This window comes from Amycolatopsis sp. NPDC057786, assembly GCF_042797905.1.
Lineage (GTDB): Bacteria > Actinomycetota > Actinomycetes > Mycobacteriales > Pseudonocardiaceae > Amycolatopsis.
This window is the reverse complement of sequence record NZ_JBHVKW010000078.1, coordinates 1-42,606: the sequence shown is the minus strand read 5'-3', so window position 1 is coordinate 42,606 and position 42,606 is coordinate 1. Positions and strand designations below refer to the sequence as shown.

Here is a 42,606-nt window from a genome sequence, read left to right as displayed (position 1 = left end):
CTAAACGCAGGTGCGCCCCCGACCTGCGTTTAGCGGGCTAAACGCGATCCGGCGGCCGCGTCGCGTTTAGCGGGCTAATCGCGATCCGGTCGTCGCCGAGGGGTTCCGCACGGAACCCGACCGGGTGTAGAGACGTCTCAGAGCCCGAGGCGTGGGGTGTCCGCGTGTGCGCTAGCGTTCGAGCATCACAGCCGCCTCGTTTGTCCCGGGAGTCCCGCGCGCCCCGGGGTGCCGGTCGAACGACAGGAGAGCATTCGGATGTCCTATCCCAGCGGTGGGCCCGGCTACCCCCAGCAGGGTGGCGGCCAGCAACACCCCAACCCCGGCTCGGGAGCCTTTCCTCAGCAGCAGGCGCCGTCGCAGGCGACTCCGCTGAACCTGGCGTTGCTGCTCGCGCTCGCCGTGACCGTTCTCGGCCTGGTGCAGTTCTTCATCGGTTTCTCCGACGAAGCCGACGCCGCCGGGCAGATCTCGGTCTTCCTCCTGGTCAGCGGTCTGCTCGCGGCCCTGCACGCGCTGCCGCGCGGTCCGAAGACGCTGCCGTTCGCCGCGCTGTTCAGCGTCATCGGCGCGTTCGGAGCGCTGGACCTGGTCATCGGTTACGGGAGCGGCCGTGAGGATGTCTCGGTCCCCGGCATCCTCACCGTGGTGCTGATCCTCGGCATCCTGCAGATGCTGGTCGCGGTCGCCGCGCTCCTGTTCGAGCACGACGTCATCAAGCTGCCCGCCGCGAAGCCGCAGCAGCAGTCGCCGCAGGCCCCGTACAGCCAGCAGTTCCCGCAGCAGGGCCCGCAGGGGCCGTTCGGCCAGCAGGGCCAGCAGGGCCCGGCCGCCACGCAGGTCCAGCCGTTCCCCGGCTCGGGCCAGCAGGGGCAGCAGCAGGGTGAGCAGTCCGGTCCGTTCTCGCAGCCGGGCGGGTTCCAGCCGCCGGTCACGCAGCCGCCGGGCCAGCAGGCCACGACGTACGCGCCGCAACAGGGCCAGTTCTTCCAGCAGCCGCCGTCCTCCTCGTCGGAGTCGGGCCAGAACCCGGGCACGCCGCCCGGCGGTTTCGGCCAGCAGAGCTGACCTCTCGCACGAAAAAACACCCACTGTGACTCTCCGTGTCACAGTGGGTGTTTTTCTTTCCCGGGTTACCCGACCGGGTGGGTTGGGCCACGTGCGCCGACGGGCGGCGGCGTGCCTCACCCGGACGGCCCAGTCCGGATGTCATGGTGCGCTTCATGAAGCTGCTCACCCGCGACGAACGCCCGCCGGGCGAAGAGCCGGTGAGTGACCTCGTCCCCGAGCTGGAGGTCTCCAGGGCGAAGCGGGTTCGTGTGTTGCTCGCGGCGGCTTGCGCGCCCTTGTTGTTCTCCTTCACCACTATCGCGGCCGTCCTCGCGGTGGTTTCGTTCACCGCGGACCGGTCCCGGTTCTCCGCCACCGGCGCCCTGCTCTCCGCCGGCCCCGGCTGGCTCGCTTCGTGGCAGGTGGAAATCGACCTCGGCGGTCATCCGCTCGGCGTGCTGCCGCTGATGCCGACGCTCGTCGTCGGCTGGCTGGTGGCGAGGGCCGCCGCGCGCGCCGCCCGCCGCGGCGGCGGCCGGACCCCGGCGGACGCCATTCCCGTGGTGACGGTGATCGCAGGCTCCCACGCGCTGTTCGGTGTGCTCGTCGCCCTGCTGGCGGGCGGGTCGCCGGTCGACGTGAACCCGCTGACCGCCTTCTGCGTACCGGGCCTCCTCGCCGGACTCGCCGCCATCGCGGGGGTCGCCAAGGGCTGCGGGCTACCCGCCGCGGTGCGGGACCGGTTCGATCCGGTGGCCGTCCAAGGCCTGCGGGCGGGCGGGCTCGGGCTCGCCGCGTTGATCGCTTGCGGCGCCGTGGTGTTCACCACGGCCACCGCGTTTTCCTGGTCCACTGTGGACGGTCTGTTCGAGCCCGGCTTCGGTGCGAGCTTCGGCCTGTTCGTGCTTTCCGTCGCCTACCTGCCGAACGCGGTCGTCGCCGCGCTGTCGTTCACCACCGGGCCGGGTTTCTCGGTCGGTTCGCTGACCGTCGGCATGTTCGGCTACCAGGAAGGCAAGCTGCCAGGGGTGCCGCTGCTGGCGGGGGTCCCGTCGCACCACGCGGTCTGGTGGCCGGCGTTGCTGCTCCTGCCCGCGCTGGTCGGCGCGCTGGTCGGCTGGCGGATCCGCGCGATCGACGATGACCCGATGCTGCGGATGCGGGCGGTCGCCGTCGCGGGCGCGCTCGTCGCGTTCGGCTGCGTCGTCCTCGGAACCCTTTCCGGTGGCAGGCTGGGAGACGGGCCGTTCGATCCGGTCAGCGTGCCGGTCGGGGTCGCGTCGGTGATCGCCTTCTGCTGGATCGTCGTCCCCGGAGGGTTCGTCGCGTTCTTCGCCGGAGCGCACGACGCCCCCGAACCGCCGGGTGAACCCGAGGTCGAGGAAGACCTCGCCGAGCCGGAAGAGGACGAACCGGTCGAGGAAGAATCCGAACCCGAAGCCGAAGAACCGGCAGAGGACGTCGACGAGGCGCCGGCCGAAGACGAGGCGGAACCCGAGCCGGAAACCGAGCCCGAGCAGGACGGTGCCGTCGACGACGCTGTGACCGACTCCACCGACGGGTCCGGCGACGAAAGCACCCCCGGTGACGACCGTTAGGGTTGTCGCGACCAGGTGAAGCGCCGTACGCCCGAGTGCGTACCGCCGTGGCAAGGAGCCCGTTCTGGCTAGTCGGTTGGACCTGCCCACTCCGGTGAAGCTCGTCGTCCTCGCGTCCGGTTCCGGCACGCTGCTGCAAGCCGTGCTCGACGCGGTCGAAAAGCCGAACTTCCCGGCGAAGGTGGTCGCCGTCGGAGCGGACCGCGCCGGGATCGAGGCGCTCACCCGGGCCGAACGCGCGGGCGTGCCGTCGTTCGCCGTGCGGATGGCCGATCACCCGGACCGCGCGGCGTGGGACAAGGCGATCACCGAAGCCGTCGCCGCCTATCAGCCGGACCTGGTCGTCTCGGCCGGGTTCATGAAGATCCTCGGCGCCGAATTCCTCGCGCGGTTCTCCGGCCGCGTGATCAACACCCATCCGGCGTTGCTGCCGTCGTTCCCCGGGGCGCACGCCGTGGCCGACGCGCTGGCGATGGCCGTCAAGGTCACCGGGTCGACGGTCCATTTCGTCGACGCCGGAGTCGACACCGGGCCGATCATCGCGCAGGAGCCGGTGATCGTGGAACCCGACGACGACGAGCAAGTCCTGCACGAGCGGATCAAGGCCGTGGAACGCAGGCTCCTGGTGGAAACGATCGAAAAGCTCGGCCGGAGCGGGTGCGCGGTCGAGGGACGAAAGGTGAGGTTTTCGTGAGTACCGCACAGGGACAGCGTCCCGTCCGGCGCGCGCTGATCGGCGTCTCCGACAAGGCAGGCCTGCTCGAACTCGCCACCGGTCTGCACGCGGCGGGTGTCGAGATCGTGTCGACCGGCGGCACGGCGAAGGTCATCGCGAACGCCGGGGTGCCGGTGACGCCGGTCGAAGAGGTCACCGGGTTCCCAGAGTCCCTCGACGGCCGGGTCAAGACGCTGCACCCGCGCGTGCACGCGGGCCTGCTCGCCGACCGTGATCGCCCGGAGCACGTCGAGCAGCTCAAGCAGCTCGAGATCGCGCCGTTCGACCTGCTCGTGGTCAACCTGTACCCGTTCACGCAGACGGTCGCCTCGGGCGCGAGCCCCGAGGACTGTGTCGAGAACATCGACATCGGCGGCCCGGCGATGGTTCGCGCCGCGGCGAAGAACCACAACAGCGTCGCCGTCGTGGTCGACCCCTCCCGTTACGAGTGGGTGCTGGAGCGCGTCGCCGCCGGTGGTTTCGAGCTGGCCGACCGCAAGCGGCTCGCCGCGCAGGCCTACGCGCACACGGCGGCCTACGACACCGCGGTCGCGTCGTGGTTCGCGAACGTCTACGCGCCCGCGGACGACTCCGGTTTCCCGGACTTCACCGGTGCTTCGTGGGAGCGCGGCGACGTGCTGCGCTACGGCGAGAACCCGCACCAGAAGGCCGCACTGTACAAGCACTGGCGGCCGGGCCTCGCGCACGCGGAGCAGCTGCACGGCAAGGCCATGTCGTACAACAACTACGTCGACACCGACGCCGCGCGCCGTGCCGCCTACGACTTCGAGGCCCCGGCCGTCGCGATCATCAAGCACGCCAACCCGTGCGGGATCGCGGTCGGCGAGGATATCGCCGAGGCGCACCGGAAGGCGCACGCGTGCGACCCGGTTTCGGCCTACGGCGGGGTGATCGCGACCAACCGGCCGGTGACCCGCGAGGCCGCCGAGCAGATCTCCGAGGTGTTCACCGAGGTCGTCCTGGCGCCGGACTTCGACGCCGAGGCGCTGGAGATCCTGCAGCGCAAGAAGAACGTCCGGCTGCTGAAACTGCCCGCGATCACGTCGCCGGATCCGATCGAGTTCCGGCCGATCTCCGGCGGCATGCTGGTGCAGACCGTCGACACGATCGCCGCCGAGGGCGACGACCCGGCGAACTGGACCCTGGCGACCGGCGCGCCCGCCGACGAGCGGACGCTGGCCGACCTCGAGTTCGCGTGGCGTTCGCTGCGCGCGGTGAAGTCGAACGCCATCCTGCTGGCGAACGACGGCGCGACCGTCGGCGTCGGCATGGGCCAGGTGAACCGGGTCGACTCCTCGCGGCTCGCGGTGTCGCGTGCGGGGGAGCGGGCGAAGGGCTCCGTCGCCGCTTCGGACGCCTTCTTCCCGTTTCCGGACGGGCTCGAGGTCCTGCTGGAGGCAGGCGTCCGCGCCGTCGTCCAGCCGGGTGGCTCGATCCGCGACGCCGAGGTCATCGCCGCCGCCGAGGCCGCCGGGGTCACCCTGTACCTCACCGGCACGCGCCACTTCGCCCACTGACGCCGACCTGCGTTTAGCGGGCTAATCGCGATCCGGCACCGGACCTGCGTTTAGCCCCCTAATCGCGATCCCGAGGGGGGACTCGGATGTATCAGCAGCCTCAGGCGCCGGGGTTCAGGCCGCCTCCGCCGCCGTGGGTGGCGGAGAAGGCGAAGAAGAAACGCCGCATCGTCCTGATCCTGGTGATCGTCGCGGTGCTGGCCGTGCTCGTCGGTGGGGGAGTCACAGGCGCTATCTTCGCGTCGCGGTACTACAAGTCGACAGGGGCGTCGCCGACGTCGACCCCAGCCCCGCCGGAGTGCGAGGCCTTACGGCCGACGATGGAACGCCTCGGCGTCCCGAATCTCGCCGAGATCCAGGTCAGCCTGCCGTCCGCGGCCGCCACGTCGTCGAAGCTCACCTCTTGCACCTGGCGGCCTACGCCCGCCGAGCACGTCCGCTACCGATCTCTTGCCGTCTCGATCACTGCCTTCACCGGGCCGGAGGCCGAGCAGCGGGCGAGCGACTACAACCCGCCGACGACGGGCGAGGTCGTCCCGCTGCCGGAGATCTCGGAGCGGGCATGGTTCCGGATCGAGCGGTCCGGTGACGCGCACAGCCGGGCGGAGCTGTGGGCGCAGCGCGGCACGGTCCAGGTCTGGGTCATGTACTCGGCCAAGGACAAGGGCTTCTTCGCGGATGAGCGCTTGCCGGGCGATGTGCTCGTCGGAGAGGCCAAGACCGCCGCCATGGCGGCTTTCGATTCGGCGCACTGACCACCAGAGACCCGCGATCGCGGCGGTCGTGCGATGCTGGCCGCGGATCGCGATTAGCCCGCGAAACGCAGGTCCGGGCGCGCGTCGCCGTTAGCGGGCTAAACGCGATGCGGACGTACGGGAATCGGGTAGGGGAGGATCGGTGCACCAGCCGCCGCAGGGGTACGGCCAGGGGCCGGGTTACGGCCCGCCACCTGGGCAGGGAGGCCAGCCGGGTTATGGGCAGCAGCCCGGATATGGTCCGCCGCCCGGGTACGGTCCGCCCGGCTACGGGCCGCCGCCCAAGAAGAAAAAGACCGGGCTGATCGTCGGCCTGATCGTGGGCGGCGTGGTCCTTCTCGGGCTGGGCATCCCCGGCGGCATCTTCGCGTCCGAGTACTACTCGTCGGTCGGCAAGGCGCCGGTCTCGCAGCAGCCGCCCGCCGAGTGCGCCCTTTCCCCGGAGATCCTGAACAAGACGTTCACCAGCAGCTTCCAGGGCGTCCGCGACAACGAATTCAAAGCGGGCGAGATCGTCACCAAGCAGCAGGGCTGTTCCTGGCTGCCGCCGGAGAGCGACAACGTCCACGACCGCGCCCTCCAGGTCATGGTGTACCGCTACGAGGGGCCGGACGCCGAGAAGCGCGCGGCGGAGTCGTCCACCGGTTCGGCCGCGCCGTCCGAGCGTCAGCAGCAGGTGCAGGGCATCGGACAGAAGGCGGTGCTCGTCTCCCTCGACACCGACAGCGCCTTCAGCGGCGCGGAGCTGCGGGTCACCCAGGGCGTGTACGTCGTCATCGTCACCTACAAGGGATGGGACAAGGGGTTCTTCACGAACTCGCCGATCCCGCCCGCGGAGTCCGCCGAAGTGGCGAAGTCCGTGGGCGCCGAGCTCGTGAAGAACCTGCCCCGCTAGGCGTACAGGCCGTTCAGCCAGGCCGTCCACGCCTTCTCGGCTTCGTCCGCGTCGGCGTCTTCGGCGAACAGGTGGTGCCCGATGCCGACAGGCCAGCCCCAGACGTTCCGGCCGTAAAAGCGGTACAGCGCGTCTTCGGTCCGGACGCCGATGAAGGCCGGTGTCAGGTAGTCGACGACGCCCTCGACGCCGGGGACATCGAGATACACCCGGTCACCGACGGCCTTCGCGCCGATCGCCGCCCGGACGGCCTCGAACGCCTCGGGGGCCTTCGACGCTTCGGGTGCGTCGGCCTTGAAGTACTTCGCCGGACGCCGGTTGAAGTGCGTCAGGTACTCGCCCAGCGAGTGGTAGTAGAACGACGTGTGCTGACGGCACGCGTCGTATTCGACGTCCCAGTCGTCGAGGACGGTGGTGTGTTCATAGCGCAGGTATGTGCCCCCGTCCTTCGGTTCGAGGACGTATTCGAGCGTGTTGAACCAGCCGCTCTCGTCTTCCGCGTAGGTGACGAAGCGCTGCGACGGCTTCCAGACGGTGACCATGCCGCCGTCCGGGGTGAGGCCGGACTCGGCGCCGCCGTCGCGGGGTTCGTACTGGATCGGCCAGAGCCAGCCGCCGCTGCCCGTGGTGATCGCGGCCCAGGTGTCCGCGGGTGTGGTGGGGAGGTAGCCCTCGAAGCGGACCTCGGATTCCTTCGCCATGACTGTCCCTCTCTCGTCTGCCTTCACAAGAGCGACGCCTGGCCAGGGGCGCTTTCGACACCGGATCGCGTTTAGCCCGCTAAAGTCGATGTGACGCGGGTCACAGTATGGAGTGTCGAAGTGTGCCGGACAGCGGCGTCCCTGGGGTGTCCGCGAAGACCGAGACCCGAGGAGAGCGACATGCAGCAGAACACGATCGACGAGATTCTGAACCGCCCGTTCAGCCAGGAACTCCTGGCCCGTGACCTGGCCCGGCTGGCCTACACCGCGCTCGACGGCACGCCGCGCGCGATCCCGATCGGCATCCACTGGAACGGCACGGAGATCGTCATGTGCACCTCGACGAACGCCCCGAAGCTGCCGGCGCTGCGCCGCAATCCCGCCGTCGCGCTGACGATCGACACCGAATCGCATCCGCCGAAGGTCCTGCTCCTCCGCGGCACCGTCGAACTGGACTACGTCGACGGCATCCCCGACGAGTACCTGCAGTGGAACGGCACCTACGAGATGACGCCCGAGCAGCGGGTCGAGTGGGAGGAAAGCGTGCGGTCGCTCTACGACGGCATGGTCCGCATCGTGCTGACCCCGACCTGGGTCAAGCTCATCGACTTCGAGACCACCCTGCCTTCCGCCGTCGAGGAGCTCATCCGCCGGAAGGGTGCCTGACCATGACGCTCAAGAAGCTGGAACACGTCGGTGTCGTCGTCCACGATCTCGACGCGGCCAAGGCGTTCTTCACCGCGCTCGGCCTCGAACTTGAAGGCGAAGCGTCGCTCAAGGGCGACACGGTCGACCGGCTCACCGGATTGGCAGGAGTCCGGACGGATATCGCGGTGCTGCGCCCGCCGGACGGCCATGGCGGGCTGGAACTGATCAAGTATCACGCGCCGGAGGGGCCGGAAGCCGATCCGCGCGCGCCGATGAACACGCCCGGCATCCGCCACTTCGTGTTCTCGGTGGAGGACATCGACGACGTCCTCGATCGCTTGAGGCCGCACGGCGGCACGCTCGTCGGCGAGCTGGTGCGCTATGAGGACAGTTACCGGCTCTGCTACGTCCGCGGTCCGGAGGGGATCGTCGTCGAGCTGGCGGAAGAGCTCGTACAGCGGGAGGCGTAGACGAGAAGCCGCGCCTCGACGGATTCCCGCGAAGCCTCGCGCTGACAGCATTTCCGCCATGACACTGACAGGAATCCTGGCCGCCGCGCTGATCGTCACCGGCGCGCCCGCCATCGTGACGGACGACGTCCGCGTGCACACCGGAGCGATCGACGGTGCCCGGTACCGGGTCGAGGTGCCGTCGAACTGGAACGGCAAATTGTTGCTGTACAACCACGGCATCTATCCGCCGGGCTACGTGCCCGAGGAGATCGAGCTGGCCGGGCAGGAGGAGGCGAAACCCGTTCTCCTCGGCGAGGGCTACGCGCTGGCCGCGTCGCTGTACAGCAAGCCGAACGGCTTTTCGGCCCGCGAAGCCGTGCACGACCAGACGGCGCTGCTGTCCTGGTTCGACCGCACCGTCGGCCGTCCGGACCAGGTGCTCACCTGGGGAGCTTCCGGCGGCGGGCTCAACGCGGTCCTGCTGTCCGAGCGGCTTCCGCACCGGATCGACGGCGTGCTGGCGATGTGCGGTCCCGTCGCGGGCGGTTCCGCGTTGTTCGATCAGGCGCTCGACCTGGGGTTCGCGGTCCGGACGCTGCTGGCGCCGGAACTGGAGGTCGCCCGCATCGCCGACCCGGGGGCGAACCTCGCGAAAGCCCGTCAGGTGGTCGCGAAGGCGCTGGAATCACCCGATGGACGGGCGCGGCTCGCCCTCGCCAACGCGTTCGCCGACGTCCCGGGCTGGTCGACGGCGCATCGTCCCCGGTCCACCGACGTCGCCGCGCAGATCCGTCAGCAGACGGAGTTCGTTCTGGCCGTCTACGACCAGCTGTCCTGGGGCGCGCACCGGGCTGATCTGGAGGTGCGGGCGGGCGGGAACCCGGTCGGGAACACCGGAGTGGATTACCGCGACGTGCTCGCCCGATCCAGTGAACGCGACCTCGTGAACCAGGCCTACCGGGAGGCCGGCCTCGACCTCGGCGCCGACTTGGCCGAACTCGCCGAAGCGCCCCGAGTCAAGGCCGACAACGCCGCCGCCCGATGGCTCACCCGCGTCGGGACGCCGACAGGACACGGCCGTGTGCCTGTCGTGACGCTGCACCCGATCGGCGACGGTGTCGCCCCGGAACACGAGCGGACCTACGGCGACCGTGTCGATTCCGGCCGGATCCGGCAGCTGTTCGTGAACCGGGGCGGCCACTGCCAGCACACCGCCGCGGAGGAACTGACGGCGTTGCGCGTGCTGCGGGAGCGCGTCGAGACCAGCCGCTGGCCGTCGACGTCACCCGAGCGGTTGAACGCCGAGGCGAACCGGTTCGGTCCGGAATTCCGTTTCCTCTACGACTGGTTGCATGGTGAAGGTGGCACCGCCGCACCCGCTTTCCGGCGATACCACCCGGCGCCGCTTCCTCGCTAGGGCCGATCGCGGAACCGGTCCGTCGCCTCCAGCAACGCGGCCAGGATGCCGGGCTCGTCGTACGCGTGCCCGGCATCCGGCACGATCACCAGCTCCGATTCCGGCCATGCCTTGTGCAGGTCCCACGCGGACACGGCGGGCGTGACGAGGTCGTACCGCCCCTGCACGATCACGCCGGGGATGCCCTTCAGCGCGGCGGCGTTTCGGATCAGCTGCCCCTCTTCGAGCCACCCGTTGTGCACGAAATAGTGGTTCTCGATGCGCGCGAACGCCAGCGCGTACTCCGGCACGGCGAAATCCGCCACCAGTTCGGGCCGGGGGAGCAGAGTCCCCGTCGCGGCCTCCCAGGTACTCCACGCGACGGCGGCGGGCCCGTGCACCGCGGGGTCGGGGTCGGCGAGCAGCTTCGCGTACAGCTCGACGGGATCGCCGTCGAGTCCGGCGATCGGCGCCGTGAACTTCTCCCACAGGTCCGGGAAGACGTTCGCCGCGCCACCCCGGTAGTACCAGTCCACTTCGGACGAACGCAGCGTGAAGACCCCGCGCAGCACCAGCTCCGTCACCCGTTCCGGGTGCTTCTCGGCGTACGCCAGCGCCAGCGTCGACCCCCAGGACCCGCCGAACACCTGCCACCGCGAGATGCCCAGCGACTCCCGCAGGCGTTCCATGTCGTCGACGAGATGCCAGGTCGTGTTCGACGAAAGATCGCCCGACGCCGAAGCGTGCGGCAGCGATCGCCCGCACCCGCGCTGGTCGAACAGGACGATCCGATAGGCGGACGGGTCGAACAGCCGGCGGTGGGACGGCGAGCAGCCGCCGCCGGGGCCGCCGTGCAGGAACACCACGGGCTTGCCGTCGGGGTTCCCGCATTCCTCCCAGTACACGAGGTTGCCGTCACCGGTGTCCAGGTGACCTGACGTGTGGGGCTCGATCTCCGGGTACATGTGCCTATCCTCGGGCACGCGGCGGGGTTCCCGGAGACGAGGTTTCATTCCCCGTGGTAGCGCAGGCCGGTGCGCTTCAGGACGACCCAGCGTTCACCGGGACGGTCCGCCACGACCGGATACCACCGCGGAGCGACCGCGGCGGTCAGCTCGCCACCTCGTTCGATGAGGGAGCTCACCGCGGGTTCACCCACCACGATGAGCGCGGACCAGTCGACATGCGCCAGCAGGTTGTCTTCGGTGACCCCGAAGCGGTCATCCAGAACGGTGACGAGGTCGTGCCCGGTGTCCGGCCCGGAGCGGACTTCGCCGACGTCGGGCACCTCTTCGACGACGGAATCGGGTTCGTCGTAGTCCTCGTCCTCCTCTTCCTCGTCTTCGCGTTCTTCGGACCAGACGTGGTGGTCGAGCCTTGAGATGGCGTTGCTCAGGTCGAAGGCCTGCTCGTCGGTCATGACCAGCGTCACGGTATGCCCGTCGGTCAACGTGAACGTCAGTTCGGCCTCCGGGTGGCCGCTGGTGCCCGGTTGCGCTTCGACCATGCCGGCCACGGTCCCGGCCAGCACCGTGGGCGCCGGGCTCGTGCCCCAGTCCAGCGACGGCAGGTTCGCGGCCATCTCCAGCACGCAGGTCGCGGCGGTCCAGAAAGCGTCCTTGTCGCGGAAATCCTTGCGGCTGCTGGTCAGGGTCCGTCCGCCGCCCAGCGGCTCGGTGCGGGCGTCGATCTGGCCGCGCCCGGTCGCGTTCTCCCAGATCGCGGTGACCGTGACCCGGTTGGCCAGGCGTTTGCGGTAGTTCTCGATATGGCCTTCCCTGGCGAGTTCCCAGCCGTTCACCGTCTCGGGCCAAGCGTCGTGCACTGCGGATTTCCTTTCCTGACGGGAAGACCCCCGGCCTCGGACGTGAGAGGTCCGGTGATCGTTCCCGGCTCGCTTGACAACCGCTGCGCCACCCGGTCTACTGGAGATATCGAACAAGCGTTCGAAGTGCCGCCTTCCCCGTGGCACGCCGGTTCCGTCCACAAAGGACGGTCTAGGTGTCGTGGGGAGGCGAGGTCCGGTGACAGCGGAGGTGGTCGAGGCGCGGGCCTTGCCGTTGGCGAGGCTGGCGGCTTTGCCAGGAGTGAGCACGGCCAGTGGCGTGGCTTCCGCGGCCGAACACGCGAGGACTACGGGAAGGGTGCTCCCGGTGTCCCCGGCGTTGTCCGGTCTGCTGCCCGCCGCGGGGCTCCGGCGCGGGAGCACCGTTTCGGTGCTGGGGTCCACGTCACTGATGCTCACCCTGCTGGCCGCCGCGACCGCCGGCGGTGCGTGGGCGGTCGCGGTCGGCCTGCCCGCGCTCGGGGTGGTCGCCGCCGCGGAACTCGGGGTCGAGGTGGGCAGGCTGGCGCTGGTCCCCCGTCCCGGTGCCGAGTTCCCGGCGGTGACCGCGGCGCTGCTCGACGGTTTCGACCTCGTGGTCGTCGGTCCGGGGCTCGCCCGGCCCGACGTGGCGAGAAGGCTGTCCGCCCGCGCGCGCAACCGTGGTTCGGTGCTGCTTTCGCTGGGCTCCTGGCCCGGTGCGGAGGTCGAGCTGAGCTGCCGTCGCTCGAGCTGGACGGGTTTCGACGGCGGGGGCGCGGGCTACCTGCGCACCCGTGAGGTGGAGGTACGGGCGGGCGGCCGGGGTGCGGCCGCCCGGCCGATGTCGGCCTTGCTGCGGTTCACCGGCGAGGGCGAAGTCGAGCGTGCCGACTTCCCCGCGACCAGGTGGGGGACGGCATGAACCCGCCTGTGCGCATGCTGGTGCTGTGGTGCCCGGACTGGCCCGCGGTCGCCGCCGCGGCCGTCGCGGGCGAACCCGTCGGCCGCCCCGCCGCGGTCTTCTCGGCGAACCGTGTGGTCGCCTGCACCGCGGTGGCCAGGGGATACGGCGTCCGTCGCGGGATGCGGCGGCGCGAAGCACAGTCCTGCTGCCCGGATCTGGCGGTCTTCGGCGAGGACGACGGTCGTGACGCCCGGCTCTTCGAATCCGTCGCACGGGCGGTGGAGGAGCTGGCCGTCGGTGTCGAGGTGGTCCGCCCGGGGATCGTCGCCGTCCCGGTCGACGGCGCGGCCGGTTACTTCGGCGGTGAGCACGGCCTGCTCGAAAGACTGGTGGACGAGGTGTCCGTGGCGGCGGGAGTGGAGAGCCAGGTCGGCGTCGCCGACGGCCTGTTCGCCGCGACGCTCGCCGCCCGCCGTTCGACGCTGGTCGAACCCGGTGGCACGGCGGAATTCCTGGCCCCGTTGCCCATCCGTGAGCTCGATCAGCCCGAGGCGGGCCGCGCCGAGCTGGTCACCCTGCTCAAACAGCTCGGCCTGCACACGCTGGGCGCCTTCGCGGCGCTCGACGAAAGCGACGTCTCCGCGCGCTTCGGAGCGGAGGGTGTGTTCGCGCACCGGCTGGCGCGAGGGCGGTCCGAACGGCCGCCGGCGCGCCGGCGGCCCCCACCGGAACTTTCCCTTGCGAAGGCGTTCGACCCGCCGATCGACCGGGTCGACGCGGCCGCGTTCGTGGCGAAAGGACTCGGCGAACGCTTCCACGCCGGGCTCGCCGCGCACGGGCTGGCCTGCACCCGGCTCGGCATCTACGCCACCACCGAGACCGGCGAACAGCTCGGCCGGGTGTGGCGCTGCGCCGAACCGCTGACCCCGCTCGGTGTCGCGGACAGGGTGCGCTGGCAGTTCGAAGGCTGGCTGAAAGCCAAGGAGCGCCCCAACTCCGGTGTCGTGCGGTTGCGGCTGGAGCCGGAGGAGACGGTCGAAGGGCGGTCGCTGCAGCTCGGGTTGTGGCAGGCGGGCGCGACGGGCGTGCTGCGTCCATCCACAGAGGACGAGGACCTGTCCGGTGAACGGGCAGGCCGCGCGCTGGTACGGGTGCAGGGGCTGCTCGGCCCGGAGAGCGTCTTCACCGCGGTGCTCGACGGCGGCCGCGACCCCGCCGAGCGGGTCCGGCTGGTGCCGTGGGGCGACAGGCGGGAGAAATCGGCGCAGGCGGACGCGAACTGGGCGGGACGGCTCCCGTCGCCCTCCCCGGCGACGGTGTTCGCCCGTCCGGTGCCCGCTCAGGTGCTGGACGAGAACGGGCGCGTCGTGGAGATCACCGCGCGGCGCCGGGTCACCGCCGCTCCGTTCCTCGTGAGTTTCGAGGGTGGTGAGCCGCGCGAGGTGATCGCCTGGGCGGGGCCGTGGTTCGTCGGTGTCCGGGCCGGGGCGGGGCACGCCCGGTCGGGGACCCGGATGCGGTTGCAGGTGCTGCTGGCCGACGGGCAGGACGACGAAGAGGCGGTGCTGCTGCGCTTCGAGCACCACAAGAATCCGATGTGGACACTGGAAGGGAAGTACGACTGACCATGGACGAGGAGTACACGCGGCTGGTGCGACGCTGGCTGGAGGAGCCTGCCATCCCGGTACAGCGTGCCGAATTGGACACGGCTTGGGCGGCGTGCGTCCCGCGCGCGGAAGTGTTCGTCCCCGCGCCGAGAAGCTCGACCGAGAACCGGTGACCGATGGGCTGGAACAACCCTCGCGGCCATGGAAGGACCTCGCCCGCGAGCTCGCGGGCGAGGTGCCGCCCGGCGACGGCGGGGACAGCCCCGCCTGGAGCGCCAAGCGGCAGGGTTACCAGCCGCCCGCGGATCTGACCGGGCTGATCGGTGACGACGACGGCGCCACCGCGCGCCGGGTGCCGTACGCCGAACTGCACTGCCATTCGAACTTCAGCTTCCTCGACGGGGCGAGTCATCCCGAGGAGCTGGTGGAGGAGGCGGCGCGGCTGGGCCTGGACGCGATCGCGCTCACCGATCACGACGGCATGTACGGCGTGGTGCGCTTCGCCGAAGCGGCCAGGGAGCTGGGCGTGCACACCGTCTTCGGCACGGAGCTCAGTTTCGGCCTTTCGGGGCCGCAGAACGGGTTCACCGATCCCGAGGGGGAGCATCTGCTCCTGCTGGCCAAGCAACAGGAGGGATATCTGAGCCTGAACCGGGCGATCACCGCCGGGCAGTTGTACGGCTTCGACAGACAGTCGTTGTCCCCCAAGGAAAGGGCGGAGAAGGGCAGGCCGGTCTACGACCTGCGCGCGGTCGCCGAAGAGGTGCGCGGGAAATGCGTGGTACTCACCGGTTGCCGCAAGGGCGCGGTGCGCAAAGCGCTCGTCACCGACGGTCCCGCCGCGGCCGTCGTGAGGCTGAAGGAGCTCATCGACTGCTTCGGCCGGGAGAACGTCTACGTCGAGCTCATCGACCACAGCCTTCCCCTGGACAGCACGCACAACGACCTGCTGAGCGAGATGGCCGACGAGTTCGGCCTGCCGACGGTCGCGACCACGGCAGCGCACTACGCCCGGCCGGAGCGGGCGCCGCTCGCCGACGCGCTCAGCGCCATCCGCGCCCGGCGAGGCCTGGAGGACATGGAGGGCTGGCTGCCCGCCGCGGGGACGGCGTTCCTGCGGTCGGGGGAGGAGATGGCCGAGATCTTCGCGCGGTACCCGGGCGCGGTGCAGCGGGCGGCGCTGCTCGGCCGGGAGTGCGCGTTCGAACTCCATCACCTCAAGCCGGAACTGCCGCCGTTCGATGTCCCGAAGGGGCACGCCACCGAAGCGTCCTACTTGCGGTACCTCACCAAGAAAGGCGCGGAGGAGCACGAGAAGAACAAGGACGAGGAGTACCGCGAAAAAGCCCGCAAGCTGATCGACCACGAACTGGACATCATCGAAGAACTGGGCTTTCCCGGCTACTTCCTGATCGTCTGGGACATCGTGAACTTCTGCCGGACCAACAACATCCTCTGCCAGGGCCGGGGATCGGCGGCGAACTCGGCGGTCTGCTACGCGCTCGGCATCACCAAGGTCGACGCCGTGCGTTACGGCCTGCTCTTCGAACGGTTCCTCGCCCCGGATCGCGACGGCTACCCGGACATCGACCTCGACATCGAATCCGACCGCCGTGAGGAGGCGATCCAGTACGTCTACGAGAAATACGGGCGGCTGAACACCGCGCAGGTGGCGAACGTGATCACCTACCGGGCGCGGTCCGCGGTCCGGGACGCGGCGCGGGCGCTGGGGTACACGCCCGGCCAGCAGGACGCGTGGAGCAAGCAGATCGACCGCTGGGGCGCGTTGCGGGCCACGGAAAAGGACCATGATCACGACATTCCGGAAGAGGTCGTGGAACTCGCCTGCGCGCTCGAAGACTTCCCTCGGCATCTGGGCATCCATTCCGGCGGGATGGTGATCTGCCGTCAGCCGGTGAGCGAGGTCGTCCCGATCGAATGGGCCCGCATGGAGAACCGCAGTGTCGTGCAGTGGGAGAAGGACGACTGCGCCGCCGCCGGGCTGGTCAAATTCGATCTGCTCGGGCTCGGGATGTTGTCGGCGCTGCACTACATGATCGATCTGGTCCGTGATCACAAGGGGGAAGAGGTCGACATCTCCGAATTGGATCTCAAGGATCAGAACATCTACGAAATGCTCTGCCGGGCCGACGCGATCGGCGTCTTCCAGGTGGAGAGCCGGGCGCAGCTGGCCACGCTGCCCCGCTTGCGCCCCAAGAAGTTCTACGATCTGGCGGTCGAGGTCGCGCTCATCCGCCCCGGTCCGATCCAGGGCGGTTCGGTGCATCCCTACATCCGGCGCAAGAACGGCCAGGAGAAATGGGATTTCGACCATCCGAAACTGGCCAACGCGCTGGGAAAGACCCTCGGTGTCCCGCTGTTCCAGGAACAGATGATGCAGATCGCCCTCGACATCGCCGATTTCACGCCGGCGGAGGCGGATCAGTTGCGGCACGCCATGGGGGCGAAACGGTCCGAACAGAAGATGGAGCGGCTCAAACGCCGTTTCCTCGAAGGCGCCGCGAAGAACGACGTGGAAGGCGAGCTTGCCGAGAAGATCTTCGGCAAGCTCAAGGCGTTCGCGAATTTCGGCTTCCCGGAGAGTCACGCGCTGAGTTTCGCCCTGCTGGTGTTCGCGAGCGCGTACTTCAAGTACTACCACCCGGACGCTTTTCTGGCGGGGTTGCTGCGCGCGCAGCCGATGGGGTTCTACTCGCCGCAGTCGCTGGTGGCCGACGCGCGGCGCCACGGGGTGCGGGTGCTCGGCCCGGACATCAACGCGAGTCTTCCGCACGCGACGCTGGAACCCTTGCCGGAAGGGGAAGAACTGCTCGCCGTGCGGGGTGGGCTGTCCACCGTGCGGATGATCGGCGAGAACCTGGCGAAGACGATCGTCGAGGAGCGGGAGCGCGGCGGCCCGTTCGCGGATCTGTCCGAGGTCGCCCGGCGGGTACGGCTGACCAAACCTCAGGTCGAAGCGCTTGCCGCGGCCGGTGCCTTCGGTTGTTTCGGCGAGAGCAGGCGAAGCGCGCTCTGGGCGGCGGGCGCGGTCGCCGACGAAAGCCTGGAGAAACTGCCAGGGCTCATCACCGGGGCCAAGGCGCCGATGCTGCCGGGGATGGACGAAATCGACATCGCGGCCGCGGACGTCTGGGCCACCGGGGTGTCGCCGGACAGCTTCCCGACCCAGTTCATCCGGGAGCACCTCGACGAACTCGGCGTCGTCACGGCGGCGGGCCTGCGCGAGATCCCGCACGGCGCACACGTGCTGACCGGTGGCGCGGTGACCCATCGCCAGCGGCCGGCGACCGCGGGCGGCGTCACGTTCATGAACCTCGAAGACGAGACGGGGATGATCAACGTGATCTGCACGATGGGGGTGTGGCAGCGCTACCACCGGGTCGCCCGCGGCAGCCCCGCGCTGCTGGTCCGAGGTGTGGTCGAGCGCACCGGCGAGGTGGTGAACGTCCTCGCCGAACAGATCCGGCACCTGCCGTTGCGGATCACCGCCAAGTCCCGTGACTTCCGCTGAACCCTCTTGACGATCATCGGGAGACCGTGCTGAAGTGTTTCCAGCGTCGCAGTGCACCCGGCAAAGAGACCGTCGCGGGCATGGAGGCGCCGGACCATGGGAAATCATGGAAACCCCTTCTCGGACGGACGGCCGGTTGACGGCGTTCGGAAATCAACTCGTTCAGGTTCACAACTGGCTGCGTAAAGAGCTGGCCGCGCTGCACGACGACCTCGGGTCGGTCGCGGCGGGGCGCGCCGAGCGGCTGCGCGACCTCCGCGCGCATTGCCTTACCTTCTGCTCGGCGCTGACCAGACATCACACCGGTGAGGACGGCGGAGCTTTCCTTGTGCTGGCGGAGAAATTCCCCGCACTGCGGCCGTCGCTCGAAGAGCTCGCGCACGACCACGAGGTCATGACCGGGATCATCGAACGGCTCGAAGAGCTGGTCGCCGGGGTCGGCCCCGGGTCGAGTGAGGCCGAGATCCTGCATGTCCAACGGGAGCTGGACGGCCTCACGGCGATCATGGAGACGCATTTCCGCTACGAAGAGAAGCGGATCGTCGAGGTGCTCAACTCGCTGGACATGCCGGAGTGGCAGGAGTCGAAGCCGCCTTTCCTGCTGAAATCGCATTAGGACACGAGCTGTCCTATACGGGCTCTAGCGTTCTTCTCATCGCACACGACGACTGAGGAGAACCCTGATGAGCAACCCGATCCCCGATGGCTACCACTCGGTCACCCCGTGGATCATCTCGCGAGACACCGCGGGCGTGATCGACTTCCTGAAGCGCGTATTCGACGCCGAGCCCATCGGAGACCCGGTGTACGTCGAGGGCGGGAAGATCGGGCACGCGGAGGTCCGGATCGGCGATTCGGTCGTCATGCTGTTCGATTCGCGGGACCACTGGGTCGACACTCCGGCGTACCTGCGGCTCTACGTCGAAGACAGCATCGAGACGCAGCGCCGGGCGATCGAGGCGGGCGCCAAAGAGGTCACGAAGCAGACCGAACTCTTCTTCGGCGACCGTGTCGGCCGGGTGCTCGACCCGTTCGGCAACCTCTGGTGGATCCAGACCAGGGTGGTCGACCTCGACTACCCGGAGATGGAGCGCCGGATGAACGATCCGAAGTTCATCGAGGCCATGAACTATGTGGCGAGCTCGGAGATCATCCCGAGCCGCTGATTTCGGTAGGGTGGTGATCGCGACGCGGAGGTGAGCCGGTGGAGCACCACCCACTCCGGGGCAACCCCGGGGAGTACGAAGACAGCGAGACAAGGCGCCCCGCGCGAGAGCGGCATGCTTCGCTTGCGGGTCCGCGCGGATGACAGGAGAAAGAGTCACCTCCGCGTCGCTCCTCGAACCCCAGCCGGTCTGGCGATTCCAGGTGGCCCGTTGGGCGACCTTCGACGACTGCGCCGCCGCCCTCGACCTGACGCCCGGCGAGCTCTCGTGGTTCGCCGACGCGAAGGACTGGAACAGACGTGCCGCCGATCCGGTCCGGCACTACACCTATCGCTGGATTCCGACCGCTTCTGGCGGAGTGCGGCTCATCGAGCGGCCGAAGCCACGGATCGCCGAACTGCAACGCCGGATCGTGCGGCACGTCGTCGACGCGCTGCCGGTGCACGAGGCGGCGCACGGATTCCGGCGCGGCCGGTCGCCGATGTCGTGCGCGGCACCGCACGTGGGTCGGGAAACCGTGGTCAGGATGGACCTCGAAGGGTTCTTCCCGGCGGTGTCCGCGCGCCGGATTTCGGCGCTGCTCGCCCTCGCGGGGTATCCACCCGCAGTGGCGGAAGCGCTGGCGGGCGTGCTCACCACGGCCGTTCCTCCGGACGTCCTCGCCACCGTGCCAGGGGGACGGCGAACTCCGGCGCGCGTGCGGCTGCTAAGCAACCTGGCGGCCACGCATCTTCCGCAGGGCGCGCCGTCCTCGCCCGCGGTCGCGAACGCGGTCACGCACCATCTCGACCGGCGGCTCGACGGCCTCGCCCGTGCGCTGGGCGCGGTCTACACGCGGTACGCCGACGATCTGGCGTTCTCCGGGGATTCCCTGCCGCTGCATCGGTTGCTGCCAGGGGTCCGGCGGATCGTGACCGACGAAGGCTTCCGGCTCCGGGACGACAAGACGTCGATCGCCGCCGCGCACCAGCGGCAACGGGTCGCGGGACTGGTGGTCAACAGCGCGCCCGCCGCGACACGTGCCGACTACGACGCCCTGCGCGCGCTGCTCCACAACTGCGTCCGGACCGGCCCGGAGGAGCAGAACCGGGCCGGTCATCCGGACTTCCGCGCCCATCTGCTCGGCCGGATCGGCTGGATCGCCGCGTCGTCCGAGCGCCGGGCGGCGAAGCTGCGCGACTTGTTCGGCGGGATCACCTGGACGTGAGCGGGTATGCGATCCTGGACGGGTGATCGAGACTGCGGAGGACTACCGAGAAGCCGTTCTTTCCGAGCAGTGGTGGGAAAAACGCAGTTTCGTCGGTTGTGATTTCACCGAAGCCGACCTGCGCGGGCTGCGCACCCAGGGCTGCACCTTCGACCAGTGCGACTTCACCAAGGTCGACTTCGAAGGCTCGCGGCACGAGGCGTCCGCGTTCCGCTCGTGCACCTTCGACCGCAGTGTGCTGGCGAGTACGCGGTGGAGTTCCTGCTCGATGCTCGGATCGTCCTTTGTGGACTGCCGGTTCCATAAGATCGCCTTCACCGAATGTGATCTCTCCCTGGTCTCGCTCGGCAAGGCGCGTTTGTCCAAAGTGGACCTGGGTGGCCTGCGGCTGCGTGAGGCGAACCTGCTCGACGCGGACCTGACCGGTGCCGACCTGCGCGGTGCGGACCTGACCGGCGCCCGGCTGGCGGGCGCGAAGCTCGAAGGCGCGGACCTGCGCGGCGCGCGGCTCGACGCCAACGGCCTGGTGCAGGCGAACCTCTCCGGTGTGCACGTGGACACCGAGACCGCGATCGCCTACGCCGCCGCGCACGGCCTCGTCATCCACTGACCCCACACGCTATGAAAGGTCCTTTCCTCGCAAAATTTGCGAGGAAAGGACCTTTCATAGCGCTTGCGGGTGCTAGTCGATCGGCGGTTCGCCCGGGTCCAGCTCGATGAGGTCACCCTCGGCGAGCAGTTCCTCGATGGACGCGGGGAGCAGGTACGCGGACCCGCCACCGGGCTGGTTGAACCACGGGATCGCGACACCGGCGAGGGCTTCGAGCGGACGCTGCACGCGATAGACATGGTACGGCCGGTTCACCCACTCCGGCACGAGCGAGCGCTCCTCGAACGGCGTCCCTGCCGCGTAGGTCAGGTTGCCGTTCGGGCCGCCGAAGCGGTCCAGCTCGCTGCCGGCGGGCAGCTCACGCAGCTCCTTGCCGCGGAACAGCGTCAGCGGCGGCTCACCGTTGAGCGGCGAGATCGGCCAGTTCTGCTTGGCGTCGGGTGCCCCGGCGCTCGCCGCCGCGGCCGGACGGGCCGGTTCCTCGCGCCGCACCGGCGGCGGCGTCACAGGCGGCGTCACCGGCGGCTCGCGCCGCGGCGGCGCGGGTGGCGGGCTCGCCAGCACCGGGTTCGGCCGCGCCGGGGGAGCGGGCGGGACCGGCGCGGGGGCGGGCTCGTCGTCCACATCGTCCCCGAGCAGCTCTTCGGCCGTCGTGAACGCGGTCTGTTCCTGTGCCGGGATCGATTCCCGCGGCGGCACCGGATGCGAACCGGTGGCGATCTCAGGGGACAGTGTCGCCATCACGGGCGGCGACGGCGCCTCCTCGACGGGTTCCTCCTCGGCGGCGGGCTGTTCCGCGGGAGGCGGAGCGCCGTTCGGGTTCAGCAGGACCTTGCCGAGCATGAACGCGGCCGCGTCCTCGGCGTCGCCGAACACCGCCGGATTGGTCAGCTTCCCGTCGTACCAGCCGACCCGCCAGCCGCCGCCGTCGACCTGCTCGACGCTCCAGCCGTGCTCGGTGGGCGAGCCGATGCGATAGACGTCGCCGGGCACGTCGAGTTCGTCGAACTTCGCCTGCAGCTCGTTCAGCACCGGCTCGGGGTGCTCGACGCGTCGCTGCGGCGTTTCCTCACGTCGGGGCGCGAGCTCCGGCTGGGGCACGGGGGCGGTAGCAAAGGTCCCCCGCTCCTGCGGCGGGGCGTCGACCTGCGTGACCTCGGTGTCCGACGGCGGGGGCGCCACGTTCGGCTCCGCGTCGTGCGTGAGGAGAGGCAGCGCGGGACCCGCGTCGGCCTGCTCGACCGGCGTGTACCCGGTCGTCGTCTCCTCTTCGGGGGGCGCGTACGGCTGGTCTTCGTCCTGCCGGGCGTACGCGTCCTGCTCTTCCTCGACCGGCGGCTGCTCGTAGGCGTCGACCTGCGGGTCCCGCGCATACGTGGTGGCCTCCGGGTCGGCCCGAGGTTCCGGCTCGGGTGCGCCGCCCTGCCGCTCCTCGTCGGTGAAGACGTCCTGCTCGGACTCGTGGAACCGCGCCTCGTCGTGCGCGTACTGGTCTTCGTAACCGGCTTCGTACTGCTGCTCGGCGGCGGCTTCGTGGAAGTCCTGCGCCTGGTAGTCCTGGGTGTCGTAGTCGTCTTCGTACCGCTGGGCCTGCTCGGCCTGGTCCGGGACGCCTGTCCCGGCGGAGGGGACGGCCGCCGCCGCGGCGACCGGAGCGGCGGCCGCGGCGGCCACCGCCGCCTGGTCCGCGCCCTGCTGATGCGGCGGCGGGACGGGCGGCTGGGCGGCCGCCTGGTTCGGGCCGGGACCACCGGGTCCGGCCTGACCGGGCGCTGCCTGCTGCTGGGGCGGCACCGGGCCGCTCTGCGGAGGCCCCTGCGGAGGCGGACCCGCGGGCGAGCCGTTGTTGGGCCCACCAGGTCCACCCGGTCCGCCGGGGCCACCCGGGCCGTTGGGACGCTGCTGCGGAGGCTGGCTCCCCCTGGTGAGGTACCCCGCCGCGGCCTGCAGCGTCTGGCCGTCGACCTCGGGAAGCGTGAAGTCGTTCTGCCGGACGTGCTCGATCAGATCGAGCTCCGGCGAGACGCCGTACTGGCGCAGGTAGAAGTTCACGGCGGCGGGCCAGATCCACTGCCCATCGCTGTGGAAGGCGACCGGGACGGTGGCCTCGGGGGTCTGCGCGAGCCGGTCGATGTCGTAGCCGCGTTCGGTGACCACCAGCGGCGCGTGGTCGAGATACTCGAGCAGCCTGTCCTGCTCCTCGATCTCCAGGTCGGGCCGGTTGATCACCGGACGCCCGGCCGGGCCGATGGTGTCGAAGATGCGGGCGATACGGAAATGCGGCCCTGGCTGCTCGGGGCCGAGGCCGGACATGCGCCGGATCAGCCATTCGGGCACGTTCTCCTCGGAGCGGGGGAACATGCGCAGTTCGTCGGAGAGCGCCTGCGGAGGCGGCGCGAGGCGCCACTGGGGCTCGTCGCGGTTGTACTCGAGGTTGTAGCTGGACGGGTGGTCGAGCTGGTAACGGGCGTTGAACCAGGTGCCGCGGCCGTCGCGGTACATCCCGGCACGGAGCCTGCCGAACAGCGTCGCGATGTCGTGCGTCGCGACCCATTCGTGCGAGGTGCCGTCCTCGGTGATGATCTCGCCGGTCATCTCGTGGTACCTGCCGACGGCTCGGTACTCGGCGGTCACCTTCCGCCAATCACGCGGAGCGGCCCGCAGCAGGGCGAGGCCGATCTGTTTGACCAGGGTGTCCTGCTCGGTCGCGTTCAACTGAGTCGTCGGTTGTGCCACGGTCACATTTTGACCGTATCCGCGCTCGTGTGCACCCCGCATGTGGGTTTTGCCGCTATTGACTGTCCGGAAGACGCCCTGACCTGGTGCCGGGTCACTCACCCGGGATACTGACCGAGTGAACCGAATCGCCCGCGAGACCCTGAAGGACGAGGACTGATGGCGGTGGCCGGACAACGGCGTGACCGTGGGGCACTGCTCCATCACCTGCCGTTCCTCCTGGTGATGCTGGTGGTGGCGGTCGCCGCCCTCCGGATCGGCCAGTACCACTGGCGGCAGGGGGCCGCGCTGATCGGCGGCGCGTTGCTGCTCGCCGGCCTCCTCCGGGCGGTACTGCCCGAGGCGAAGGCCGGGTTGCTGGCGATCCGGGGCAAACCGGTCGACGTCCTGACCTACGGCGCGCTTTCGGTCCTGATCCTGTTCATCGCCTTCACGATCACCGGCGGCCCCCTGTCCTGAAGTACATGAAGGCCCCCTTCCTGTACCTAGGCGCAAGGAAGGGGGCCTTCATGTACTTGGCTCAGGAAGCCATGGCGGGGGCGAGCCGGGCTTCACGGCGGTCCATACCGCCGGACACCACGGCCAGCGAGAGCCCCAGGACGGCCAGTGACGCGCCGACCCAGTTGGGCGCGACCAGGCCGAGTCCGCCCGCGATCACCAGACCGCCCAGGTAGGCGCCGATGGAGTTCGCGATGTTGAACGCCGACTGCACGGCGGCCGAGACCAGCGACGGCGTCCCGCCCGCCTTCTCCATGATCCTGGCCTGCATCATCGGGCCGATCATGAAGCCGGCTAGACCGACGAAGAAGATCGTCACCGCCGCGCCGACCTTGCCGTTCGCGGTGAAGGTGAAGATCGCCAGTACCGAAGCGAGCCCGATCAGCGAGACGTAGAGGCTCGGCATCAGCGCCTTGTCGGCGAGCCTGCCGCCGAGGTAGTTGCCGATCGTCATGCCGACCCCGGCCAGGGAGAGCAGCAGCGTGACGTGGGACGGCGAGTAGCCGGTGACGTCTGTCAGCATCGGCGCGATGTAGGACAGGCAGGCGAACACGCCGCCGAGGCCGAAGGTGACGATCGCGAGCGCGAGCCACACCTGCGGGCGACGGAAGGCGCCGAGTTCGCCGCGCAGCGACGGCTCGACCGGTTTGCCCTGGTGGGGGACCAGTTTCGCGATCGCGGCCATGGCGAGCAGACCGATCACGGCGACGACACCGAAGGTCGCGCGCCAGCCGACCTTCTGACCGAGCAGCGTTCCCAGCGGCACGCCGACGACGTTGGCCAGGGTCAGGCCCATGAACATCATCGAGACGGCCTTCGCGCGCTCGCCCGGCTTGGCCAGGCTGGACGCGACGACCGCGCCGGCGCCGAAGAACGCGCCGTGCGGCAGACCGGCGAGGAAGCGGAAGGCAACGCCGAACTCCTGGTTCGGCGAAAGTGCGAAGAGGGCGTTGCCCAGGGTGAACAGGCCCATCATCGCCAGCAGCATCGTCTTGCGCGGCAGGCGGACGGCGGCGGCGGTGAGCAGCGGGGCGCCGACCACGACGCCAAGGGCGTAGCCGGAGATGAGGTAACCGGCGGACGGGATCGACACGCCGAAGTCCGCGGCGGCTTCGGGCAGCACGCCCATCATGACGAATTCGGTGGTCCCGATGCCGAAGGCACCGATGGCGAGCGCGAGCAGCGCGACGGGCACGGCTCTCCTTCCGGGGGTCGTACTTGGGTAAACGATTACTCGCCCCAGCGTCGCGGGTGGGAGCTGAATCGATTTAGGTCTCAGGCACAAAAGAAGACAGCGCGTGCGGCCTCGCTGTCCTGTGTCCAGTTCAACCGATCGAGGGGGCCTTTGTCATCCCGGTTTCGGGTGAGGCTGACCACCCTCAGCGCCGGGCGGCGAGCACGCCCTGGAGCAGGCCGGGGAAGAGTTCGTCGAGATCCTTGCGGCGCAACGAGTTGTAGCGGGCGGTGCCCTGCTGGCGGCCCATGATGATCCCCGCTTCGCGCAGCGTGCGCAGGTGATGGGTGAGTGTGGACTTGGTCACGGCGACGTCGAATCCGCTGCAGGAGATCTCGGTGCCCGACTCGGCCAGTTGGCGGACCATGTCGAGCCGCACCGGGTCCGCGAGCGCGGCTAGGACCGCCTCGATCCGGATGTCGTCCTGATCGGGATAGACGTACTGCTGCGTCGCGGCCATTCGTCCATAGTACGACGCCCCTCGAACTTCCAGCGAGTTCGTAGTACGGTCTCCATCGAACTACGACAACCATCGAACAACGACCCCATGTCGCCTTTAGCGGGCTAAACGCGATCCGGCGCCGACCTGCGTTTCGCGGGCTAAACGCGATCTGTGGGGTCTGGAGCTGGGGAGTCATGACCTTCGCACCACCCAGGACCGCGGTGCTGGCGCTCGGCACGTTCGCGGTCGGCACCAGCGGCTATGTCGTCGCCGGGCTGCTGCCCGCGCTGACCGGCGAGCTCGCGGTCTCCGAGACGGCCGCCGCCCAGCTGGTCACCGCCTTCGCCATCGCGTACGCGGTCGGCTCACCGCTGTTCGCCGCGGTCACCGGCCGCTGGGAGCGGCGCACGCTCCTGGTCGCGGCCCTCGTCGTCACCGCCATCGGCAACGCCCTCGCCGCCCTCGCGCCCGGCTACGTGACCCTGCTCCTCGCCAGGGTCGTCACCGCGATCGGCGCGGCGGTCTTCACTCCGGCCGCGAGCGCCGTCGCCGCCGAGCTCACCTCGCCGGAACGCAGGGGCCGCGCGGTCGCGCTAGTCTTCGGCGGGCTCACCGTCGCGACGATCCTGGGTGTCCCGCTCGGCAGCGTCCTTTCGCAGAGCGTCGGCTACCAGGCCGTCTTCGCACTCGTCGCGACCTTCTCGCTTCTCGGCGCCTTCGCGGTCCGGCTGGTCCTACCCGCCGTCCCAGCGCCGCCTCCGGTCCGGCTGGCCGAACGGTTCACCGTCGCCAAGGATCCGCGCGTACTCGCCATGCTCGGCGCGACCGTGCTCGGCTGCCTCGCCGCGTTCTCCGTCTACACCTTCATCTCGCCGGTCCTGTCGGCCACGGCGGGCGTCCACGGCACGACGGTCAGCCTGCTGCTGTTCGTCTACGGCGCGGGCGGCGCGCTCGGCAACGTCCTCGGCGGCCGCGCGACCGACCGGTGGGGCGCCAGGGGACCGCTGCTGGTCGTGTTCGGTGGGATCACCGTGGTGCTCGCGCTGCTGCCACTGGTGGCGACCACTGTGGCGGGCGCGGCCGTCGTCCTCTTCCTCTGGGGCCTGGCCACCTGGTCGATCAACCCGCCGATCCAGCACCGGCTGATCGAGCTGTCCCCGCGGAACGCCGGGCTCGTCCTCTCGCTCAACGCCTCCGCGATCTATCTCGGCGTCGGCCTCTCCGGCCTGGTCGGAGGAGCGGTGCTGAGCGGCGGCGGGCCGCTCCTGCTGCCCGAGATCGCGGCGGTGCTGACCGCGCTCGGCGCGGCCGTGGTCGTGGCCGGCTGGCGGAGCCGCGTGCCGCGGCCCGCCTTGGCCGAGTGACGACTACTCGGCGCGAGTCTGGACTTCGCAGTCGGGGCCGGGGAACACCAGCCCTTCGTGTCCGTCCGCGAACCGGACGAGATACGGCGGGGCACCGTGCTCGCCGCGTACCTCGAGGATCTCACCGTGCTGCTCGGCCGAGCCGACCGTGCGCCCGTGCACGTGGATCTCGTCTCCGACGGTCGCCTGCATGAGAAATCACCTCCGACGCCTACAAGGTTAGGAGCGTCGGGGTGATTCTCGCTACAGTGTCCTCATGATCCTCGAAATCCTTGGAGGCGCGACGCCTCACGTCCGGTGAGCCCGTCGATCCGGGTCCGCACGCCTTCGGAACTGCGCGCGGCCAGAAGAAGGAAAGCCCACTCCTGTTGGGGACATCTCGTCGCCGCGCCGCTGTGGCCACTGCACGGAGCGAACCTCGGCACCCTTTTGCGAACCTGTGACGCGGTGGGGGCCTGCCTCGCCGTGCCGCGGTTTCCGTGGGTGCCCGAGGCGCTGCGCAGGGGGAACACGTTGCGCCGTCCGGCCTGTGTGCACTGGGTGCACGATCCGCCGGGCTGGCTGACGCGGGAAAGGGCCGCGGGTACGGCGATCGTCGGTGTCGAACTCGCCGACGAGGCCGTGCGTCTCGCCGATCTCGCGCCCGCGCGGGGGCGGACGATCGCCGTGCTCGGCCATGAGCAGCAGGGCATTCCGCCGGACGCGCTCGGCCTTCTCGACACCGTCGTCGAAATCCCCATGGTGGGTACCGGCGCGAGCCTCAACGTCGCCGTCGCCGGCAGTCTCGTCCTGTACAAATTGGCGGGACTGCTGTGACCGTCGCCGATAGGCTGCCCGGATGACCGACGTACTCGACAAAGTCGCCGGGAAAAGCGGCGAACTGGTGCTCCGCCGGGCCGGGGCCGATTTCGAGGTCATCGCCAACGGCGTCTTCCTGATGGACACCCGGAACGGTGAATCCGAACGGTTGCTCGTGTCGGTGGCGGCGGACCTGGTGCCGGGCAAGGCGCGCATGCTGATCGGCGGCCTCGGTGTCGGCTATTCGCTGCGCGCCGCGCTGGATCATCCCGGTGTCGGCGAGGTCGTGGTCGTCGAGCGCGAGCCCGCCGTGATCGGCTGGAACCGTGAGGGCCCGCTCAGGGAAGTCCACGGCGACGCCCTGTCCGACGACCGGGTCACCGTCGTCGAGGCCGATCTGGTGAAGTGGTTGCGCCGGACGGAAGAACGGTTCGACGCGCTGTGCCTCGACATCGACAACGGTCCTGAGTGGACGGTCACCGACGGGAACGCGAAGCTGTACCGGAACGAAGGCCTCGACATGCTCGCCGCGCGGCTGCGGCCCGGCGGGGTGCTCGGGGTGTGGAGCGCCGAGTCGGTGCCGTCGTTCGCGAAGCGGCTCCGGACGCGGTTCGGTGAGGTGCGCGAGCTGAAGATCCCAGTGCCGCAGGGAGAACCGGACGTGCTGTGGTTCGCGCGGGTGTAGCGGACGCCGTGCGGGTCAACGCCCGCTGGTGCGACACGGTGTGCCGGACGGGCACCTTCACTGCCCGCGTCTGGAAGTCGGCCCGCCGGACACCACCGATGTATCCGGACGCGATGACCCTGACCCCGGACGCGACGGCGGCGGAGTTGCTGGACGGAATCGACACCTCGCCGGGCTGCGCGGTGAAGGACAGCTTCGCCTGCCTTGATCTCGCGCCGCTGGGTTTCGAGGTGCTTTTCGAGGCCACCTGGATCACCTGTACGGCGGAGCCACCGCTCGAACCGGGCTGGTCCCGGGTAGCCGACCCCTTCGACGACCCGTCCGTCGCCGTGTGGGCGAGCGGTGCCGCCGGAGTGACGGCCAACCAGGACGGCGACTTCGCCGGACTGTCCAATTTGTACACTCAGGGCGACCTGGACGACGCCTGGCGCGGCGCGACCTCGGCCGTCGCGGCCAGCTTCCCCGGTTTGCCGATCACCGGCTACGAACGCGGCGAGGATCTCGACGCCGCCCTCCGCAACGGCTACACGGCGCTGGGTCCGCTGCGGGTCTGGCTGAAATGATCGCCTCATGGAGATCACGACCTGGCACCTCGAGCAGACCTCACCGGACGAGCTGAGCGCGGCGAAACCGCCGTCCGTCCCGGTGACGGTCACCCGCGCCGAGCTGGTCAGCCCGGAATTGAACCGCTACCTCTACACCGCCGTCGGCGGCGACTGGTTCTGGATCGACCGGCTCGGCTGGACGTGGACGCAGTGGGTCGAGTGGCTGGACAGGCCGGGCGTCGAGACCTGGGTGGCCTACGCGCAGGGGACGCCGTGCGGTTATTTCGAGCTTGACGGCAGCGCGGATGGCGAGGTCGAACTCGCGTATTTCGGCCTGATGTCGTCGTTCGTCGGCAAGGGCGTCGGCGGGCACCTGCTGACCGTCGCGTTGCGGGAGGCGTGGGCGCTCGCGGAGCGCTGGCCGGGCAAGACGCCGACGCGCCGCGTCACGGTCCACACCTGCACCACGGACGGTCCGGCCGCGCTCAAGAACTACCAGGCCCGCGGCTTCCGGCTGGTCCGCACCGAGGTCGAGCAGGCTGAACTGCCCGCCGAGACACCGGGACCGTGGCCGGGAGCCGGGAAGAAGTAGCTACTTCGCGGGCGCCTTGGCAGCGGCCTTCGCCGCCTTCTTGAACGCGCGCACCTCGCCGAGGGTCTTCGCGTTGGTGACGTCGGCGATCGAGCGCCGTGAGCCGCGGTCGCCGTACGCGCCCGCGGCCGCGCGCCAGCCCTTGGGCTGCACGCCGAGCTGTTTGCCGAGCAGCGCGAGGAAGATCGCGGCCTTCTGGTCGCCGTAGCCGGGCAGCGCCTTGAGGCGTTTAAGCACTTCGGGGCCGTCCGGCTTGGGGCGTCCGGACGTCCAGATCCGGGAGGCGTCGCCGTCGTAGACCTCGACGACGTGCTGCGCGAGATCCTTGACCCGGCGGGCCATCGAGGCGCCGTAGCGGTGGATCGCGGGTGGGATCACGCACAGCTCGACGAAGGTCTCGGTGTCCATCGCGTGGATCTTCCCGATGTCGAACCCGTCCATCCGGTCCGCGATCTTCTGCGGGCCGCGGAACGCGTGTTCCATCGGGAACTGCTGGTCGAGGAGCATCCCGACGAGCAGCGCGAACGGGTCTTCGGTGAGCAGCCGGTCCGCTTCCTCGTCCCCGACCAGGTGCAATGCGCGCGTCATGCGCCCAGGATCTCACGACCGGGCCGATCCGCGCGTCTTCATCCTTGTGGGTCGACCAGCAGTTCCGCGGCCGCCGTGGTGATGGCGGCCGAAACCGCCGCCAGCGCGGGGGAGTCGAGTTTCCACTGCTGCCAGAACAGCGGTACGTCGATCGGGTGATCGGGGTCGAGGCAGACGAAGCTGCCGTCGCGCAGCCGGTCGCCGATCTGCGCGAGCGGCACCATGCCCCAGCCCATCCCGGCCGCGACGGCGTCGAAGAACCCTTCGGACGACGGGACGTAGTGCCGCAGCCGGCTCGCGATCGTGCCGCGCTCGCGCGCGAAGCGGTCTTGGAGGTCGTCACGGCGGTCGAAGACGACGACGGGTGCTTCGGCGAGGTCGAGGTCCGTGCCGAGTGCCGGGCTCACGACGGCCAGGTAGCGCATGTGCCCGAGCCGGTGCACCGAACACCCCGCGACCGGATCGGGTGACGACGTCACGGCGGCCATCACCAGGCCCTCCCGCAGCAGGGTCGTGGTGTGGTCCTGGTCCTCGCGATGCAGTTCGAAGCAGATCTTGTGCTCGGGCGGCACCCTCGTGAGGGCGGGCAGGAACCAGGTCGCCAGCGAATCGGCGTTCACCGCGATCGTCAGCCGGACCGGCTCGTCGCCGGTGGTCAGGCCGAGTTCGGCCCGTGTGTCGGCCTCCAGCAGCGCCATCTGACGGCCGAACCGCACCACCGCCTGCCCGGATTCGGTGAGGCGCACCGGTTTCGTGCGGATCAGCAGGACCCGGCCGGTGCGCTGTTCGAGCGCCTTGACGCGCTGGCTGATCGCCGACGGGGTCACGTGCAGTGCCGACGCCGCCGCGTCGAACGTGCCTTCGTCGGCGACCACCAGCAGTGTGCGGACCAGGTCGAGGGGCAGATCTGTCATCACGAACGCTAATCTTACGTAAGAATCTTTAGCTGTACTGTTGACGAGTGGCTTCCTAGTGTTGTCCGCATGGGAGACGTTCTGTTCAGCGCGGTCGCCGGGTTCGGCGCCACCATGGCCCTCATCGTCGCGATCGGCGCGCAGAACGCCTTCGTGCTGCGCCAGGGCATCCGGCGCGAAGCCGTGCTCGTCGTGGTGCTGATCTGCATCTTCTCGGACGCCATCCTGGTCAGCCTCGGTGTCGGCGGGGTCGGCGCGCTGGTGGGGACGTCACCCGAAGCGCTGACCATCGTCGCGCTGGTCGGCGGCGCTTTCCTGCTCTGCTACGGCGCCCTCGCGGCCCGTCGCGCGTTCAAGCCGTCCGCGCTGGAGACCGGCGGCCCGGAGACCGGCGGATCGTTGCGCCGCATCGTGCTGACCACGCTGGCGATCACCTGGCTGAATCCGCACGTCTACCTCGACACCCTCCTCCTGCTCGGCGCCATCGCGGCCGGACACGGCAGCGACCGGTGGGCGTTCGGCGTGGGTGCGGTGTCGGCCAGCGTGATCTGGTTCCTCGCGCTCGGTTTCGGCGCCCGGCTGCTCAGCGGGTTCTTCCGCAAGCCTTCGTCGTGGCGGGTGCTGGACGGTCTGGTCGCCGCGACGATGATCGGCCTGGGGGTGGCACTGGTGGCCGGGGCCTGATCACGGCAACCGAGCCAGCATTTCGGCGGTGAGCACCAGATCGGCCGCGGCCGCCGAGTCACGAATCGTGGCGGGCCTCGTCGAGCCTGGGATCACGATCATCGACGGCGACTTGGCGAGCAGCCAGGCCAGGCAGACCCGTTGCGGGCTGACCCCGAGTTCTTCAGCCACGGCAAGGAATTCCCCGTCGATGCCGCGGAGCGGACCCCACGGCAGGTAGGCGAGGCCGAGTTCGGTGCACAGGGCCAGTTCCGGTTCGTGCGACAGATTCGCGGGCGCGTGCTCGTTCTGCACCGAAACGAGGGTCTCACCGAGGATGTCCCGCGCTTCGAGGATCTGCGCGCGGGAGACGTTGGAGATCCCGGCGAGGCGGATCTTGCCTTCGTCGGCCAGTTCCTTGATCGCACCGACGGACTCCGCCCACGGCACGTTCGCGTCGGGCTTGTGCAGCTGGTAGAGCCCGATGGCGTCGACGCCGAGCCGCTTCAGTGAGCCCTCGCAGGCGTTCCTGAGGTGCGCGGGAGTCCCGGTGACGGTCCACGAACCGTCACCGGGACGGCCGCGACCGCCCTTGGTGGCGACGAGCACCGCGTCCGATCCGCTGTGGATGGACAGCGCGTCGGCGATCAGCTCCTCGTTGTGCCCGATTTCGCCCGCGTGCCAGTGGTAGGAGTCGGCCGTGTCGATCAGCGTGACACCGGCGTCGAGCGCGGCGTGGATCGTGGCGATCGCGCGGTCGCGATCCGGGCGGCCCTCGATCGACAGGGGCATCGCGCCCAGGCCGATCGCGCTCACTTCGACATCTCCGATGCTGCGGTAACGCATGTGGGTCAAGCCTTTCTGACGTCTTCGATGGCTTCGGCGAGCCAATCGGTGGTGGTGGAGAAGGAGAAACCGAGGCCGGTCGCACGTGAGGTGTCCAGGACGGCGTACCGGTCGAAGGAGAACGGTGAGGCCTCCCGCTCGACGACCCGGAACCGCGGCTCCGTGCTGATGGCGGCGGCGAGATCGAGCACCGACAGTTCGCCGTGCGAGCCGGCGTTGACCGGGCCGGTGAAGTCCGCGAGCGTCGCCCAGGTCAGGAAGTCCGCGATCTCACTCGCGTGGATGAAGGTCGACGGCCGCGGTTCGACGTGGACGTCCACGGCGTCCCCCGCGTCCAGCCGTTCGACGTAATGGCGCAGCCGCCCGGTGAAATCCGCGCCGCCGAGGACGTGCGCGACGCGCACCGAAACGAACGGTGTGTCCGCCGCCGCGAAGACCGTCTCGGCCTGCCGCTTGCCTTCGCCGTAGTCGTACGAAGGCGCCCCGAGGTCGACAGGCACGGGGGAGACCAGCGATTCGGTCATCGGCGTCTCCGTCCGGGCCTGGTCGTAGACCTCGATCGTGGACGTCATCACGTAGCGGTCCGCGCGGAACACGCGGCTCGCGATCTGCGCCTGGACGGGCGTGTAGCAGACCTGGTCGAGAACGACGTCGAAGGAGCGGGAACCCAGCGCGGCCTTCAGCCCGGCTTCGTCGTCGCGGTCCGCGATCAGGTGGGCGACGCCGCCGGGAGCAGGCGCGGACCCGCGGTTGAGGACGGTGACGTCCGCACCGGCGTCACGCAGCCGCTCGACCACCCCGCGGCCGAAGTACCGGCTTCCGCCGAGAACGAGCACTTTCTTCATGGTCACCAGTGTTACGGTGGCGATCCGGGTGGTTGAAGGGGAGAACATGGGCGAAACAGCGGAATCACTGAAAGATTCTCGGTCGAATCGTGGTTTCACTGAAAGCTCACTGGACGTGATCGACCGGCGACTCCTCGAACTTCTCCAGGAGGAGGGCCGCATCACCTTGAGCGAGCTCGGGCGTCGCGTTTCGCTGAGTCCCGCCGCTGTCGGCGAGCGCGTCAAGCGGCTCGAAGCCGACGGCACGATCACCGGCTACGCGGCGCTCGTTTCGCCGGCCGGGATCGGCCTGGGGCTGCGGGCGTTCGTGCGGATGGCGCCGCACAGCGGGTTCACCGTCCGGCACCCGCGGACGCGGAAGATCATGGACCGGCCGGAAATCCTCGAACTCCACCACGTGGTGGGCGAGGACTGCTGGATCCTGAAGATCGCCGTGCGCGACACCAGTCACCTGGAAGAGCTGCTGGAGGACCTCTCCGTGCTGGGCGCCACGACGACGTCGATCGTCATGTCCAGCCCGATCGAACGCCGAGTCCTGCTGCCTTTGTGATCAGCCCCAAGAACTGACGGGTGAGTCTGGTCGTTCTCCAGGTTCCGGTCGAGTAACCGGAGGCGGGGTATGCGGGCTCGGATCCTCACCACGCTGATCGGGTGGCGAAAGCGAGGTGCTGTTCCACCAAGCGCCGAAGCTCAAGGACGCCGGTTACTGCGTCTATTCGCTGAACTACGGCGCCACCGTCCTTGGCGGACAGTTGTTCGGCGGGCTCCCCTCGATGCGGAAGAGCGCCGTCGAGCTCGGCGTGTTCGTCGACCGTGTGCGGACGAGTACCGGCGCGGACAAGGTGAAGCATTTCGTCGGCTTCGGCTCGAACTTCAAGGGCACGTCGCTCGACGGCCTTTCCTGGCCGACGGCGTGTGCGGGCGTGCCGCGAATACCCGGCGCCGTCGGCGTTCCTCGACGATCTCGCCCGCGACGGCGTGACCGTGCCGGGGCCGACTTACACGAGCATCGTGAGCCGCCACGATCGAGTGTGTGCTGGACGAACCGGGCGTGACCGACATCGTGCTGCAGGACATATGCGGTTACGACGGTTCGGGGCATCTGAGCCAGGCGATCGATCCGAACGTGACGAGCCTGATCCTCAAGGCGCTCGACCCGGAGAACGCGCTCGCGCCGAAGTGCGTGCCGTTCTTCGCGCCGCTGTAGGGTCAGGGCCTGGTCGCGTGCACCACGAACACCGAGCGGACCCGATCCTCGGTCTCGACGTCGAGGCGTTTCACGGTCACCTCGGTGAAGCCGGCTTCGGAGGCCAGTTCCGCCGCGTCGTCCTCGGTTTCCGGCAGCTTCAGGTCGGCGGGGACGATGGCGGCGAACGCCTCCGACGGCCGGAACGCCGAAGCGAGCGGCAGGCTGAAGCCCACCCTGCCGCCCGGACGCAGTGCCCGCAGCCAGTCGCGGAGCGCGGCCGCGCCGAGGAAGTGCAGCGAAGACGCGCACAGCACGGCGTCCGCTCCCTCGTCCTCCACCGGCGACGGGACCGCGGAAGCGACCTGCCAGGTGATGCGCTTGCCGGGATCGTGCGTCGCCGCCTTCGTCTCGGCCTGGGCGATCATGCCCGGTGAGATGTCGATCGCGAGCACTTCGCCCGGGTCCAGGCGCAGCGCGGCGAACGCGGCGACCCCCGTCCCGGTCGCGACGTCGAGAACGCGCTCGGGCGTCGTGCTGCCGAGGCCGTCGACGAGCGCGTCGGCGACCAAGCCGTGAAAGGTGTCTTCGTCGTAGCGCGCGGCGATGCCGTCGAACAGCCCGGCCGCGATCTCTTCACTCACGACCGCGACCTTATCCGGGAGGCGGCGGCGTCCGGCGAAACCCAGGTCGGCGCGGTGATACCAGGACAGCTCCGCATCGCCTTCGAGCCAGCAGAGCAGGACGTCGGCGCCGTCGAGTTCGGCCGGGAAATCGATCAGGAGCGGGGCGAATCCCTTCAGCTCCGCACCCGTCCGCTGGACGGTGGTCATCAGGTCGTCCAGCCGGGCCTGCGCGGCCTTCCATTCCGGCATCCCGCCGAGCGAGGTCTCGCGGCCGCCAGGGCGCAGAGACGCGGCGAGTTCGGCCGCGTCGGCGCGGAGCCGGACCAGTTCGTCCAGCACGGGGCGTAGCCGGGCGAGCTCGGCGCGGGCTTCGGGAACGGTGAACAAACCCATGCGCCGATGGTCCCAGCCCGCTCAGCGGCGTCGCCGGGCGAGTCTCGACGCGAGGCCAGCGCCGGTCAGGAGGAAGCCCGTCGCGAGCAGGCCGCCGATGAAGAGCCAGCTCGTGACGCCGTAGGTGACGTCGTTCTGTGGCAGGTATTTCACCAGCCGGAAACCCCACTCCGGGACCGCCATGGTGGCCACGCCTGGGGCGACACCCCAGACGAGGCCGCCGAGTATCGGGCCGGTCGCCGAGAGCGCGCCGAGCAGCCCGACCGACAGCAGCAGGATCCCGCCGCCCACCAGGAGGCCGATGCTGAGGACGTCACGCTGGGTGCTGAGCGTTGCCTGGACGAGCATCTGCTGCCGCAGGCCGCCCCAGGCCAGCAGGCCGAGGGCGACCGGCGTCAGGATCAGGCCACCCGCGCCGCTGAGAACGCGACGCACGCCTCTGCCGGCGCGCGTGTCTTCGGGTACCGGGTCGTCGTCGAAGGGCTCGTACGGTTCATACGACTCGACGTCCTCGTACGGCCTGCGCGGGTCTCTGGGCCGCTCGTACTCGCCGTACTCCTGGTAGTCCTCGTCGTCGTACTCCGCGACGTACCGGTGCGATGACATGGACGGGTCACCTCCCTGCACCGGACTACGGACGCCGGCCCCCTTCGGTTCACTTCGATCTCCGGCGGATCGCGTTTAGCCCGCTAAACGCGATTTGAGCGTCGCCGCGCGAGGGTGCCCACCAGACCGGCCCCGATGAGCAGGAAACCGCTCCCGACCAGCGCGCCCATCACAAGCCAGGTCACCAGGCCGACGCCAAGGCCGCTGCCGCCGATGTCGTAGATGAAGCTCATGACGTCGCGCGGGCTCACGAAGAACGCCACGCCGGGCAGCACGCCCCACACCGCTCCGCCCAGCGCCGGCCCGAGCCCGGACAACGCCCCGAGGAACGCGACGCCGACCAGAAGCAAGCCGCCGACGACCAGCAGGACCAGGCCGAGTGGGTCTTCGGTGACGGTCAGGGACTGCGAGAACCCCCGCTGCAGCCGCGAGCCGCCGTAGATCGTGACGCCCAGCGCGACCGGCGTGAGCAGGAAACCGCCGAGGCCGCTGATCACCCGAGGCACCGCGCGACTGCTTTGCCTAGGCTGGGCGTAGGGCTCCGGTGCCTGAGGCTGCTCGTACGGAGGCACGGCGTAAGGGTTGGTCGACATGGGATCGCCCTTTCCGGTGGGCCGGCGGTGGAGTGTTGTTCGATGATGACGCGGTCGCCGCCGTTCCCGTGACGGCCGGATGGCCGTCGTACGACCGGGTGACGTCGGACACATCCGCCTCGTGGAGACTTGATACCGACCACTACTGGAACCATCCAGCACCGTTAAGCAGTACGCTTGTACCGCTACCGGAGACTGAAGTAGAACGCGAAGATCCGCGGAAGGAGCACCGCTGCTCATGGCCAAGATCAAGGTCCAGGGCACCGTCGTCGAGCTCGACGGTGATGAGATGACCCGCATCATTTGGCAGTTCATCAAGGACAGGCTGATCCACCCGTACCTGGACGTGAACCTGGAGTACTACGACCTGGGCATCGAGGAGCGGGACCGCACCGACGACCAGATCACCATCGACTCCGCCAACGCGATCAAGAAGCACGGCGTCGGCGTCAAGTGCGCCACCATCACGCCGGACGAGGCGCGCGTCGAAGAATTCGGCCTGAAGAAGATGTGGCTCTCGCCCAACGGGACGATCCGCAACATCCTCGGCGGCGTGATCTTCCGCGAGCCGATCGTCATCCAGAACATCCCGCGCCTGGTGCCGGGCTGGACCAAGCCGATCATCATCGGCCGTCACGCGCACGGTGACCAGTACAAGGCGACCAACTTCAAGGTCCCCGGCCCCGGCACGCTGACGATGACCTACACCCCGGCCGACGGTTCCGAGCCGATGGAGTTCCAGGTCGCGCAGTACCCCGAGGGCGGCGGCGTCGCCATGGGCATGTTCAACTTCCGCAAGTCCATCGAGGACTTCGCGCGCGCCTCGCTGCAGTACGGCCTCGACCGTGAGTACCCGGTCTACATGTCGACCAAGAACACCATCTTGAAGGCCTACGACGGCATGTTCAAGGACGTGTTCGAGGAGATCTACCAGGCCGAGTTCAAGGCCGACTTCGACGCCAAGGGCATCTCCTACGAGCACCGCCTGATCGACGACATGGTCGCCGCGGCGATGAAGTGGGAGGGCGGCTACGTCTGGGCCTGCAAGAACTACGACGGTGACGTGCAGTCCGACACGGTCGCGCAGGGCTTCGGCTCGCTGGGCCTGATGACCTCGGTGCTGCGCACCCCGGACGGCAAGACCGTCGAGGCCGAGGCCGCGCACGGAACGGTGACCCGGCACTACCGCCAGCACCAGCAGGGCAAGCCGACCTCGACCAACCCGATCGCGTCCATCTTCGCGTGGACCCGTGGGCTCGAGCACCGCGGCAAGCTCGACTCGAACCCGGAGCTGATCGGCTTCGCCAACAAGCTGGAGCAGGTCGTCGTCGAGACCGTCGAGAGCGGCAAGATGACCAAGGACCTCGCGCTGTTGATCAGCAAGGACCAGCCGTTCCAGACCACCGAGGAGTTCCTCGCGACGCTGGACGCCAACCTGGCCGAGAAGATCGCCCAGGGCTGAGTCCCGTGAACGCTTGAAGGCCCCCTTCCCTCGCGGAAGGGGGCCTTTTCGCGTCGTGACGGTGGGTAGCCCGTGACCGGGCCGGGTTGGCGCCTCCGGGTGGTTGGCAATCCGGGATCTGGGCGACCGCCCCCGCTTCTGCCACTCTGGACCGGACAGAAAACGATTCCCTTGTTCGAGGAGTGACCATCATGGCCATCTCGAAACCGGTCTTGTTCATCGGCGGCGGACTGGCGCTGATCGTCGTCGTCGCCATCTCGGGGCAGGACAGGGAGTCGAGCGCGTCGAGCCCGACCGGTTGCCAGGTCGTGGTGACGGCCGACGTGCTCAACGCGCGCGACGCCCCCGCTGGGCAGAAGATCGTCGGCAAGTACGTCAAGGACACGAAGATCGACGCGCAGCCGGTGGTCGAGAACGGCTTCCGCAAGATCGCCGAGGGCAAGTGGGTCTCCGCCGAGTTCGCGCCCCCGGTCGAAGGCGCGAAATGCGGCCCGTGACCTGCGGGTTCGCGTTTAGCCCGCGAAACGCAAGTGGCCTCTGACCTGGGGGATCGCGTTTAGCCCGCGAAACGCGGGTGGGGTGCTCTGACCTGGGGGATCGCGATTAGCCCGCGAAACGCAGGTGGGTGCCTTCCTTGGCCGCCAGCACCTCGCCGCTGAACTCCTTCCGCGCTTCGGCCACCGAGATCCCGCGGTCGGAACCGGGCCAGAAGTGGGTCAGCAGGAGCCGCCGGGCGCCGCCTCGCTCGGCCCAGTACCCGGCCTCGCCCGCCGTCGACACCAGGCGCGGCGTCGCGTCGGGCGACGGGCCCTGAAGCGTGGCATCGGCGATGAGGAGGTCGGCGTCTCGCGCCAGTTCCGCGATGATCGCGCTCGGCCCGCTGTCACCGGTGTAGGCGACGGTGAGCCCTGGCGCGGTCAGGCGGACTCCGTAGTTCGGCACATGGTGCGGTAGCAGGAACGCGGTCATCCGGAACGGCCCGACCTCGCGCGGCGGGCCGAGTTCGCGCACGTCGAAGATCGTCGTCGGATGCGGTCGCGGCTCCAGCGCTTCGAGCCGGCGCACCGTGCCCGGCGTGCAATGCAGCGGGATCCTCGGCTCGTCCGGCAGCCCATAGGCACGGGCCCGGCCGAGCGCGCTCACATCGGCGCAGTGATCGGGATGCTCATGCGTCACCACCACCGCGTCGACCCGGCCGTCCGGGCAGTGTTCGAACAGCCGTGACGCGGCGCCGTAGCCGAGGTCGAGAACGACTTTGAAACCCTCGTGGACCAGGAGGAAGCCGGCGCAGGCCCGGCCAGGTTCCGGCCAGGCGCCGCAGCTGCCCAGTACGGTCAGCTCGCTCATGCGCGCAGTCTCCCAGTGCCGATTCTGTCGGACCCTCCGGGTAGCGTGCGACGGGTGCTGACCGTCTCCACTGTGAATGTCAACGGCCTCCGTGCCGCCGCGAAAAAGGGCTTCGTCGAGTGGCTGGGCTCGACGAAGGCCGACGTCGTCGCCTGCCAGGAGGTCCGGGCCGAGCTCAAGGAGCTCCCGGCCGGTGCCGCCGCACCCGAGGGCTGGCACGTGGTGCACGCGCCGTCCGCGCAGAAGGGGCGCAACGGCGTCATGCTCTTCAGCCGGGCGGAGCCGGAAGAGGTCCGCATCGGTTTCGGCGAGCCCGAATTCGAAGACAGCGGCCGCTACGCCGAGATCCACCTGCCGAACGTCGTGGTCGCGAGCCTGTACCTGCCCAGCGGTGACGTCGGGACCCCGCGCCAGGACGAGAAGGAGCGCTTCATGGCGGCGTTCCTGCCGTACCTCGTAGACCTGCGGGCCAAGGCCGAGGCCGGCGGCCGTGAGGTCGTCGTCGTGGGTGACTGGAACATCGCCTACGACAAGATCGACCTGAAGAACTGGCGCGGCAACCAGAAGAGCTCGGGCTTCCTGCCGGAGGAGCGGGAATGGCTCGGCCGCGTGTTCAGCGAGGCCGGCTACGTCGACGTACAGCGCAAGCTCGACCCGGAGGGCCCCGGCCCGTACACCTGGTGGTCGTACCGCGGGAAGGCGTTCGACAACGACACCGGCTGGCGCATCGACTGCCAGATCGCCACTCCGGGCCTGGCCGAGCGGTGCACCTCCGTCGTGGTCGAGCGCGCCGAGTCCTATGACCGGCGCTGGTCCGACCACGCGCCGGTGACGGCCACCTACTCCGAATAGCCCGTCGGTCATGGAATTCACCGTGACCGGCGGGAGCCGGTCACGGCACAATCAGGAGGCGCTGAACCAGCTGTCCAAAGCGGATAGAGACTTGGCGGCACAAGCGCCTGACCTCGGGCGTATCGCCGCATTTCGTAACATCCTCATCCATGGTTACGCGACGGTCGATGATGCCTTGGTGTGGCAGGGGCTTACTGAGTGGCTCCCAGGTTGATCGGCGTTCTGCGGCGGTTGCTGGATGTCTGAATCGACCACGCGCCGGTGGCCTGCGCGAAGGAGATCCGGGGGTGTCATGGAGACGAACGAAGCCAGGCGCATCGAGGCGACGAACGCCGAGCGCTACGCGATGTCCGGCCAGTACGGGTGGGAGTTCAGCCCGGACGCGCCGAACATGCTGGAACGGTGGACCGTGCTGCCGTTCAACCAACGCGGCGACAAGCGGATGGCGTTCGGCGCGCTGAGCGGCATGTATCAAGGGCTGCGGTTCAGCGTCTTCGACTATCACCGACGCCCGACGGTCACGAGCGTGCACACACGCTGGACCAACAAGAAGGTCAACGAGCTCGACACGATCTCGATCGACACGGTCTGGGCCGTCACCTTGCCCGCGCCGATGCCGAACTTCCAGATCGTGTCGAGCATCGAATCCGCCTGGGACGTCGAACGGTATCCGGAACCCGCCACCGCGGACCGGAAGTTCAACCGCTGGTACAAGCTGATCGACACCGATCCGAACGTCGCGGTCGGCGTGCTGACACCACAGGTCGCCGCCACAATGCGGTCCTTGAAGCTGCACACCTGGTCGCTGGTGGGCGCGGAACTGGTTTACGTCGAGAATCCGACCTTCGGCCGGACCAAGCCGGATGAGGTGCTTTCGACGCTCGGGCGTCTCGCGCAACTGGTGTCGCTGCTGCCGTTCCACCTCGGCGGTGGTCAGCCCGCCGCGCAGCAGCCCCCGTACCCGCACCAGCCGTATCCACCGCAGAATCCCGGCTATCCGCAGCCGTACCCGCCTCCGCCGCAGTACGGACAGCAGCCGTACCCGCCGCGGCATCAGGGTTACCCGCCGCCGCACTACCCGCCACCGCAGTACCCGCAGCCGGGGTATCCGCCGCGCGGTTATTGACGGGACTTCGCGCTCTCCGTCCACACTGGACTCTCGACGAAGTGGTTGTCGAACTTTTCCTGGCTGTCCAAGAGATCCTGGACGGTCGCTTCGCCATGCCCGACCTTCTCCAGTAGGCGGAAGTAGTCGAACCGTTCCACGCCGGGGACGAACACGATCAGGACGTCCGCCGACGAGTCGACGGTCGCGCGGAAAGCGTGCGTGGTCAGCGGTGGGACGACCAGCGTGTCGCCTTCGGAAACGGTGACGATCTCTTCTCCTACAAGGACTTCCAGCTTTCCGTCGAGCATGAAGAACATCTCGGAGGAGCCGGTGTGATAGTGCGGCGAGGCTCCATCGGCGCCGACGCCCAACCGTGTTCGCGCGCTGCTCATGACTCCGCCTGTGGTCGAGACGTCGGCGAGCAGCGTGACAAAGGTGGGGGCCGCGCCGACGGTCTCGGCTTCGGCGGCGCGGACGAGGACGGGTTCACGGGTTTCGATGTGCTGGGCCATGGCGCAATAGTTTCACCGCTGATAGTTCGCTGTCAAACTATCTCCTGTCGAATAGACTGCGCCCGTGAGCGAAGAACGAGACACGGACGCGATAGACGCGGTCGTCGGCGCGTGGCGTCGCGAGCGGCCGGAGCTGGACTTGACCGCGATCGGGGTCGCGGGCCGCCTCGGCCGCGTGGCGATGCTGACCACTCCCAAGGTGGAAGCCGTGTTCGCGAAGCACGGCTTGAAGCAGGGGGAGTTCGACGTGCTCGCGGCACTCAGGCGATCCGGGAAGCCGTACACGCTGATCCCGTCCGAGCTTTCCGCGACGCTGATGATGTCCAGGGCTGGGATGACCAGCAGGATCGACCGGCTCGAGTCGGCAGGGCTGGTGGAGCGGGCGCTGGATCCGGAAGACCGGCGCAGCTTCCGGGTCACGCTGACCGAGCGCGGGTTCGAAGTCGTCGACACCGCGATGACCGAGCACACGGAGAACGTCGCGAAGCTGCTCTCGCCGCTCGGCGAGGACCTCGGCGTCCTGGACGCGTCGCTGCGACGGCTGTTGGCATCCCTCGAAAACTGAAGGGGCCCTTCGCCGCGTCATATGC

48 protein-coding genes and 1 pseudogene are annotated in these 42,606 nt (G+C 69.2%); 33 read left to right on the top strand and 16 right to left on the bottom strand.

Features of this window, described 5'->3' with window-relative positions; all coding sequences use genetic code 11:
• Positions 1–258: 258 nt before the first annotated feature.
• The 6 genes from ACFVM3_RS30730 to ACFVM3_RS30705 all read left to right on the top strand — a co-directional run bounded on the left by ACFVM3_RS30730 (position 259) and on the right by ACFVM3_RS30705 (position 6,551).
• Entirely contained in the window at positions 259–1,068 is an 810-nt protein-coding gene (locus tag ACFVM3_RS30730) for a DUF5336 domain-containing protein (protein WP_378443431.1), read from the top strand.
• Positions 1,069–1,211: 143 nt separating this feature from the next.
• Complete coding sequence (locus tag ACFVM3_RS30725) at positions 1,212–2,648, top strand: DUF6350 family protein (RefSeq protein ID WP_378443430.1); 1,437 nt, start codon at positions 1,212–1,214, stop codon at positions 2,646–2,648.
• A gap of 76 nt (positions 2,649–2,724) precedes the next feature.
• Positions 2,725–3,342: a phosphoribosylglycinamide formyltransferase gene (gene purN / locus ACFVM3_RS30720; RefSeq protein ID WP_378443429.1), complete on the top strand. Its 618-nt coding sequence runs from the start codon at positions 2,725–2,727 to the stop codon at positions 3,340–3,342.
• Positions 3,339–4,901, top strand: coding sequence for a bifunctional phosphoribosylaminoimidazolecarboxamide formyltransferase/IMP cyclohydrolase (purH, locus tag ACFVM3_RS30715; RefSeq protein WP_378443428.1), 1,563 nt, complete (start codon positions 3,339–3,341; stop codon positions 4,899–4,901). Before purN ends, purH begins: the two co-directional genes overlap by 4 nt.
• Before the next feature lie 86 nt (positions 4,902–4,987).
• Entirely contained in the window at positions 4,988–5,656 is a 669-nt protein-coding gene (locus tag ACFVM3_RS30710; protein ID WP_378443427.1) for a hypothetical protein, read from the top strand.
• A 142-nt stretch (positions 5,657–5,798) separates the two neighbouring features.
• Positions 5,799–6,551, top strand: coding sequence for a hypothetical protein (locus tag ACFVM3_RS30705; RefSeq protein WP_378443426.1), 753 nt, complete (start codon positions 5,799–5,801; stop codon positions 6,549–6,551).
• On the opposite strand, the gene ACFVM3_RS30700 is transcribed toward ACFVM3_RS30705, so the two are convergent.
• Positions 6,548–7,252 (bottom strand): SRPBCC domain-containing protein, encoded by a 705-nt coding sequence (locus tag ACFVM3_RS30700; protein WP_378443425.1) that lies wholly within the window; start codon positions 7,250–7,252, stop codon positions 6,548–6,550. The two genes, ACFVM3_RS30705 and ACFVM3_RS30700, sit on opposite strands and share 4 nt — an antisense overlap.
• 180 nt (positions 7,253–7,432) lie before the next feature.
• Between ACFVM3_RS30700 and ACFVM3_RS30695 the strand changes: the two genes are divergently transcribed.
• Genes ACFVM3_RS30695 through ACFVM3_RS30685 form a run of 3 tightly spaced genes read left to right on the top strand, consistent with a single transcriptional unit; the run spans position 7,433 to position 9,769 of the window.
• Complete coding sequence (locus tag ACFVM3_RS30695) at positions 7,433–7,918, top strand: pyridoxamine 5'-phosphate oxidase family protein (RefSeq protein WP_378443424.1); 486 nt, start codon at positions 7,433–7,435, stop codon at positions 7,916–7,918.
• A 2-nt stretch (positions 7,919–7,920) separates the two neighbouring features.
• The gene (locus ACFVM3_RS30690) at positions 7,921–8,370 is read left to right on the top strand and encodes a VOC family protein (protein WP_378443423.1); all 450 of its coding nucleotides are present in this window, start codon (positions 7,921–7,923) and stop codon (positions 8,368–8,370) included.
• A 58-nt stretch (positions 8,371–8,428) separates the two neighbouring features.
• A complete protein-coding gene (locus ACFVM3_RS30685) occupies positions 8,429–9,769 on the top strand; it encodes a hypothetical protein (protein WP_378443422.1) in 1,341 nt (446 codons plus the stop codon).
• Here ACFVM3_RS30685 and pip read toward each other — a convergent pair.
• Complete coding sequence (gene pip / locus ACFVM3_RS30680; protein ID WP_378443421.1) at positions 9,766–10,713, bottom strand: prolyl aminopeptidase; 948 nt, start codon at positions 10,711–10,713, stop codon at positions 9,766–9,768. The two genes, ACFVM3_RS30685 and pip, sit on opposite strands and share 4 nt — an antisense overlap.
• Before the next feature lie 44 nt (positions 10,714–10,757).
• The gene (locus ACFVM3_RS30675) at positions 10,758–11,573 is read right to left on the bottom strand and encodes a hypothetical protein (RefSeq protein WP_378443420.1); all 816 of its coding nucleotides are present in this window, start codon (positions 11,571–11,573) and stop codon (positions 10,758–10,760) included.
• Between the two features lie 229 nt (positions 11,574–11,802).
• Here ACFVM3_RS30675 and ACFVM3_RS30670 point away from each other — a divergent pair, with 229 nt between their 5' ends.
• The 8 genes and pseudogenes from ACFVM3_RS30670 (at position 11,803) to ACFVM3_RS30635 (ending at position 20,581) form a co-directional block, all read left to right on the top strand.
• Positions 11,803–12,477 (top strand): hypothetical protein, encoded by a 675-nt coding sequence (locus tag ACFVM3_RS30670; RefSeq protein ID WP_378443434.1) that lies wholly within the window; start codon positions 11,803–11,805, stop codon positions 12,475–12,477.
• Entirely contained in the window at positions 12,474–14,084 is a 1,611-nt protein-coding gene (locus ACFVM3_RS30665) for a DNA polymerase Y family protein (RefSeq protein WP_378443419.1), read from the top strand. The genes ACFVM3_RS30670 and ACFVM3_RS30665 overlap by 4 nt, the downstream gene beginning before the upstream one ends.
• 2 nt (positions 14,085–14,086) lie before the next feature.
• Positions 14,087–14,239, top strand: a complete 153-nt coding sequence (locus ACFVM3_RS30660) for a hypothetical protein (RefSeq protein ID WP_167373507.1) — start codon at positions 14,087–14,089, stop codon at positions 14,237–14,239.
• A gap of 3 nt (positions 14,240–14,242) precedes the next feature.
• A pseudogene (locus tag ACFVM3_RS30655) lies at positions 14,243–17,598 on the top strand (error-prone DNA polymerase).
• 106 nt (positions 17,599–17,704) lie between these two features.
• Positions 17,705–18,214 carry a hemerythrin domain-containing protein gene (locus ACFVM3_RS30650; RefSeq protein WP_378443418.1) on the top strand — a complete coding sequence of 170 codons (510 nt, stop codon included), beginning with the start codon at positions 17,705–17,707 and terminating at the stop codon, positions 18,212–18,214.
• Between the two features lie 67 nt (positions 18,215–18,281).
• Complete coding sequence (locus ACFVM3_RS30645; protein WP_378443417.1) at positions 18,282–18,764, top strand: VOC family protein; 483 nt, start codon at positions 18,282–18,284, stop codon at positions 18,762–18,764.
• A 139-nt stretch (positions 18,765–18,903) separates the two neighbouring features.
• Positions 18,904–19,971, top strand: coding sequence for a reverse transcriptase family protein (locus ACFVM3_RS30640; RefSeq protein WP_378443416.1), 1,068 nt, complete (start codon positions 18,904–18,906; stop codon positions 19,969–19,971).
• Between the two features lie 22 nt (positions 19,972–19,993).
• The gene (locus ACFVM3_RS30635) at positions 19,994–20,581 is read left to right on the top strand and encodes a pentapeptide repeat-containing protein (protein ID WP_378443415.1); all 588 of its coding nucleotides are present in this window, start codon (positions 19,994–19,996) and stop codon (positions 20,579–20,581) included.
• Between the two features lie 72 nt (positions 20,582–20,653).
• On the opposite strand, the gene ACFVM3_RS30630 is transcribed toward ACFVM3_RS30635, so the two are convergent.
• Positions 20,654–23,359 carry a glycohydrolase toxin TNT-related protein gene (locus ACFVM3_RS30630; RefSeq protein WP_378443414.1) on the bottom strand — a complete coding sequence of 902 codons (2,706 nt, stop codon included), beginning with the start codon at positions 23,357–23,359 and terminating at the stop codon, positions 20,654–20,656.
• A gap of 117 nt (positions 23,360–23,476) precedes the next feature.
• On the opposite strand from ACFVM3_RS30630, the gene ACFVM3_RS30625 reads away from it, so the two are divergent.
• Entirely contained in the window at positions 23,477–23,776 is a 300-nt protein-coding gene (locus tag ACFVM3_RS30625) for a DUF3017 domain-containing protein (protein WP_034304513.1), read from the top strand.
• 61 nt (positions 23,777–23,837) lie between these two features.
• Here ACFVM3_RS30625 and ACFVM3_RS30620 read toward each other — a convergent pair whose 3' ends face one another.
• Positions 23,838–25,010 (bottom strand): MFS transporter, encoded by a 1,173-nt coding sequence (locus tag ACFVM3_RS30620; RefSeq protein ID WP_378443413.1) that lies wholly within the window; start codon positions 25,008–25,010, stop codon positions 23,838–23,840.
• 184 nt (positions 25,011–25,194) lie between these two features.
• On the bottom strand, positions 25,195–25,509 hold the full coding sequence (locus ACFVM3_RS30615) for an ArsR/SmtB family transcription factor (RefSeq protein ID WP_378443412.1): 315 nt from the start codon (positions 25,507–25,509) through the stop codon (positions 25,195–25,197).
• Positions 25,510–25,685: 176 nt separating this feature from the next.
• Here ACFVM3_RS30615 and ACFVM3_RS30610 point away from each other — a divergent pair, with 176 nt between their 5' ends.
• Positions 25,686–26,855: an MFS transporter gene (locus ACFVM3_RS30610; RefSeq protein ID WP_378443411.1), complete on the top strand. Its 1,170-nt coding sequence runs from the start codon at positions 25,686–25,688 to the stop codon at positions 26,853–26,855.
• Between the two features lie 3 nt (positions 26,856–26,858).
• Here ACFVM3_RS30610 and ACFVM3_RS30605 read toward each other — a convergent pair whose 3' ends face one another.
• Positions 26,859–27,047: a DUF1918 domain-containing protein gene (locus ACFVM3_RS30605; RefSeq protein ID WP_125680051.1), complete on the bottom strand. Its 189-nt coding sequence runs from the start codon at positions 27,045–27,047 to the stop codon at positions 26,859–26,861.
• A 141-nt stretch (positions 27,048–27,188) separates the two neighbouring features.
• Here ACFVM3_RS30605 and ACFVM3_RS30600 point away from each other — a divergent pair, with 141 nt between their 5' ends.
• From ACFVM3_RS30600 to ACFVM3_RS30585, 4 genes are read left to right on the top strand one after another with little or no spacing between them, the layout of a single operon-like run.
• Entirely contained in the window at positions 27,189–27,671 is a 483-nt protein-coding gene (locus ACFVM3_RS30600) for a TrmH family RNA methyltransferase (RefSeq protein ID WP_378443433.1), read from the top strand.
• A gap of 22 nt (positions 27,672–27,693) precedes the next feature.
• Positions 27,694–28,338: a spermidine synthase gene (locus ACFVM3_RS30595; RefSeq protein WP_378443410.1), complete on the top strand. Its 645-nt coding sequence runs from the start codon at positions 27,694–27,696 to the stop codon at positions 28,336–28,338.
• Between the two features lie 8 nt (positions 28,339–28,346).
• The gene (locus ACFVM3_RS30590) at positions 28,347–28,901 is read left to right on the top strand and encodes a hypothetical protein (protein ID WP_378443409.1); all 555 of its coding nucleotides are present in this window, start codon (positions 28,347–28,349) and stop codon (positions 28,899–28,901) included.
• A 7-nt stretch (positions 28,902–28,908) separates the two neighbouring features.
• On the top strand, positions 28,909–29,475 hold the full coding sequence (locus tag ACFVM3_RS30585) for a GNAT family N-acetyltransferase (protein WP_378443408.1): 567 nt from the start codon (positions 28,909–28,911) through the stop codon (positions 29,473–29,475).
• On the opposite strand, the gene ACFVM3_RS30580 is transcribed toward ACFVM3_RS30585, so the two are convergent.
• Positions 29,476–30,063 (bottom strand): HhH-GPD-type base excision DNA repair protein, encoded by a 588-nt coding sequence (locus ACFVM3_RS30580; RefSeq protein ID WP_378443407.1) that lies wholly within the window; start codon positions 30,061–30,063, stop codon positions 29,476–29,478.
• A 38-nt stretch (positions 30,064–30,101) separates the two neighbouring features.
• The gene (locus ACFVM3_RS30575) at positions 30,102–30,980 is read right to left on the bottom strand and encodes a LysR family transcriptional regulator ArgP (RefSeq protein WP_378443406.1); all 879 of its coding nucleotides are present in this window, start codon (positions 30,978–30,980) and stop codon (positions 30,102–30,104) included.
• A gap of 66 nt (positions 30,981–31,046) precedes the next feature.
• On the opposite strand from ACFVM3_RS30575, the gene ACFVM3_RS30570 reads away from it, so the two are divergent.
• On the top strand, positions 31,047–31,661 hold the full coding sequence (locus ACFVM3_RS30570; protein WP_378443405.1) for a LysE/ArgO family amino acid transporter: 615 nt from the start codon (positions 31,047–31,049) through the stop codon (positions 31,659–31,661).
• Here the strand turns inward: ACFVM3_RS30570 and ACFVM3_RS30565 are convergent, their stop codons facing one another.
• Both ACFVM3_RS30565 and ACFVM3_RS30560 read right to left on the bottom strand, forming a co-directional pair.
• Positions 31,662–32,486 carry an aldo/keto reductase gene (locus tag ACFVM3_RS30565; RefSeq protein WP_378443404.1) on the bottom strand — a complete coding sequence of 275 codons (825 nt, stop codon included), beginning with the start codon at positions 32,484–32,486 and terminating at the stop codon, positions 31,662–31,664. It lies immediately after the preceding gene.
• Positions 32,487–32,491: 5 nt separating this feature from the next.
• The gene (locus ACFVM3_RS30560; RefSeq protein ID WP_378443432.1) at positions 32,492–33,331 is read right to left on the bottom strand and encodes an NAD-dependent epimerase/dehydratase family protein; all 840 of its coding nucleotides are present in this window, start codon (positions 33,329–33,331) and stop codon (positions 32,492–32,494) included.
• A gap of 115 nt (positions 33,332–33,446) precedes the next feature.
• Between ACFVM3_RS30560 and ACFVM3_RS30555 the strand changes: the two genes are divergently transcribed.
• The 3 genes from ACFVM3_RS30555 (at position 33,447) to ACFVM3_RS30545 (ending at position 34,538) form a co-directional block, all read left to right on the top strand.
• Complete coding sequence (locus tag ACFVM3_RS30555) at positions 33,447–33,881, top strand: Lrp/AsnC family transcriptional regulator (protein WP_378443403.1); 435 nt, start codon at positions 33,447–33,449, stop codon at positions 33,879–33,881.
• Positions 33,882–33,996: 115 nt separating this feature from the next.
• Entirely contained in the window at positions 33,997–34,386 is a 390-nt protein-coding gene (locus ACFVM3_RS30550; RefSeq protein ID WP_378443402.1) for an esterase/lipase family protein, read from the top strand.
• Positions 34,365–34,538 (top strand): hypothetical protein, encoded by a 174-nt coding sequence (locus ACFVM3_RS30545; protein ID WP_378443401.1) that lies wholly within the window; start codon positions 34,365–34,367, stop codon positions 34,536–34,538. The genes ACFVM3_RS30550 and ACFVM3_RS30545 overlap by 22 nt, the downstream gene beginning before the upstream one ends.
• A gap of 2 nt (positions 34,539–34,540) precedes the next feature.
• On the opposite strand, the gene ACFVM3_RS30540 is transcribed toward ACFVM3_RS30545, so the two are convergent.
• The 3 genes from ACFVM3_RS30540 to ACFVM3_RS30530 all read right to left on the bottom strand — a co-directional run bounded on the left by ACFVM3_RS30540 (position 34,541) and on the right by ACFVM3_RS30530 (position 36,648).
• The gene (locus tag ACFVM3_RS30540) at positions 34,541–35,536 is read right to left on the bottom strand and encodes a DUF2203 family protein (RefSeq protein ID WP_378443400.1); all 996 of its coding nucleotides are present in this window, start codon (positions 35,534–35,536) and stop codon (positions 34,541–34,543) included.
• Between the two features lie 21 nt (positions 35,537–35,557).
• Positions 35,558–36,142 carry a hypothetical protein gene (locus ACFVM3_RS30535; protein ID WP_378443399.1) on the bottom strand — a complete coding sequence of 195 codons (585 nt, stop codon included), beginning with the start codon at positions 36,140–36,142 and terminating at the stop codon, positions 35,558–35,560.
• Between the two features lie 83 nt (positions 36,143–36,225).
• Entirely contained in the window at positions 36,226–36,648 is a 423-nt protein-coding gene (locus ACFVM3_RS30530) for a hypothetical protein (protein WP_378443398.1), read from the bottom strand.
• Positions 36,649–36,973: 325 nt separating this feature from the next.
• Between ACFVM3_RS30530 and ACFVM3_RS30525 the strand changes: the two genes are divergently transcribed.
• Together ACFVM3_RS30525 and ACFVM3_RS30520 are read left to right on the top strand one after the other, a co-directional pair.
• Positions 36,974–38,197: an NADP-dependent isocitrate dehydrogenase gene (locus ACFVM3_RS30525; protein WP_340684632.1), complete on the top strand. Its 1,224-nt coding sequence runs from the start codon at positions 36,974–36,976 to the stop codon at positions 38,195–38,197.
• Between the two features lie 191 nt (positions 38,198–38,388).
• Entirely contained in the window at positions 38,389–38,694 is a 306-nt protein-coding gene (locus ACFVM3_RS30520; RefSeq protein ID WP_378443397.1) for an SH3 domain-containing protein, read from the top strand.
• Positions 38,695–38,800: 106 nt separating this feature from the next.
• On the opposite strand, the gene ACFVM3_RS30515 is transcribed toward ACFVM3_RS30520, so the two are convergent.
• On the bottom strand, positions 38,801–39,544 hold the full coding sequence (locus ACFVM3_RS30515) for an MBL fold metallo-hydrolase (RefSeq protein ID WP_378443396.1): 744 nt from the start codon (positions 39,542–39,544) through the stop codon (positions 38,801–38,803).
• Between the two features lie 45 nt (positions 39,545–39,589).
• Between ACFVM3_RS30515 and ACFVM3_RS30510 the strand changes: the two genes are divergently transcribed.
• The 3 genes from ACFVM3_RS30510 (at position 39,590) to ACFVM3_RS30500 (ending at position 41,522) form a co-directional block, all read left to right on the top strand.
• Positions 39,590–40,396, top strand: coding sequence for an exodeoxyribonuclease III (locus ACFVM3_RS30510; protein WP_126735288.1), 807 nt, complete (start codon positions 39,590–39,592; stop codon positions 40,394–40,396).
• 10 nt (positions 40,397–40,406) lie between these two features.
• Positions 40,407–40,610, top strand: a complete 204-nt coding sequence (locus ACFVM3_RS30505) for a DUF86 domain-containing protein (protein WP_378443395.1) — start codon at positions 40,407–40,409, stop codon at positions 40,608–40,610.
• A gap of 78 nt (positions 40,611–40,688) precedes the next feature.
• On the top strand, positions 40,689–41,522 hold the full coding sequence (locus ACFVM3_RS30500) for a hypothetical protein (RefSeq protein WP_378443394.1): 834 nt from the start codon (positions 40,689–40,691) through the stop codon (positions 41,520–41,522).
• Here the strand turns inward: ACFVM3_RS30500 and ACFVM3_RS30495 are convergent.
• A complete protein-coding gene (locus ACFVM3_RS30495; protein WP_378443393.1) occupies positions 41,516–42,016 on the bottom strand; it encodes a cupin domain-containing protein in 501 nt (166 codons plus the stop codon). The genes ACFVM3_RS30500 and ACFVM3_RS30495 overlap by 7 nt on opposite strands.
• A gap of 64 nt (positions 42,017–42,080) precedes the next feature.
• Here ACFVM3_RS30495 and ACFVM3_RS30490 point away from each other — a divergent pair, with 64 nt between their 5' ends.
• Positions 42,081–42,581 (top strand): MarR family winged helix-turn-helix transcriptional regulator, encoded by a 501-nt coding sequence (locus ACFVM3_RS30490; RefSeq protein WP_378443392.1) that lies wholly within the window; start codon positions 42,081–42,083, stop codon positions 42,579–42,581.
• The last annotated feature ends 25 nt before the right edge of the window (positions 42,582–42,606 follow it).

Coding starts and splice junctions, on each gene's coding strand:
- ACFVM3_RS30730 (WP_378443431.1), top strand. CDS start 259: ATGTCCTATCCCAGCGGTGGGCCCGGCTACCCCCAGCAGGGTGGCGGC.
- ACFVM3_RS30725 (WP_378443430.1), top strand. CDS start 1,212: ATGGTGCGCTTCATGAAGCTGCTCACCCGCGACGAACGCCCGCCGGGC.
- ACFVM3_RS30710 (WP_378443427.1), top strand. CDS start 4,988: ATGTATCAGCAGCCTCAGGCGCCGGGGTTCAGGCCGCCTCCGCCGCCG.
- ACFVM3_RS30700 (WP_378443425.1), bottom strand. CDS start 7,252: ATGGCGAAGGAATCCGAGGTCCGCTTCGAGGGCTACCTCCCCACCACA.
- ACFVM3_RS30695 (WP_378443424.1), top strand. CDS start 7,433: ATGCAGCAGAACACGATCGACGAGATTCTGAACCGCCCGTTCAGCCAG.
- ACFVM3_RS30690 (WP_378443423.1), top strand. CDS start 7,921: ATGACGCTCAAGAAGCTGGAACACGTCGGTGTCGTCGTCCACGATCTC.
- ACFVM3_RS30685 (WP_378443422.1), top strand. CDS start 8,429: ATGACACTGACAGGAATCCTGGCCGCCGCGCTGATCGTCACCGGCGCG.
- pip (WP_378443421.1), bottom strand. CDS start 10,713: ATGTACCCGGAGATCGAGCCCCACACGTCAGGTCACCTGGACACCGGT.
- ACFVM3_RS30665 (WP_378443419.1), top strand. CDS start 12,474: ATGAACCCGCCTGTGCGCATGCTGGTGCTGTGGTGCCCGGACTGGCCC.
- ACFVM3_RS30660 (WP_167373507.1), top strand. CDS start 14,087: ATGGACGAGGAGTACACGCGGCTGGTGCGACGCTGGCTGGAGGAGCCT.
- ACFVM3_RS30650 (WP_378443418.1), top strand. CDS start 17,705: ATGGAAACCCCTTCTCGGACGGACGGCCGGTTGACGGCGTTCGGAAAT.
- ACFVM3_RS30645 (WP_378443417.1), top strand. CDS start 18,282: ATGAGCAACCCGATCCCCGATGGCTACCACTCGGTCACCCCGTGGATC.
- ACFVM3_RS30640 (WP_378443416.1), top strand. CDS start 18,904: ATGACAGGAGAAAGAGTCACCTCCGCGTCGCTCCTCGAACCCCAGCCG.
- ACFVM3_RS30630 (WP_378443414.1), bottom strand. CDS start 23,359: ATGCGGGGTGCACACGAGCGCGGATACGGTCAAAATGTGACCGTGGCA.
- ACFVM3_RS30625 (WP_034304513.1), top strand. CDS start 23,477: ATGGCGGTGGCCGGACAACGGCGTGACCGTGGGGCACTGCTCCATCAC.
- ACFVM3_RS30615 (WP_378443412.1), bottom strand. CDS start 25,509: ATGGCCGCGACGCAGCAGTACGTCTATCCCGATCAGGACGACATCCGG.
- ACFVM3_RS30610 (WP_378443411.1), top strand. CDS start 25,686: ATGACCTTCGCACCACCCAGGACCGCGGTGCTGGCGCTCGGCACGTTC.
- ACFVM3_RS30605 (WP_125680051.1), bottom strand. CDS start 27,047: ATGCAGGCGACCGTCGGAGACGAGATCCACGTGCACGGGCGCACGGTC.
- ACFVM3_RS30595 (WP_378443410.1), top strand. CDS start 27,694: ATGACCGACGTACTCGACAAAGTCGCCGGGAAAAGCGGCGAACTGGTG.
- ACFVM3_RS30585 (WP_378443408.1), top strand. CDS start 28,909: ATGGAGATCACGACCTGGCACCTCGAGCAGACCTCACCGGACGAGCTG.
- ACFVM3_RS30580 (WP_378443407.1), bottom strand. CDS start 30,063: ATGACGCGCGCATTGCACCTGGTCGGGGACGAGGAAGCGGACCGGCTG.
- ACFVM3_RS30570 (WP_378443405.1), top strand. CDS start 31,047: ATGGGAGACGTTCTGTTCAGCGCGGTCGCCGGGTTCGGCGCCACCATG.
- ACFVM3_RS30565 (WP_378443404.1), bottom strand. CDS start 32,486: ATGCGTTACCGCAGCATCGGAGATGTCGAAGTGAGCGCGATCGGCCTG.
- ACFVM3_RS30560 (WP_378443432.1), bottom strand. CDS start 33,331: ATGAAGAAAGTGCTCGTTCTCGGCGGAAGCCGGTACTTCGGCCGCGGG.
- ACFVM3_RS30540 (WP_378443400.1), bottom strand. CDS start 35,536: ATGGGTTTGTTCACCGTTCCCGAAGCCCGCGCCGAGCTCGCCCGGCTA.
- ACFVM3_RS30535 (WP_378443399.1), bottom strand. CDS start 36,142: ATGTCATCGCACCGGTACGTCGCGGAGTACGACGACGAGGACTACCAG.
- ACFVM3_RS30525 (WP_340684632.1), top strand. CDS start 36,974: ATGGCCAAGATCAAGGTCCAGGGCACCGTCGTCGAGCTCGACGGTGAT.
- ACFVM3_RS30520 (WP_378443397.1), top strand. CDS start 38,389: ATGGCCATCTCGAAACCGGTCTTGTTCATCGGCGGCGGACTGGCGCTG.
- ACFVM3_RS30515 (WP_378443396.1), bottom strand. CDS start 39,544: ATGAGCGAGCTGACCGTACTGGGCAGCTGCGGCGCCTGGCCGGAACCT.
- ACFVM3_RS30505 (WP_378443395.1), top strand. CDS start 40,407: ATGGAATTCACCGTGACCGGCGGGAGCCGGTCACGGCACAATCAGGAG.
- ACFVM3_RS30500 (WP_378443394.1), top strand. CDS start 40,689: ATGGAGACGAACGAAGCCAGGCGCATCGAGGCGACGAACGCCGAGCGC.
- ACFVM3_RS30495 (WP_378443393.1), bottom strand. CDS start 42,016: ATGGCCCAGCACATCGAAACCCGTGAACCCGTCCTCGTCCGCGCCGCC.